Raw genomic sequence first — 57477 nt, 5'->3', positions numbered from 1 at the left:
CACGCTCGGCTGGCGGCAGCGCTGACGGCCGGTCGCGGCGTCGGCGCAGTCCGTGCCGTTCGCGGCGCTCGTGCCTTCGCGCGCGGGAGGCGGCATGAGGGCCGACGCGCGCGGCGCAGGCATGCACGCGGCGCGCGCAGCCGCGATCTGGGTTGCGCTCGCGCTCGTCGCATGCGCGGCGTTCGTCGCGTCGCTCACGCTCGGCAGCGTGCCGATGACGCCGCTCGATGCGCTCGCGGCGCTCGTCCATCGCGCGAGCGCCGATCCGCTCGCGGCCGACATCGTTCGCACGCTGCGGCTGCCGCGCGCGCTCGCCGGCTTCGGCTGCGGCGCGCTCCTCGCGCTCGCGGGCGCGCTCTTGCAGGTGCTGCTGCGCAATCCGCTCGCCGAGCCGTACGTGCTCGGCGTGTCGGGCGGCGCAGCCGCGTTCGCGCTCGTCGCGATGATCGCGGGCGGCGCGTGGTGGATCGTCGATGCGGCCTCGTTCGCCGGCGCGCTCGTGGCGATCGCGTTCGTGCTCGGGCTCGCGCGCCGCGAGCTGTGGCGCGGCGAGCCGCGCGACGCGTCGCCGCGGCTGCTGCTCACGGGCGTCGTGATCTCGGCGGGGTGGTTCGCGCTCATCACGCTGATGCTGTCGATCGCGCCCGAGGAGCGGCTGCGCGGCATCCTGTTCTGGCTGTCGGGCGACTTGAGCGGCGCGGCGTCGCCGTGGTTCGCGCTGGCGGCGCTCGTCGCCGCCGCGCTCGCCGCATTGCCGGTCGCGCCGCAATTGAACGTGCTGCTGCGCGGCGACGCGGCGGCGGCCGCGCTCGGCGTGCCGGTCGCGCGGCTGCGGCTGCGCGTCTATCTGATCGCGTCGCTCGCGGCGGCCGCGGCCGTCACGACGGCGGGCACGATCGGCTTCGTCGGCCTCGTCGTGCCGCATGCGCTGCGGCTCGCGTTCGGCAACGATCAGCGGATGCTCTTGCCCGCGACGATGCTCGCGGGCGGCGCCGGGGTGATGGCCGCGGACTTGCTCGCGCGCACGGCGATCGCGCCCGCGCAATTGCCGGTCGGCGTGATGACCGCGCTGATCGGCGTGCCGCTCTTTCTGTGGATGCTGCTGCGGAGGGCTTCGCGATGACGACGCACGGCGCGCCGACGCCGCGCTCCGCCCGCTACGGCACGCTGCGTCTCGTGCTGAAGGCGGGCGGGCGCACGCTGCTCGACGATTTCACGCACACGTTCTATCCGGGCGAGCTGTGGTGCATCGCCGGGCCGAACGGCGCGGGCAAGACGACGCTGATCACGACGCTCGCGGGGCTCGCGAAGCCCGCGGCCGGACACGTCGAAGCGGACGGCGCGCCGCTCGCCGACTGGCGGCCCGAAGCGCTCGCGCGGCGGCGCGCGCTGATGGCGCAGACGCTGCACGACGCGTTCAGCGCGAGCGTGTTCGACACCGTGCTGCTCGGCCGCTTCCCGCATCTGACCGGCTGGGGCTGGGAGCGTCCCGACGATCGCGCGGCCGCGCACGCGGCGCTCGAGCGGCTCGGACTCGAATCGTTCGCCGCGCGCGACGTGCTGTCGCTGTCGGGCGGCGAGCGGCAGCGCGTCGCGCTTGCCGCCGCGCTGTGCCAGGACGCGCCGCTGCTGCTGCTCGACGAGCCGCTCGCGCACCTGGACCTGCATCATCAGATCGACTGTCTCGCCGCGCTCGCGGATTGGCTGCGCGCGGGCGAGCGCACGGCGATCTTCTCGTGCCACGACCTGAATCTCGCGCGCCGCTTCGCGACGCACGCGCTGCTGCTCGACGGCGACGGCGCGGCGCACGCGGGCCCGGTGCGCGACGTGCTGACGCCCGAGCTCGCGAGCCGCGCGTTCGGCTATCCGCTCGTGCTGATCGAGCGCGACGGCCACGAGGCGCTCGTGCCCGCGTGGCCCGACGCGCGCGGCGGCCGCCACCGCATCACCTGATCGACGCGCATCGCGCGACCTTTTCCATTCACGAGACGAACCGATGACCTCCACCTTCTCTCTGCCGCACATCGACCCGCTCGACGATGCCGAACTGCGCGCGACGCTCGCGCACGTCATCGATCACAAGACGAAGCCGCCCGGCAGTCTCGGCCGCCTCGAAGCGCTCGCGCTGCAGCTCGGCCTGATCCAGCGCACGACCGCGCCGAGCGTCGTGCGTCCCGCGATGATCGTGTTCGCGGGCGACCACGGGATCGCCGCCGAAGGCGTGAGCCCGTATCCGCAGGCGGTGACCGTGCAGATGGCCGCGAACTTCGTCGCGGGCGGCGCGGCGATCAACGCGTTTTCCGGCGTCGCGGGCCTGACGCTCGAGATCGTCGATGCGGGCGTCGCGTCGCCGTTGCCCGAGTCGCCGCTGCTCGTCGGCGCGGCGATCGCGCGCGGCACGCGCAACTTCGCGCACGAGCGCGCGATGTCGCGCGACGAAGCGCTCGCCGCGCTCGCCGCGGGCGCCGCGCGCGTGCGGCATCACGCGGCGCTCGGCACCAACGTGATCGGCTTCGGCGAGATGGGGATCGCGAACACGTCGGCGGCCGCGTGCGTGATGAGCCGCCTGCTGAACGCGCCGCTCGACGCATGCGTCGGGCGCGGCACGGGCCTCGACGACGCGGGCCTCGCGCACAAGCGCGCGGTGCTCGAACGCGCGCTCGCGCGCCACGCCGATGCGATCGAGCCGCTCGACGTGCTCGCGACGTTCGGCGGCTTCGAGATCGCGATGATGGCGGGCGCGTTCATCGAAGCGGCGCGCGCACGGATGACGATTCTCGTCGACGGCTTCATCGCGACGTCGGCGCTCGTCGTCGCCGATGCGCTCGCGCCCGCGGTGCGCGAATACTGCGTGTTCTCGCACGTGTCGAACGAAGCGGGGCATCGGCGCATGCTCGAGCATTTCGGCGGCGAGCCGCTCCTCGCGCTCGACCTGCGGCTCGGCGAAGGCACGGGCGCCGCGCTCGCGCTGCCGCTCGTGCGTGCGGCGGCCGCGTTCGTCAACGAAATGGCGAGCTTCGAGTCGGCGGGCGTCGCGAACCGGGATGCGTGACGCGCGATGAATCCGCTCGCCGAACTGCGCTACTTCGTCGTCGCGCTCGGGTACTTCACGCGCGTGCCGGTGCCGCGCGCGATCAGCGGCGCGGCCGTCGATCTCGCGCACGCGGCGCGCTATTTTCCGCTCGTCGGCGTGTGCGTCGGCGCGCTCGCGGCGGCGGTGCATCTCGCCGCGTCGCGCGTGTGGCCGACGGGCGTCGCGGCGCTGCTGTCGATCGCGGCGACGCTCGTCGCGACGGGCGCGCTGCACGAGGACGGCCTCGCCGACAGCTGCGACGCATTCGGCGGCGGCTACGCGCGCGACGACGTGCTGCGGATCATGCGCGATTCGCGGATCGGCACGTTCGGCGCGGCGGCGCTCGTCGTCGCGCTTGCGCTGAAGTGGCAGACGCTCGCCGCGATGCCGCCGATGCGCGCCGCCTGGACGATGATCGCCGCACATGCGGCGAGCCGCGCGCTTGCCGCGAGCCTGCTCGTCACGCTCGACTACGCGCGCGCCGAAGGCAAGGCGCAGCCGGTCGCCCATCGAATGAGCGCGGGCGCGTTGATGTTCGCGGCCGCGTTCGGCCTGCCGTGGCTGTTCTGGCCGGACTGGCGCGCGGGCGCGCTCGCGCTCGCGGTGACGCTTGCGCTGCGCGTGGGCATCGCGCGCTATCTCGACAGGCGCATCGGCGGCTACACCGGCGATTGTCTCGGCTTCGCGCAGCAGGTATTCGAACTCGCGATCTATCTGGCGATGCTCGGATGGATCTCGTCCTGATTCGCCATCCGGCCGTCGCCGTCGAAGCGGGCGTCTGCTACGGCAGCAGCGACGTGCCGCTCGCGGCCGACGCGGCGGCGGGCGCGGCCGGCATTGCGCGGCGGCTGCGCGCGCTCGGCGCCGTGCGCGCGTCGCGCGTATGGTCGAGCCCGCTCGCGCGCTGCGCCGAGCTCGCGCGCGTGCTGGCCGACGACGCGCGCGCGCCGGTCGAGATCGATCCGCGCTTGAGCGAGATCGATTTCGGCGCGTGGGAGATGAAACGCTGGGATGAGATCGGCCGCGACGCGCTCGATCGATGGAGCGCCGATCTGATGCATGCGCGCGAGCACGGCGGGGAGAGCGCCGCGCAGTTCGTCGCGCGCGTGCGGCCCGCGCTTGCGGCGTTCGCTGCCTCGGAGCGCGCGAGCTGGGTCGTCACGCATGCGGGCGTGATGCGCGCGCTGGCGGCGCAGGCGCTCGACGCATCGCTCGAAACGATGCTCGCGCGGCCGGTCGCGATGGGCGGCGTCGTGTGGTTGCGGCGCGATGAGGGCATCGGCGCATGGCGGCTCGTGCATTGGGACGAATGACGCGCAGGCGGCCGCACGTTCTGTCGTTTCACGATTGAGGCTGGTCGACGAGGGCGAGTGTCGCGCGTTGCGTCGACGGCGGCGGCGGTCTTGACTCGGCTGGGCGATCGCGGCGTGGCTAAGCCTTGTCTTCGTTCCAGTAGTGCAGCGAAGGCGGCATGCGCTTGCTGAATTGCTGGCAGACGTCGTTGCTCATGAGAAATGCCGCCCATGAAATCGCAAACATGGCAAAGAACATCCAATACAGCGCGCTGTGCGCGACCAGCGGGGCCTGCCCTTGAATGGGCGTGAACTGCCCGCCGATGCCCACGATGCACGATACGCCGCTTATCCAACGCGCCAGACGGGCGCGCGATCTTTGCCGGCCAATCTTGTCGTCGTCGACGAGGTCGACCGCCCATATCGGGCCCGCATATTCCGCGCCGGCCGTGCCGAGAATGGGACCTAGAATGCGAGGAATCGGGTTGTGGCCTTCTTCGAATTTCAAGCTGACGACAAAGCCGTGGCCGGGATCGATTCTGTCGAACGTGATGATTTTTTTGCTTTTGTCCCGGTTGAAAAATCGGTCGTTCGTCAGTTTGACACCGATCGCATTGAGGCTCTCGGCGATCTCGATATCGGTGATCGGCGCGGACGGGATCAACTGAACGATGAGCGGCTTCTTTCTGGACAGATCCTCTGCGAGAATCGGTTGCTGGCCGCTATTCCAGAAGAATATTTTTGCTTGGTTGGCTTCGATGCCTTCCGCCGATTTTTTTGACGCTTTTTTCCATCGAGATCGAAGCCATGCGTGCGCGGTCGATTTTTGCGGTTTGATGTTCGGCTTCCACACGCTGTACTGGGCGCGCTTTGGCGCGCCGTTGGTTCTCCATTTGGTCAAGTAGTTCCTGGACTCTATGAGAATGAAGGAGAACACGGCCGACGCGATATTTAGAATCAACTTGCTTTCGAATTCGGTCATTTGCGAACGGTATGAAGATCGGGAAGCTTGGGATTATGCTTGCCGACCTTGGTCAGAGGGAGCGGAGCGGCGCAGCGTGGACGTGAGGAGACGCTATTCGCATTTTCATGAACGGCCCAAACGCGCGGACAAGGGATGCGTACACCACGTAGCTGTCCGTGAGCTTGTCGTAACGAGTGGAGACTCGATGAAAGTGCTCGATACGGCTGTGGAAGCGCTCGATCACGCTGCGGGCTCAACGCATCGCCTCGAGAAACCGGAGATCGCTGGCGGCCTGCCGCCCTTGATCGCCTTCCTTGTCAGGCAAGGTTGCTTCGACCTTCTTCCATACATCGTCTCTCGGCAGCGTTCGAATCGTTCTGTCCCGCATACGCAAAAAAACAGGATGTGAACGCAAATTTTAAATGTGAATGGAGCCCCCCGCAAACGAAACTCGCCTCCTCATGCGTCCCCAGTTATGAAGCATGAAATCGCCTTTGATTATTGTGATATTCGAAATGGATTATTTCGTTTGAGATGCGGGTGAAAATCATCTACTGTTCTGAGGGCGGCTTGTCGTTCAACCGCAAAGCTTGGGTGATGGATGGTTTGTGTGAGATTGCGGCGAGGAATGTCGCGCATGAGTTGTATCCTTGAGTGGTGTTGAAATAAGAATAACTTCTGAGAGGAAATGAAAATATTTTAACGAGGGCCGCCATGGATGATATTCAAAAATCCATCTATGAATTTGATGTTAATGGTTACGTTGTCGTCAAAAATGCGCTGGACTCGAGATTGATTACCGAGATCAATGACTTCTGGCAAGAAAATCTTTTAGGCCATTATTTGCATGATGTGAATTTAAATTGGTCTCGGAATTGGCGGGCAATGGTAGATATTGAGCCGGTTTACCTCATTCTCGATCGCTTGTTCTCTTCAAGATTTCGCTTGGATCATATTTTTTGCGCGGATGAGAATTTTGTTAGCGCTGGTGGAAGAATGCATCATCAATCGGATATGTTTGAGGAGGGGGTGTTTTATTTTGTGAAAAACAACAAGATATTCAATGGATTGACGGGTGTTCTGTATGCGCTATCCGATATGGACTCTAATGTCAGTCACTTCTGCTGCATTCCCGCATCGCATCGGGCAAATTTCGTGGTTCCCGATGAGTATCGCAATCCAAACTTCAATCCGTTGATTAAGCATATATTTCTTGAGAAGGGCGATGCGCTGGTATTCTCGGAGGCGCTGGTTCACGGAACATTTCATGTTGAAAGTGGAGAGTCGCGTCGAGCTATATTTGCTCGCTACACTAACTCGTATTCCTATTACAGAAGGCCTGCGGAGCACGTCGATTTAGCATCGTTGCCGCCAACTCCGAATCATTCGAGAGCGTCGGTGCAATGTATCGATCGGGACAAGTTGACGGAGCGGCAAAGACGCCTGGTAACGGAGCCAGCATACGCGCGAGGCAAGTTGCCTTTATGAGCGCGTTGAGTAGGGGCGTGCGGCTTTGAAAGATAGGGTTTTTATATATGATTCCAATCAGTGTCAAAGCAATCATTTTCAGGGGGCAGTCGGTCCTGTTCTTGCGAAACCCTCGTGGAGAGTGGGAGCTTCCCGGCGGACGTCCGGAAATCGGCGAGTCGCTCGAAGATGCATTGATGCGTGAGGTTCGTGAGGAATGCGCGTTTTCCGTATCGAATTCACATTATATCGGCAGCGGATCGTTCGAAGTGATTCCGGGAAAATTTGTATTAGTCGTATGTTTTGGATGCGAATTCGGTGATCGTGATGTCTTGCTTAGCGATGAGCATGACGGAGCCGCATGGATCGACCTCCAGAAACCCCGTCCGACGAATCTCCCGTTGTTCTACTGGACCCTTTGCCTGACCGGCCTGTCTTGATGGCAAGCGGAGACACCCTGCGCGACATGTTCCGGATCCTTTCGCAGCAGTCAGACCCGGCGTCATGCCTGCCATCGGAAGATGTCGTCGGCTATGTGCAGTGCGGATCGAGCTTCAAGGCATGGGCGATCGATGGCGGATCGCATCTGACGGAATGTCCGTTCACTACGTTCGATGACTTCTCGGATGCGCATTGGTTCGCGGCCGCGCTTTCCGATTTTCTAGCGAATGACTTGCGTCGACGCGATTTCGATACTGGCCGGCTGCGTTTGGCGCTCAATGATCTTCGGCGCCAGTACGTATCGCTGGCACCGAGTACGCCGCTGTGGGCCTATCCGGTTGCGGCGTGCACAATTGCCGAGGTGCGTCACATGCGAGATCACGTTGCGGTGGACGTCTATCACTACGCGGATTGTTTTGCGATGTTCGCGCAGCATGAGCGGAGGGGGCTGATTCCTGGTGATCGTTCATGGTCGTCGATCGAACCGCGGGCCATGTGGCAGCCGTGCTCGGGTTTTTCCGGCGAAAAGTTGCATGCGTTGCGTCAGAGACGGATCAGGCAACAGCACAATCAGGGCACGACGGCGCTGACGCTTAATCCCGACAGCGCGGCGAATGCCACGCACCTGCGTCAATCCATCGTTACGCCCTGCCACATGCTGATCGGCACCGACGGCATATCGCGTGCGTGGGAGCATTACGGTCTGATGGGGCACGGCGATGTGATGAAGTTTCTCGCCGCCGAGGGGCTGGGCGCGCTGTTCGCCCGGTTGAGAGGATATGAGCGGCAACATGTGCCGGATGGCATGAAACCACACGACGATGCGGCCGCGTTGCATGTGCTTTGCCTCTGATGGAGACAATCCGGTTTAGGCTCGCATGCCTTAATGCAATTATTCGAATGGAAAGGTGTTGTGATGGCGGATCTATTGGTTCACGGTGGGGTGCCGCTTCGCGGGGTCGTCCGCCCCTCGGCGAACAAGAATGCGGTCCTCCCAATTCTCTGTGCGACCCTTCTGACCGAACAACCGGTGCTGTTGCGGCACGTCCCCGATATCACCGATGTCCAAAAGATGATTCGGATATTCGACCAGCTCGGCAGCGAGGTGGAATTTGACTCGACATCCGGCACATTGCGGTTGCATCATCGCGATATCGCATTCGACCCGGCCAGCCATACGCTGCCGGAGGATATGCGATCGTCCGTGATGCTGATTCCGCCGCTGATCGCGCGTTTCGGCATGGCGCGGCTGAGTGGTGACACGAAGGGATGCACGCTTGGCGCACGAGAGATCGATCCACATATCGATGTATTCAAGTTGTTTGACTTCCAGATCACGCGCGACGTAGATTCTTCAATCGAGGTTCGCGGGGGAGCGAAGTGTGACGCGGTGGTGCATTGGCTTGATTACGCGTCAGTGACGACGACAGAGAACTTCATTCTTCGTGCAGCTCTTGCGTCCGGCGTATCCTGCTTGATCAACGCAGCTACCGAACCCCATGTTCAGGAATTCTGTCAGTTCATGGGGACGATGGGCATTCGCGTCGGCGGTATCGGCACCTCGACCTTGACGATCGGCGGCGAACTGTTGGGCGAGCCGGTGCGCTTCGAATTCACGGAAGATCATCACGAGGTCGCAACGTTTTTGGCGTTGAGCGCGATTACCGATGGTCAAATCAGGATCAGAAATACTGCGCCACAGCATTTTCCGCTGATAGACAGGACGTTCGATCGCTTGAGCGTGGCCATTAGCCATAACGATGGTTGGAGCGTCGCCGAGCGGCGGGGGCCGCTCGTGGTGAAGCAGCCGTTTACCCCGAACATCTTACCCAAGATCGAGGCTGCTCCGTGGCCTTACTTCCCGGTCGATCTTCTACCAATCTTCGCTGCGCTATGCACGCGAGCCGAGGGCAAAATCCTGCTGTGGAATAAGGTCTACGAAGGCGCGCTAAATTGGGTGACGGAACTTTCCCGTTTCGGCGCACACTCCTTTCAGGCGGACCCTCATCGAGTGTTGATCTTCGGCGGACAGGCGTTAAACCCGTCCACTGTGGAAAGTCCGTACATCATCCGCGTGGCGATTGCACTACTGATGGTCGCGATTAGCATCGATGGGCCGTCGCGGATCCGGAACGCGCAGCCGATCAAGCGTGCGCATCCGAATTTCATCACGAACTTGCGAGCGCTAGGCGCGAACATTGAATGGTCGGAAGACACGTGACCGTTCGCGTGCCGGATCAGTTGGCCGCGATGTTCGGAATCTCGCTTGCCATCATGTTGATTGCCGTGGATCAGACCGTGGTTGTGACGGCGTTGCCGGCGATCAGTCGGGAACTCGGCGGACTGCGATGGTATTCATGGATCGGAACTGCGTATCTGCTGGCTTCCGTAATCGCGTTGTTGGGTTTCGGCCGTGTGGGCGATCAAGTTGGGCGGCATCTGATCGTGGTGGTGGCGATTGGATGGTTCACGTTAAGTTCCGCGCTGTGCGGCGTGGCGAATAGCATTGGCATGCTGGCGATCATGCGTTTCTTGCAAGGCGTTGGTGAAGGCATGCTGCTGAGCAGCGCGTTTGCAGTGATCGCCGATCTGTTTCCCGATGCAAGAGAGCGCTTGAAATGGCAGATCCTCGTGAATGCGATATATGCGACGGCCACTGCGGTCGGCCCGTTTCTTGGCGGGTTTCTGACGCAATCGTATGGATGGCGGGCTGTGTTCTTCATCAATCTTCCGTTTGGTCTGGTCGCGTTGTGGCTGACTCATCGCCATCTGCCGAGGCGGTCCAAGTCATTTCCTAGGATGCTGGAGCGTTTCGACTGGCCTGGCATCGTGCTGGCCGGTATTGTGTGTGCCGGGCTGCTTCTGGCAATCGATCGAATCGCGACGCACGGCAGCGATGTCTGGGCCGCCGCCATATTGGCGACGTGTGTGGCATTGGCCTGGATCCTCTTGCGATGGGAACTGGCGTCAACGTATCCTGTTCTGCCGGTCGCGGTATTCCAGGCCAACGGCCTGGCGGTGCTGTTGATGTTGTCCTGGTTGGGCGGCTTCGCGTTGTTTTCGCTGCTCTTTTATCTGCCATTACTGTTGCAGAGCGGACTGGGACTCTCGCCCCAAGCCGCAGGCGCAGTGCTTACGCCGTTCGCTATCTTCATGCCGCTCGGCAGCATCCTCAACGGCAGGATCATCGCCCGCATGCGAGACCCGAAAACGGTACTCAAAATCGGCTTCTTTATCCTAGCGGTGGCGAACTTGGCTGTCGTGGCAGGTTTCCCGGCGATGTCGACCGGAATGATGACCACCATGATCGCGTTGCTTGGTATCGCCTTTGGTTTTACGTTGCCGGGCTTGACCATCATTGGTCAGCAACTGGCCGGCCCGACGCTGGTTGGCGTTGCGACCGCCTCGCTCCAAGCGCTGCGAACGGTTGGTGGATTGATCGGTGTCGCCGTGACCGGCGGGTTGATCTCGTTGCATCATCCGGCCGTCACGTCGAGCGGGGTGTCGACGCTGAATGGAATTGGAGCGGCCGCGCAGGGCAGCTTGCCGCATGCGATTCGCTTTGGACTCGCTGCGGTGTGCATGGCTTCAGTGGCCGGGCTCCTGATTAGCTCGCGGGTCCCCACGGTATCGTTCGACACGGCCAGTCATGGCTGACGATCATCAGGTGCGGCGGCACGCCCGTTGCCGAGCGTGTTCTCATGATTTTGGCGCGTTGGTCGGCCCGCTCGCCACGCGCTCGTGCGAGACGGCAAGCGCATCTCGGCAAGCAGTGCAGCGATGCTGGCGTTTGGGCTGTTCGTGAAAACGTGAGCAGAGCTAATACGGTGTGCGAAATCGGCAATGGAGGTGCTTGCTTCACGGATGAATCGCGCACAAGATGCGCGGTTTTTTCGGCGATACCAGACGGGATTATTTGCGATCGTCGATTCAATGCGGATCGCGGCGGTGGACGCGTACCGCAACGCTCCCAGCGCGCATTCGAACCGAAGTGCGGTCGCCGCAAACTAACGGCGGCATCGGGCGGCGGCGTATTGCCGCCAGCCGTTGACGTGCAGCGGCGGCGGCTGTTGTTATTGGGCGGCGTGCCCGTACTCTTTTGGCGATCGGGCGGCGCTGTGCGCGCCGCGCTGCGTTTACGGCTTCGGCCGCCGCGCACGTGCGGCATCCAGATCCCGGCACAGCTGCTCGGCGCCTTGCGCGATGCGCGGCGCGGGCCGCGTCAGCAGATCGCCGTCGATCGCGAACAGATTGCTGCGCGCGACCGCTGTCAGCTTCGGCCATGCGCGCCAGCGCGCGAAGTCGGGCAGCGCGTCGCGCGTCGGCGTCGCGCCGGCCGCCGTCGTCACGATCGCTTCAGGATTCGCCGCGAGCACCGCCTCGTCGGTGACGGACGGCGCAATCGGCTGCAGTCGAGCGAACACGTTGCGCCCGCCGCACAGCGCGATCACGTCGCTCACGATGTGATCGCCGTTCAGCGTGATGAGCGGTTTGTCCCATGCCTGAAAGAACACCGTGACGGGCGGCTTGCCCGCGTAGCGCGCGCGCAGTTGCGCGATCTGCCGGCGGTACGCGTCGGCCGCGGCCGACGCGGTCTCGCGTGTGCCGAGCAGCGTGCCGAGCTTGTCGAGCGACGCGGCGACGTCGTCGAGATGCCGCGGCTCGCTGAAGAAGAGCGGGATGCCGAGCGCGCGCAGCCGCTCGGTCTCGCGCTCGGCGTTGCCGTGGCGCCAGACGACGATCAGGTCGGGCTTGAGCGCCGCGATCCGTTCGAGGTCGAGCGCCTTGTTCGAGCCGACGCGCGGAATCGCTTTCGCGGCGGGCGGGTAGTCGCTGTACGACACCGCGCCGACGAGCGCCGCACCGCCGCCCGCCGCATAGATCAGCTCGGTCACGTGCGGCGCGAGGCTCACGACGCGCCGCGCGGGCGCGGCGAGCGTGATCGTGCGACCGGCGTCGTCGGTGACGGAGACCGCCGCATGCGCGATGGTGAGCATACGCGCGCATGCGCTTGCGGTGACGAAGGCGGCGAGTGCGATGAGTGCGATGAGTGCGGTGCGGCGGAGAGCGGGGCGCATCGGCGTCAATCTTGGGTTGTCGATTCGGACGGATGCGCGGCGGCGGCCGATAGCGTCGGCATGCATTCGGCGAGCGCGCGTTCGAGCCGCCGCCATTCGTCTTCATCGGCGGGCAATCCGATGCGCAGGCTCGGCGCGTGCGCGAAGTAGCGCGTCCAGATGCCGCGCGCGGCGAGCGCGTCGTGCAGCGCGTGCGCGCGCGGATCGGCGCTCCAGATGAAGAGCGGCGTCGCGTGCGTGACGAAGCCGTTCGCGCGCAGCAGCGCGGCGAGGCGCGTGCTGTCGCGCGCGAGCCGCTCGCGCGTCGCGCGCTGCCACGTTGCGTCGGCGAACGCGGCGAGCACCGCGTGACGCGCCGGGCCGCCGACCGTCCACGCGCCGAGCGCGTCGCGCAGCCGCGCGAGCAGCGCGGGCGCGGCGAGTGCGAAGCCCGCGCGCACGCCCGCGAGCCCGAAGAACTTGCCGACCGAGCGCAGCACGACGAGGCCGTCGCGATGGGTGTGCGCCGTAAGCGATGCATTCGCGTGCGCGTCCGGGTCGGCATCGGCGAACGCCTCGTCGACGACGAGCGCGCCGCCGCGCGCGACGAGTTGCGCGTGCCATCGCAGCAGCCGCGCACGATCGACGCGCTCCGCGGTCGGATTGTTCGGATTCGCAACGATCGCGTACGTGAGCGCCGCAGGCAGCGCGTCGCTGCCGCAGTCGAGCGGCGCGCTGGCATGGCCGTGGCGCGCGAACGCGGGCGCGTACTCGCTGTACGCGAGCGGCGCGACGCCGACCGTGCCGCGCTCGAACAGCGCGGGCAGCGCGCGGATCGCCGCCTGGCTGCCCGCGACGGGCAGCACGTGCGCCGCGCTCGGCGCGCCGTAGTAGCGCGCCGCGTGCTCGGCGAGCACGCCGTCGTCCTCGGGCAGCCGGCGCCACGCGTCGGCGGGCACGGGCGGCACCGGATAGCCCTGCGGATTGATGCCCGTCGACAGGTCGAGCCATGCGTCGCGCGGGATGCCATAGCGGAGCGCGGCTTCGTGCAGATTGCCGCCGTGCGTGATCATCGGGGCGTCAGCCATGATGCGTGGCGATCGTGACGGCCGCGCCGGCGATCAGGAGCGCGAGCCAGAGAATCATCGTGCGCGCGACGAGCGACAGCGCCGCCGCGACGTGCATGGGCGCCGCGGGCTCGCCCGCGCCGAGCACCGGGCGCGCCTCGATCGCGCCGTGATAGACGGCGGGGCCGCCGATCACGACGTTCAGGCTGCCCGCGCCCGCCGCCATCACGGGGCCGGCGTTCGGGCTGTCCCAGTGGCGCGCCTGCGCGCGCCAGCAGCGCCACGCGTTCGCGGTGTCGCCGAGGAGCGCATAGCTTGCCGCGGTGAGGCGCGCGGGCGCCCAGTTGAGCGCGTCGTCGATGCGCGCCGCCGCCCAGCCGAAGCGCGCGAAGCGCGGCGTCCGGTAGCCCCACATCGCGTCGAGCGTGTTCGCGAGCCTGAACAGCAGCGCGCCCGGGCCGCCCGCGACCGCGAACCAGAACAGCGCGCCGAAAATCGCGTCGTTGCCGTTCTCGAGCGCCGATTCAACCGCCGCGCGCGACAGCGCGGCTTCGTCGGCGGCGCTCGTGTCGCGCGACACGATGCGCGACGTCAACGTGCGCGCGGCCGCGAGATCGCGCCGCAGCAGTGCGGCGGCGATCGGCGCGATGTGTTCGGCGAGGCTTCTCGCGCCGAGTGCGAACCACAGCAGCGCGACGTGCAGCGCGGCGGCGAGCGGCCACGGCAGCGTCGCGACGAGCCACGCGGCGAGCGCGACGGGCGGCGCGACGACGGCGAGCCATGCGGCGAGGCCGGCGAGCCGGCCGCGTCGGCCGGTGTTGAGGCGGCGTTCGACGTGCGCGGCGAGCCGGCCGAAGCCGACGAGCGGATGCGCGGCGCGCGGTTCGCCGATGAGCTTGTCGACGACGCAGCCGGCGACCGCGAGGAAGGCGACGGCGGGCAGGGACAGCATCAGCATCGCGGATCGCCTTCGTGCTTCACCGTGACGGGCAGACCGGCCACGCACAGCGTGACGCGCGTCGCGAGCGCCGCGATGCGCTGGTTGACGCGGCCGAGCGTATCGACGAAGCGGCGTGTTTCCGCGCCGAGCGGCACGACGCCGAAGCCGATCTCGTTGCTGACGACGATCACCTGCGCGCGCGTCGCGCGCAGCGCCGCTTCGAGCTCGGCGACGCGCGCGTCGCCGAGCGCGTCGTCGACGCCTTGGCCGTCGGCGGGGCAGAGCAGGTTCGTGAGCCAGAGCGTCAGGCAGTCGACGAGCACGCATGCGTTCGGATCGTCGAGCTGCGCGATCGCGCGCGCGAGCTCGACGGGCGCTTCGACGAGCGCCCAGTCGGCGGGCCGGCGCGCGCGATGATGCGCGACGCGTTCGGCGAATTCGTCGTCGGCGACGCGGGCGGTGGCGATGTAGGTGACGGGCCGGCCGCCGGCGGCGGCGAGCCGTTCGGCGTGCGCGCTCTTGCCCGAGCGCGCGCCGCCGAGAACGAAGGTGAGGTCGCGCGGAGTCATCGCGTGATTGTAACGGGCCGCGCGATAATGCGGCCTTCGCCATTTGTCGCGCGCCGCGCGTCGCGCATTTCGAATCCACGATGACTGCCAACGCCAACGCCAACGCCAACGCCAACGCCAACGCCAACGCCAACGCCAACGCCAACGCCAACGCCGCGCGCCCGCGCGGCACGCTGATGATCCAGGGCACGACGTCCGACGCCGGCAAGAGCACCCTCGTCGCGGGCCTGTGCCGGCTCGCGCGCCGCGCGGGCGTGCGCGTCGCGCCGTTCAAGCCGCAGAACATGGCGCTCAACAGCGCGGTGACGGCGGACGGCGGCGAGATCGGCCGCGCGCAGGCGCTGCAGGCGCTCGCGGCCGGCATCGACGCGCACACCGATCTGAACCCCGTGCTGCTGAAGCCGACGGGCGATCGCGGCGCGCAGGTGATCATCCACGGCAAGGCGCGCGCGAACCTGAACGCGCGCGCATACCACGACTACAAGCCGACCGCGATGCAGGCGGTGCTCGAATCGTACGGCCGGCTGCGCGACGCTTACGACGCGGTGATCGTCGAGGGCGCGGGCAGTCCCGCCGAGATCAACCTGCGCGAAGGCGACATCGCGAACATGGGGTTCGCGGAAGTGGTCGACTGTCCGGTCGTGCTCGTCGCGGACATCGACCGCGGCGGCGTGTTCGCGCATCTCGTCGGCACGCTCGCGTGCCTGTCGGACAGCGAGCGCGCGCGCATCCGCGGCTTCGTGATCAACCGCTTTCGCGGCGATCCCGCGCTGCTCGAGCCGGGGCTGCGCTGGCTCGAGCAGCAGACGGGCAAGCCCGTGCTCGGCGTGCTGCCGTATCTGCACGGGCTCACGCTCGACGCGGAGGACATGCTTTCCGCGAGCGCGCGCACGTCCGCTTCGCGGCGCGACGCGGGCGTGCTGCGGGTCGTCGTGCCCGCGCTGCCGCGGATCAGCAACCACACCGATTTCGACGCGCTGCGCGTCCATCCGCGCGTCGATTTCACGTACTGGAAGAGCGGGCCCGTGCCCGACGCCGATCTGCTGATCCTGCCCGGCTCGAAGAACGTGCTCGCCGATCTCGCGTGGCTGCGCGACGCGGGCTGGGACGCGCTGATCAAGCGCCATCTGCGCTACGGCGGCAAAGTGATCGGCGTCTGCGGCGGCATGCAGATGCTCGGCCGCGCGCTCGACGATCCGCACGGTGTCGAAGGCGCGGCGGGCGCAACGAGCGCGGGCCTCGCTCTGTTCGACTACGTGACGACGCTGATGCCGGAGAAGACGCTCGTCAACGTGGCGGGGCGGCTCGCGTTCGCGGACGGCGCGCGCGTGTCGGGCTACGAAATCCACATGGGGCAGACGCGCGGGCCGGCACTCGCGTCGCCCGCGCTGCGGCTCGCGGGGCCGGGCGGCGAGCGGCCGGACGGCGCGGTGTCGGCGGATGGGCAGATGCTCGCAACCTATCTGCACGGCCTCTTCGACACGCCTGACGCGTGCGCGGCGCTCCTCGAATGGGCGGGGCTCGGCGGCGCGGAGCCGGTCGACTATCCGGCGCTGCGCGAGGCGTCGCTCGAGCGGCTCGCCGATACGCTCGCCGAGCATCTCGATCTCGATCGCGTGTTTGCGGCGTTCGCCTGACGGCGTCGTCGTCGCGCGAAGTTCGGGGCCAGCCAGCGCACGTCGAGCGCGTGCGCGGGGGCGGTGGGCGGCGGCGGTTCGGTTTCGGTGGTTCGGTTGCGCGCTGGGCCGGCGCCGGCTGGCCGGCCTGCGCCGAGCGGCGCGAAAGAACGCGGCCGGCTCGGCGCCGCGCATGTTTGCGTCGTTTCGGGGCTTCCAACGCATTCCCTTGCATTTGTCGGCTGTCGGCGGGGCTGCGCGTGCGCTCTGTGCTTGTTGGTGTTCTGCGGGCGATGGACAACGGGCAACGGGAGGCGCGACAGCTCGGTCGTCCCCACGAACCGCCCTTTTTTACCGCCAATTAATTCCTTTTGGGAAATAATTTAAGTTCGGATGACTGTTTTTCCGCGAAAACGGTTCGAATAAAGTTCGTTCCATCCAAACTTCGACAAAAAGGGAACCCAACATGGATTCGAACCGTTTGAACGACATCGGCGCCGCGTTGCTGCGCGTCGCGCTCGGCGTGCTGTACCTCGCGCACGTCGCGCAGAAGGTCTTCGTGTTCACGCTGCCCGGCACCGCGCAGTTCTTCGCGTCGATCGGCCTGCCGGGCTGGCTCGCGTACGTGACGACGGTCGTCGAGCTCGTCGGCGGCCTCGCCCTCCTGACGGGCGTGCGGGTGCGGCTCGCGTCGCTCGTGCTGCTGCCGTTCATGCTCGGCGCGATGATGACGCATTTCCCGAACGGCTGGAGCTTCGCCGCGCCGCACGGCGGCTGGGAATATCCGGCGTTCTGGGCGGTCACGCTCGTCGTCCAGGCGCTGCTCGGCGCCGGCGCGTTCGCGCTGGGCGGCGCGCGCGGCCTCGTCGGCAAGGCCGCATAAGCGGCGTCACAGCCGCCGCGACGGCCCGGCCGCGGCGTTCGACCGCGGCCGGGCCGTCGTCCGTTCGCCCGATGCGCGGCCGCCCCTGTTTCGGTGCAGGCGCATTTGCCGATATCATCGCTCCCTGTATCCGCATCTTTCGCGGCGCGTCGCCGGTGCCAGGCGTCGCGCCGCGCGGCTTCTTCGGGGGAATTCATGACGGTGATCGTGGTGGCGAATCCGAAGGGCGGCGTTGGCAAGAGCACGCTGTCCACCAATCTGGCTGGGTATTTTTCGGCGCAGGGCGCGTGGGTCGCGCTCGCCGATCTCGACCGGCAGCAGTCCGCGCACGCGTGGCTCGACCTGCGGCCGGCCGCGCTGCCCGCGATCGAGACCTGGGCGCTCGATCCCGATTCGCCGTCGAAGCCGCCGCGCGGCCTCGAATACGCGATCGTCGACACGCCGGCCGGCCTGCACGGCAATCGGATGAACGTCGCGCTCGAGTTCGCCGACAAGGTGATCGTGCCGCTGCAGCCGTCGATGTTCGATATCCTCGCGACCCAGCAATTCCTCCAGCGCCTCGCGAGCGAGAAGGCGGTGAAGAAGGGCGCGATCGAAGTGGGGATCGTCGGGATGCGGGTCGATGCGCGCACGCGCTCGGCCGAGCAACTGCACCGCTTCGTCGAGGGGCTCGATCTGCCGGTGCTCGGCTATCTGCGCGACACGCAGAACTACGTGCAGCTCGCCGCGCACGGCCTCACGCTGTGGGACGTCGCGAAAAGCCGCGTCGAGAAGGATCTCGAGCAGTGGCTGCCGATCGTCGAATGGGCGCAGAAGTAGCGCGCCGGCAAGTTGTCGGACGAATGGCTCGCGGGAGCCGGCGGTTTCGGGCCTCGCACGTTCGCGGCGAGGCATCGACTCAAGCGGTCGGCCGACCGGCGCTCGAAATTCGGGAAAGGACGAGAATGGTGCGGCACCCGGTATCCGGTATCCGGCACCCGGCACCCGGCACCCGGCACCCGGCACCCGGCACCCGGCACCCGGCACCCGGCACCCGGCACCCGGCACCCGGCCACGAGGGCCACCCGACAGCCCGCGCAAACCCCAGTCAAACCGTGCGCTTTACGTGCAATCCGGCATCGCTTCGCGCGCCATTCGCGCCGCAACGCTCGCGGTCAGGCGCAGGAACGCAAGGCGGCACGCCAAACGCCGCACCAGGCTTCCCCCGGCTTCGCGCAGGGCATTTTCACCGGCGCGCGGCGCCCGAGCGCATCATGTCAACCGGCTCGGCTCGGCTCGGCTCGGCTCGGCTCGGCTCGGCTGCACGGCGCCGCAGCGCCCCGGCGCAACGCGGCCGGCCGAACGCCGTTCAGGTCCAGTTCTGCGTCGGCACGTGGTCGCGGCTGCCCTTGATCTTGTTGTCGTCGCCGACGAACACGAGATTCGGCTTCCAGCCCGCCTTCAGCTCTTCCTCGTCGATCATCGCGAACGCGGCGATGATCACGAGGTCGCCCAATTGCGCGCGGCGCGCGGCCGAGCCGTTCAGCGAGATCATCCCGCTGCCGCGCTCGCCCTTGATCGCGTACGTCGAGAAGCGCTCGCCGTTGTTGATGTTCCAGATGTCGATCCGCTCGTTCTCGACGATGTTCGCGGCTTCGAGCAAGTCCTCGTCGATCGCGCACGAGCCTTCGTAATGCAGCTCGCAGTGCGTGACCGCCGCGCGGTGGATCTTCGATTTCAGCATGTGGCGCTGCATGATGGCTCCCTTGGTGCTACCAGACGATGAGCGGTCGGCTTCGCGGCCGGCCGTCAGATTTCCAGATTGTCGATGAGGCGCGTCGCGCCGAGCTTCACGGCCGCGAGCACGACGAGCGGCTCGCCCGCCTCGGTTTCGGCCGCGCTCGGCGCGACGAGGTTCGCGCGCCTGCGGATCGACACGTAGTCGGGCTTCCAGCCGCGCGCGGCGAGGCTGTCGACTGCGCGCTGCTCGATCGCCGCGAGGTCGCGCTCGCCGCCTAGCACCGCGTCGCGCACCTGCGCGAGCGTCTTCGCGAGCTCGGGCGCTTCCGCGCGCTCGGCCGGGCTCAGATAGCGGTTGCGCGACGACAGCGCGAGGCCGTCGGCGTCGCGCACGGTCTCGGCCGCGATGATGTCGACGGGCATCGCGAGCTGCTGGCACATCCGGCGCACGATCATCAGCTGCTGGTAGTCCTTCTTGCCGAACACGGCGACGCGCGGCTGCACGCACGCCATCAGCTTCGTGACGACCGTGCACACGCCGGTGAAGAAGCCCGGGCGGAACTCGCCTTCGAGGATATCGCCGAGATCGTGCGGCGGCTGCACGCGATATTCCTGCGGCTCCGGATACATGTCGCGCTCGGTCGGCGCGAACAGCACGTAAACGTTCTCCTTCTGCAGCTTCTCGATGTCGTCCTGCAGCGTGCGCGGATACTTGTCGAAGTCCTCGTTCGGACCGAACTGGAGCCGGTTCACGAAGATGCTCGCGACGACGGGGTCGCCGTGCTGGCGCGCGAGCCGCATCAGCGACAGATGTCCCTCGTGCAGGTTGCCCATCGTCGGCACGAACGCGATGCGGTTCTGGCCGCGCAGCTGGTCGCGCAGTTCCTGGATCGAGCTGATGACTTTCATGAGTTGGCGGTTCCTCGCGCGGTGGGCGCGTTGGCCGCGCGAGGCGGCGTGGTCTGGATCGTCGTGGCCGGGACGCCGCGCAGGGCGTCGAGCGTCGGCGATTGTAGAGGATTTGTCGTTTTAGCGCATCGATAAAAGCACGATCGTTCACTTTAATCGGTGGAGGTGCGGCGCGGGAGCGGCAGTCAACTGGGGCCGGACCAGCATGTCGGCGACGGCGAGCGCGTCGTCGAAGCCGCCGACGCGCAGCGCGCGGTGGCGGCGCATCCACACGCTGCGGCGGAACGGTCGGGACACGGCAAGCGGGGGCGAGCCGCATCGGCCGGGCGCGTTTCAACGGAGCGGGCGCGTCAGGCACGGGCCGGCAAGGCGCGACCGGACGTGCACGTCCAACGGCGAGCACTTGATCGGAACCGGGGATGGCGGATCGCCTGCAAACGCGGCGGCGCGTGCGAATCGGCGAATCAATCCGACGACACGCGGAGTCGTATCGACGGCTGACGCCGTCTGCGGCAATCGACGCCCGCGAGCGCGCGGCTTGCATGCGCCGAGCGCCGAAGCGGCAATCCACAGAGGAAACGACCGATGCGCAGGTCCGACCGCCCGAGCAAGGCCGGCCGAACCAGCTTCCCTATTCGACAAAGGACCGGCGCGCGGCCGGACGACGGACGCGGGCGCGCAGCCGCTCAGGCCGGCAGATAAGCGAGCCGCACGTAGATCGGCGCGAACGGCTCGGCCTGCGTGATCTCGACGAGCGATTCGCGCGCGAGCTCGAGCATCGCGATGAAGTTGACGACGACGACGGGCACGCCGCGCGACGTGTCGAACAGGTCGGCGAACTCCATGAAGCGCGCGTTCTGCAGCTTGCGCAGGATGAGGCTCATGTGCTCGCGCACCGACAGCTCCTCGCGCGAGATCTTGTGATGCTGGACGAGCTTCGCGCGCTTCAGCACGTCGGCCCATGCGGCGCGCAGGTCGTCGGCGTTCACGTCGGGGAAGCGCGGCGTGATGCTCTGCTCGATGTAGACCTCGGCGCGCAGGAAGTCGCGGCCGAGCTGCGGGAGCTGATCGAGGCGCTGCGCGGCGAGCTTCATCTGCTCGTACTCGAGCAGGCGCCGCACGAGCTCGGCGCGCGGATCCTCCGCTTCCTCGCCCGTGTCCGCCTTCTTCACGGGCAGCAGCATCCGCGACTTGATCTCGATGAGCATCGCGGCCATCAGCAGGTACTCGGCCGCGAGCTCCAGGTTCGATTCGCGGATCTGGTCGACGTAGCCGAGATACTGCGCGGTGACGTCCGCCATCGGGATGTCGAGCACGTTGAAGTTCTGCTTGCGGATCAGGTACAGCAGCAGATCGAGCGGGCCTTCGAACGTTTCGAGAAAGATTTCGAGCGCGTCCGGCGGGATGTACAGATCCTGCGGCAGCTTGAAGAGCGGCTCGCCGTACAGGCGAGCGAACGCCGCGACGCCGTCGACCGTGTCGGGCGTCGAATCCGCGCCCGAGGGCGCGGCGATCGCGTCTTCGGGCTGCGCGCTGGCGCTGGCCTCGTCGGCGGCGCTCACGGCGTCAGAAGTTCTGGTAGTAGACGTACGGGGTCTGGCGCACGCGCGATTGCTGCTGCGTGTCGCGCTCTTCGAGATCGATCGGCTGCTTGTCCCACAGCAGCGAGCGGCCCTTGCGCTGTTCTTCTTCGAGCGCCGGCTTTTGCTGCTTCAACTGGTTCAGGAATTGCGTGATGTCGGACTGGTACGGCATGGCTTGGCTTTCCGTTCTGGGCCGGGCGCGGCGCGCCCGCGAATGCGATCGACGGGATTTTACCGCAACGCGGGGAACGGCCGGCGGCAAAACGGCGTCGAAAGCGCGATCGTCGTGCGGCAATGTGGCCGAAAGCGCGTTCTGCGCACACCGCACTGTGTTCAAATGACGGCTTTGATCCGACGATATTCTTACAGCGGAGGTCTTGTTTGGCAGGGCGGGCACCACGACAGCATGCTTTTTCGCGCGCCGCGCGCGGCGCGTCGAGCCGGGCGCCCGGATGGCGCGCGTTTGCGCGGCGCGGCCTGCGCGTGCTGCTCGCCGGCTGCGCGGCCGCGCTCGCGGCGCCCGCGTTCGCGAAGTACGCGGTCGAGATCGACGCGCCGCGCTCGGTCAAGAGCCTGCTCAAGCAGCACCTCGACATCGCCCGCTTCGCGAAGCGCGAAGACCTGAGCGAAGACCAGTTCGAATTCCTCGTGACCGCGACGCCGCAGCAGGTGCGCGAGCTCGCCGCGACGGCCGGCTATTTCTCGCCCGTCGTGCGCACCGACGTGCGCACGACGGGCGGCGAGCGCCGCGTGACGGTGTCGGTCGAGCCGGGCGCGCAGACCGTCGTGTCGGCCGTCGATCTGACGTTCGACGGCCCGGTCGCGAGCGAGGACCCGAAGCAGGAGACGGCGACGCGCCTCGCGTTCTCGCTCAAGCCGGGCGACGCGTTCACGCAGTCCGGCTGGGACGACGCGAAGAACGCGGCGCTCAAGCAATTGCAGTCGCGCCGCTATCTCGGCGCGAAGATCACCGCGTCGGAGGCGCGCGTCGATCCGCGCACGCGCGAAGCGAGGCTCGCGGTGACGCTCGACAGCGGGCCGACGTTTACGATCGGCGAGCTCGACGTGTCCGGCGTGCGCCGCTATCCGGAGAAGATCGTGCACAACGTGAATCCGCTGTCCGCCGGCGAGATTTACGATGCGAAGCGCATCGCCGAATTGCAGCGCCAGTTGCAGAACACGCCGTACTACGCGAGCGTCGCGATCGACGTATCGGACGACGTCGCGCGGCCGCTCGACACGCCCGTGCACGTGAAGGTCAGCGAGTATCAGTACAACAGCGTGCGCGGCGGGATCGGCTACGCGACCGACACGGGGCCGCACATCCAGGGTTCGTACACGTATCTCGACACGTTCGGCGCCGCGTGGCCGCTGTCGGTGTCGGGGCGGATCGACCAGATCCAGCAGTACGGGCAGGTCCAGCTTTCGATGCCGCCCGGCCCGCGCGCGTGGACCAACAGCATCCTCGCGTCGTACACGAACACGAACGTGTCGGACACGCGGATCTACAGCGCGCGCGTCGGCGCGCAGCGCACGCGCGCCGGCCAGTTCATCGACTATACGTACTCGCTGATGTTCTATCAGGACCGGCTCGACCAGAACGGCGCCGGCCCGACGACGAGCCGCGCGCTCGTCCCGCAATGGGCGTGGACGCGCCGCAACGTCGACGATCCGCTGTTCCCGCGCTCGGGCAACCTGATCCATGCGGAAGCCGGCTTCGCGGTGAAGGGCGTGCTGACCGACCAGACGTTCATTCGCGGCTACGCGCGCGGCCAGCAATACGTGCCGATCGGCAAGCGCGATCTCTTCGTGTTTCGCGCGGAGCTGGGCGGCGTGTTCACGAGCGGCAGCTCGTCGGGCGTGCCGGCGTCGCTCCTCTTCCGCGCGGGCGGCTCGAACTCGGTGCGCGGCTACGGCTATCAGAGCATCGGCAATTCGGTCGACGGCTCGGTGCTGCCGACCAAGTACCTCGTGACGGGCACGGCCGAATACCAGCACTGGTTCAATCGCGACTGGGGCGCGGCGACCTTCTTCGACATCGGCACGGCGACCGACGCGTGGGGCGAGAAGGTGTTCTATCCGGGCGTGGGCGCCGGCGTGCGCTGGCGCAGCCCGGTCGGCCCGGTCAATTTCGATCTCGCTTACGGCTTGAAGAACAAGAGCGTGCGTCCGTATCTGACGCTCGGCATCGCATTCTGATTTTTCATTTGGCATGACGAAGGACGTATCCGAACCGACTCCACCCAGCGCGCCGGACGGCGGCGCGCCCGGCGGCCCGCGCGAGCCCGCGCCGAACAGGCGCTCGCGCGTCCGGCGCGCGCTCGCCGCGCTCGCGTGGACGGCGCTCGTCGTCGTCGTGCTCGTCGCTGCGACGGCGGGCGTGCTCTTCGCCGCCGCGACGACCGAGCGCGGCACGCAGTTCGCATGGCACGCGGCCGTCAAGCTGCTCGGCGGGCGGCTTTCGGGCACGCTCGAAGGCGGCACGCTCGCGACCGGCGTGCGGCTCAAGCAGCTCGCGTGGACGAGTCCCGATGGTTCGGGTACCGAAGTAAGAATCGATCGCGTCGCCGGACGCTGGGCGCTCACGCGCGCGCCGTGGCGCTTCACGATCGCGTCGCTGCGCGCGGGCGCGATCGACGTGCGCGTCGTGCCGTCGCCGCCGTCGCCGACCGTCATGCCGCAGGACCTGCAACTGCCGCTGCAGCTCGCCATCGAGGATCTGCGCTTCGACAAGCTGCTGATCCACGAAGCCGGCTCGACGACCGAGTTCGACAACCTGATCTTCCGCGGCGCGAGCGACGGCCGTCGCCATGACGCGACGGTCGAGCGCCTCGACACGCCGTTCGGCGCGCTGACCGCGAACGCGCGGCTCGACGGCGTGCGGCCGTTCGCGATCGACGGCGACGCGACCTACGCGGGCAAGCTGTCGGGCGAGCCGGTCGATGCGCGCGCGCGCGTGTCGGGCTCGCTCGAAGCGCTCGTCGCGGACCTCGACGCCTCGGGGATGAAGCTCGCGGGCCGCGCGCACGTCGAGGCTGCGCCGTTCGGCGACGTGCCGCTCACGCGCGCGTCGATCGTGTTCGATCACGTGAATCCGCGCGCGCTGTCGCCGGGCGCGCCCGGCGCCGATCTCGCCGTGCGCGCGCAGCTCGAGCCCGCGACGCCCGATCCGAAGACGCCGAAGTCGTTCGTCGTCACGGGCCCGGTGTCGATCGTCAACGCGAAGCCCGGCACGCTCGGCGACGGACTGCTGCCGCTCGTCGACGCGCACGCGAACGTGCGGCTCGACGCGCACGCGCAGCGCATCGACTCGCTCGAGGTGCGCACGATCCGCGACGGCAGCGTGACGGGCGGCGGCGCGCTCTCGAATGGCCGCGGCAAATTCGATCTGAAGGTCGCGAATCTCGATCTGAACGCGTTCGTCGCCGCGCTGCGGCCGATGCGGCTCGCGGGGCCCGTCGGCGTCGCGCTCGAGCACGGCGCGCAGACGATCGACTTCGATCTCGCCGACGCGAAGCTCGCGCTCGGCGCGAAGGCGAAGGTCACGCTCGACGCGAAGCAGACGACGATCGCCGACGCGCGCGTGACGGCGGGCAAGGGGCGCGTCGAGCTCGCGGGCGTGCTCAAGCATGACGCGCGCTCGACCTACGACCTGAAGGCGAAGCTCGTCGATTTCGATCCGCTCGCGCTGGCGGCGGCCGGTGCGTCGTCGGCCGCGAAGCAGGGCGGCGGCAAAGGCGCGAAGGGCGGGAAGGTCGCGAAGGGTGGCAGGAGCGGCGGCGGCGCGAAGGTCGCGCGGACATCGGCCGGCCCGCGTGCGGGCACGGCGCGCGTGAACGGCACGCTCGCGGCGACGGGCGCGCTTGCGCCCGGCTTCTCGACGAAGGCGCAGTTCAAGCTCGGCGACAGCGTCTACGACGGCCTGCCGATGACGGGCGAAGGCACGGTGCAGATGGCGGGCTCGCGGATCCTGCCGAGCAACGCGAACCTGTCGATCGCGGGCAACCAGGTCGGCCTGCGCGGCAGCTTCGGCGCGCCCGGCGACCGGCTGCGCTTTTCCGTCGACGCGCCGCAGCTCGATCGTCTCGGCTTCGGTCTCGCGGGCCTCGTGCGCGCGAACGGCGAGCTGACGGGCTCGTTCGCGCATCCGAACGTGAGCGGCGAATACACGGCGAGCGGCGTCGTGTTCGGCTCGAACCGGATCGGCGCGGCGCAAGGCCGCGCGGACATTCGCGACGGCGCGCGCGGCGCGCTCGTGTTTACCGCCGACGCGAACGATGTCGCGCTCGGCGCGGTGAGCCTGAAGACGCTGTCCGCGCATCTGAACGGCACGCGCGCGAAGCACACGTTCGATGCGACCGCGATCGGCATCGCCGAAGGCCGCGTGATCAACCTCGCCGTCGCGGCGAATGGCGGAGTGGTCGAAGCGCGCGACGGGATGCGCTGGGACGGCACCGTCACGCGCCTGTCGAACCGCGGCACGCCGTCGATCTCGCTCGACACGCCGCTCACGATCTCGGCGGGCGCGCAGCGCGTGACGCTGAGCGCGGCGAAGCTGTCCGTCGAAGGCGCGACGATCGACCTGAAATCGTTCGCGCTCGAGCGCGGCAAGCTGCGCACCGCGGGCTCGATCACGAACCTGTCGGTGGCGCGCGCGCTCGAGATCCGCGCGGAGCTCACGGGCAAGCGCTCGCCGCTGCGCACCGATCTGATTCTCGACGGCGACTGGGACGTCACGCTTGGCGACACCGCCGCCGGCCACGCGCAGATCAAGCGCAGGAGCGGCGACGTGACGATCGCAACCGGACGCGGCGTCGCGTCGCTCGGCATCGGCGACCTGTCGGCGCGCGCGACGTTCATGCCGGGCAACCGGCTGAGTGCGACCGCGCACGCGCAGGCGACCCGCATCGGCACGCTCGACGCGAGCGTCGCGGTGCCGTTCGCGCTGCGCGACGGCGTGTTCGGCGTCGCCGAGGACGGTCCGCTCACGGGCCGCATCGACGCGGACGTGCCGGCGCTGAAGTCGACGGGCGGCCTGTTCGGCCCGGGCTATCTGCTCGACGGGCGCGCCGCGCTGAAGCTGACGGTCGCGGGCACGCCCGCGAAGCCGAAGCTGTCGGGCACGCTCTCGGGCGACAGCCTGTCGGCGACGCTCGTCGACCAGGGCGTGCAGCTGAAAGACGGGATCGTGCGCGTGAAGCTGACCGAGAACCTCGTCGAGTTCGAGCAAGTCGAGTTCCACGGCGGCGACGGCACGCTGCGCGCGATCGGCCGCGTGCGGCTCGACGGCAGCGAGCCGGACCTGACGGCGAGCATCGTCGCCGACAAGCTCGAGCTCTTCGCCGCGCCGGACCGCAAGCTGTCGCTGTCGGGCAAGGCGGTCGTCGAGAACGACACGCCGCGCGGCGGCATCGCGATCAACGGCAAGTTCACCGTCGATCGCGCGCTGTTCGATCTGCCCGAGGAGGCGGCGCCGCATCTGTCGGACGACGTCGTGATCGTGCGTCCGGGCAGCCTCGAGCGCGGCGAGACGAAGACGGGCACCGCGATCGCGAAGCCCGCGCCCGCGACCGAGAAGCCCGCGCCGTCGCTCGCGCCGCGCGCGAACATCGACATCGGCCTCGGCCGCGACTTCCGCTTCAAGGGGCACGGCGCGGATCTGCGGCTCGCCGGCACGGTGACGGTGATGAGCGCGCCCGGCGTGCCGCTGCGCGCGGTCGGCAACGTGCGCGTGACGGAAGGCTCGACCTATACGTCGTTCGGCCGCAAGCTCTCGATCGAGAACGGCTTCTTCACGTTCAACGGGCCGGTGTCGAATCCGGGCATCAACATTCTCGCGATGCGCCGCAATCAGGAAGTCGAGGCGGGCGTGCAGGTGACGGGCACGGTGCAGTCGCCCACCGTCAGGCTCGTGTCCGAGCCGAACGTCAACGACAACGAGAAGCTGTCGTGGCTCCTGTTCGGCCACGGCACCGACCAGGGCAACAACCTCGGCCAGCAGAACGCGATGACGACGGCGCTCGCGCTCCTCGGCAGCGCGACCGGCAAGCGCGTCGCGCAGACGGTCGGGCTCGACGAAGTGTCGGTCGGCCGCAGCGACGTCGGCCTGACCGATCCGCAGGTCGTGCTCGTGTCGAAGGCGATCAACGAGCGCTTCGTGCTCGGCTACGAGCAGGGGCTGCAGTCGGCGAGCAACGCGTTCAAGGCGACGATCAACCTGACGCGGTTCTGGGCGATATCCGCGTATGGCGGCACGTTCCAGGGCGTCGACCTCAACTACACGCGGCGCTTCGATCGCTGGTGGTGACGCGGCGGGGACGGCGGCGGGGCGCCCGTCGCCGCCGTGCCGCCGCGCGCGAGCCCGGCGCGCTCCGTTCGCGCCGCTTGATGTTCATTCTGCATCGCGGCGAAGTGCGCCGCCGCTTACTTCACGCGCATGCCGGGCTTCGCGCCGCTATGCGGCTCGAGGATGTAGAGGCCCGGCTCGGCCTTTTCGTCGGCTGCCGACGCGGCGAGCACCATCCCTTCGGACATGCCGAACTTCATCTTGCGCGGCGCGAGGTTCGCGACCATCACCGTCAGCTTGCCGACGAGATCCTCCGGCCGGTACGCCGACTTGATCCCGGAGAACACGTTGCGGGTCTTCTCCTCGCCGACGTCGAGCGTGAGCCGCAGCAGCTTGTCGGAGCCGTCGACGGCTTCGCACGCGACGATCTTCGCGATGCGCAGATCGATCTTCGCGAAGTCGTCGATCGCGATGATCGGCGAGGCGTCGTCATCGGCGGGCGCGGCTTTCGCGTCCTTCGCGCTCTTCGCATTCTTCGCGCCGCCGCCGTTCGCCGCGTCCGCATCGGCCGCCGCGGCGGCGCCCTGAAGCGAGCCGCGGTTCGCGGCGAGGAGCGCGTCGAGCTGCTTCGGATCGACGCGGGTCATCAGATGCTGATACGCGCGGATCGGCTGCTCGGACGACAGCGGCTTGCTCGCGTCGGCCCACACGAGCGGCGCGACGCCGAAGAACGCTTCGACGCCCTCCGCGACGCGCGGCAGCACGGGCTTGAGCGCGAGCGACAGCAGGCGGAACGCCTCGAGGCTCACGCTGCAGGTTTCGTGCAGCGCGGCCGCGTTCGCCGGATCCTTCGCGAGCTCCCACGGCTTCGCCGTGTCGACGTAGCCGTTGACCTCGTCGGCGAGCTCCATCGTCTGGCGCAGCGCGCGGCCGTACTCGCGCGCTTCGTAGTGCGCGGCGATTTGCGGAATCGCATCGCGCAGCGTCGCGAGGAGCGGATGGTTCATCGCGCTGTCCTGCACGCGGCCGTCGAAGCGCTTGATCAGGAAGCCTGCCGCGCGGCTCGCGATGTTCACGTACTTGCCGACGAGGTCGCTGTTCACGCGCGCCTGGAAGTCCTCGAGGTTCAGGTCGATGTCTTCCATCGTCGCGTTGAGCTTCGCGGCGAAGTAGTAGCGCAGCCATTCGGGGTTGAGGCCCGTGTCGATGTAGCTCTGCGCGGTGATGAAGGTGCCGCGCGACTTCGACATCTTCGCGCCGTCGACCGTCAGAAAGCCGTGCGCGAACACGTTGGTCGGCGTGCGATGGCCCGAGAACTCGAGCATCGCGGGCCAGAACAGCGTGTGGAAGTACAGGATGTCCTTGCCGATGAAGTGATACTGCTCGGTCGTCGAGTCCTTCTTGATCCACGCGTCGAAATCGATGCCGCGCCGCTCGCACAGGTTCTTGAAGCTCGCGTAGTAGCCGACGGGCGCGTCGAGCCACACATAGAAATACTTGCCGGGCGCGCCGGGGATCTCGAAGCCGAAGTAGGGCGCGTCGCGCGAGATGTCCCAGTCGGCGAGCTTCGCTTCGCCCGCGTCGCCGAGCCATTCGCGCATCTTGTTGGTCGCTTCGGGCTGCGCGAGGCCGCTCACCCATTCGCGCAGGAATGCCTCGCAGCGCGGGTCGGACAGCCGGAAGAAGTAGTGCGTCGACGTCTTGCGCACGGGCGTCGCGCCCGACACGACCGAGTACGGATTGACGAGATCCGTCGGCTGATACGTCGTGCCGCACACTTCGCAGCTGTCGCCGTACTGGTCCTTCGCGTGGCACTTCGGGCACTCGCCTTTGATGAAGCGGTCCGGCAGAAACATTTCCTTGACGGGGTCGTAAGCCTGCTCGATCTCGCGCTTGGCGATGAAGCCGGCGTCCTTCAGCGCGAGGTAGATCTTCTCGCTCAGCACGCGGTTCTCGTCGGAATCCGTCGTATAGAAATTGTCGAACGAGACCCCGAAGCTGTCGAAGTCGCGCTTGTGCTCCCGCCACACGCGCTCGATCAGCTGCTTCGGCGTCACGCCTTCCTGCTCGGCGCGCAGCATGACAGGCGTGCCGTGCGTGTCGTCCGCGCCGATGTAGTAGATCTCGTGGCCGTGCATTCGCATCGTCCGCACCCAGACGTCGGTCTGGATGTACTCGACCAGGTGGCCGATGTGAATCTGCCCGTTCGCATAGGGCAGCGCGGACGTGACGAGGATCTGGCGGCGGCCTTGCGGCGCGCCGGCCTGCACGGAGGTGAGGTCGGATGCGGACATAGGGTCTCTGAAGGGACTGCTTGCGGAAAATCGCAGGGAAGCTGCGATTCTAGCAGGGCGGCCGCCAGCCGATGTACGGGGCGGACGGCGCATGGTTGCGCCCATCGAGCGGGGTTGCGACGCGACGCTCGCCGACGCGCGCATGGCGTGTCACGAGCCGTAATATTTTACGAATTGAAAGCTTTGGGCAAAGCGGCTATGTTTGCGTCGGCTGCGCGGTGCGCGGCGACGGCTGAGCGGACAGGTCGGATGTTGCGGCGCAGCGAGGCGTCGTGCGGGCAAAAAAAACCGGGGCGGATGTGGCCCCGGAGCAACAACGACAAGAGGAGAATGGTGACGCGCCGGCAGCACCGTCACGTACCGTAAAGACAGACTCCGCGGCTCGCAAGAAGTTCGAAAATTTTTTCGAGTTGTTACGAGCCGCCTCGAAAGCCTTGTCCGGCGGGACTCGGCGCGCCATTCTCCAGCGGTCGGATTTACTGCGCCGCTTGCGGAGCGCGCAGGTAGATCTCGACGCGGCGGTTCTGCGCGCGGCCGGCTTCCGTCGCGTTGTCGGCGATCGGGTTCGATGCGCCCATGCCTTGCGCCGACAGGCGGCTTGCCGCGACGCCGCGCTGCGACATCGCGTTCACGACGCTTTGCGCGCGATTCTGCGACAGCGTCTGGTTGTGCGCCGCCGAGCCCGTGCTGTCGGTGTAGCCGACGACGGACGCGGTGATCTGCGGGTTCTGGTTCAGCGTCGACGCGAGGTCGTTCAAGAGCGGCGTGAACGCCGGCGTGACCGCATACTGGTCGGTCGCGAACGTGACCGAGCTCGGCACGTTCAGCTTGAGCGAGCCGTCCGGCTGCTCGGTGACCTGCGTGCCCGTCTGCTGCGCGGACGGCGCAAGCTTGTTCTTGATCGCTTGCCAGTTGTAGCCCGTCACGCCGCCGACGAGTGCGCCGACGCCGGCGCCGATCGCCGCGCCCTTGCCGCCGCCGGCCAGTGCGCCGATGCCTGCGCCGAGCGCGGCGCCCGTGCCCGTGCCGACTGCCGTGTTGGTTCCTTGCGGGGTCGCGCAACCCGCCAGCAGGGCGCCGGCGAGAGCGAAAACGGACAAGCGCGTCGCGATTTTGGTATTCATCTTGGTTTCCTCTCTTGAGTGACTCGACAAGAACAAAAAAGAACTGCTCTTTCGGCGGGGGGACCCGCGCGCCGGCGATGCGGGCGCGCGAGCGCCTCGATCCGTCCGGCGCCCGGCCGCGGAGCCTGCCGCCGATGCGACAAGCCCCGTTCGCCAGGATGGCTGTTCGGACCAAGCGCGCCCCAGCCTCTACAATATAGGCGGTATGGCCCCGATGTGGCCCCGAAGCGCGCCGCCCGCGAAGATTGCGCCGCAAGTTGGCTTTACGCAATGGCGTGCAATAAATTCTTTCACTTTTCTCGCTTTTCGCCCGAATATTTGAAGATTATTGACCTTTTGGGCGATTTTGAGCGACGTTCCCACGGAGTTTCGATGAGTATCGACAGGGCGCTCGCCGACGCCGCACTCGCGGCAGTCGTCGACCCGAACACCGGCCGCCCGTACGCGGCGCACCGCGGCATCCGCAACGTGGCGATCGACGGCGACGCCGTTTCGGCCGACGTCGTGCTCGGCTATCCGGCGAAGAGCCAGTTCGACGACGCGCGCGCGCGCGTCGCGGCGGCGCTCGCCGCGGTGCCGGGCGTGCGCGAGGCGCGCGTCCACGTGTCGCAGGAGATCGCCGCGCATGCGGTGCAGCGCGGCGTGCAGTTACTGCCGAACGTGAAGAACATCGTCGCGGTCGCGTCGGGCAAGGGCGGCGTCGGCAAGAGCACGACGGCCGTGAACCTCGCGCTCGCGCTCGCGGCCGAAGGCGCGTCGGTCGGCATCCTCGACGCCGACATCTACGGCCCGTCGCTGCCGACGATGCTCGGCATTCACGACCGGCCCGAATCGCCCGACAACAAGTCGATGAATCCGCTCGTCGGCCACGGCCTGCAGGCGAACTCGATCGGCTTTCTGGTCGGCGAGGACAATCCGATGGTATGGCGCGGCCCGATGGCGACGTCGGCGCTCGAGCAGCTCTTGCGCCAGACCAACTGGCGCGAGCTCGACTATCTGATCGTCGACATGCCGCCCGGCACGGGCGACATCCAGCTGACGCTCGCGCAGCGGGTGCCGGTGACGGGCGCCGTGATCGTCACGACGCCGCAGGACATCGCGCTCCTCGACGCGAAGAAGGGGCTCAAGATGTTCGAGAAGGTGAACATCCCGATTCTCGGCATCGTCGAGAACATGAGCATCCACGTGTGCTCGAACTGCGGGCACGAGGAGCACATTTTCGGCGCGGGCGGCGCCGAGCGGATGGCGAAGGAGTACGGCGTGACCGTGCTCGGCAGCCTGCCGCTCGACATCCGGATTCGCGAGCAGGCGGACGGCGGCGCGCCGACCGTCGCCGCGGACCCGAACGGCAAGCTCGCCGAGCGCTACCGCGCGATCGCGCGGGGCGTCGCGATCGCGATCGCCGAGCGCGCGCGGGACATGTCGTCGAAGTTTCCGACGATCGTTGTTCAAAATACGTAAAATCCCCGGCAGGGCCGCGTCGGACGGTGTTTGCGGCGTGGCGAGTCACGGTATCATGACGACTTTCCCGAAGGTCCCCTTTACCGGCCCGGCGGCCGCTCGTTCGAGCGTTCCGCCCGGCATGAGGATCGCATGAAACGACGACTCGACGGCGTGCCGGGCTGGCTCGCGCGCCATGCGCCGCTTGTCCTGGCCGCCATCGGCCTCCTGGCCGGCTGCACCACGTTTGCAACGCCGCACGAAAAGCGCGCCGACGCGCTGCTCCAGCCGACGGTCGGCAGCCAGGCGCGCGGCACGGTGACGCTCGCCGAACGTCCGGACGGCGTGCAGGTCACGTACAACTTCGCGGGCCTGCCGCCCAACAGCGATCACGCGCTGCAGGTCCACGAGCGCGGCGACTGCAACGCCGCCGACGGCTCGAGCGCGGGCGCCGTGTTCGCGCCCGCGGCGGACCGCCTGCGCGCGGGCGCGCGCGTCGGCGGCGATCTCGGCAACATCCACGCGGACGCGAACGGCGTCGCGGCGGGCTTCATCGTCGCGCCCGACGTCGCGCTCGACGGCGTGCGCTCGGTGCTCGGCCGCTCGGTGCTCGTCCACCGCGACCCGAGCGATCCGGCGTTCCCGCAGCACGGCGCGGGCCCCGCGCTCGCGTGCGGCGTCGTGCGGCAATGACGCGAGTCGGTCCGTTCCCGATCGCGTAAAATGTGCGCCTTTCATGGCCGCCGGACCGTCCGGCGGCATCCATCCAGACACGCAGCGTTTTCCGGCGCCTTTTTATGAGCATCAAGTCCGACAAGTGGATCCGGCGCATGGCCGAAGAGCACAAGATGATCGAGCCGTTCGTGCCCGATCAGGTCCGCACCGCCGAAGACGGCCGCAAGATCGTCAGCTACGGCACGTCGAGCTACGGCTACGACATTCGCTGCGCGGACGAATTCAAGATCTTCACGAACATCAATTCGACGATCGTCGATCCGAAGAACTTCGACGAAGGCTCGTTCGTCGATTTCAAGGGCGACGTGTGCATCATCCCGCCGAACTCGTTCGCGCTCGCGCGCACCGTCGAGTACTTCCGCATTCCGCGCACCGTGCTGACCGTGTGCCTCGGCAAGTCGACCTACGCGCGCTGCGGGATCATCGTCAACGTGACGCCGTTCGAGCCCGAATGGGAAGGCTACGTGACGCTCGAATTCTCGAACACCACGCCGCTGCCCGCGAAGATCTACGCGAACGAAGGCGTCGCCCAGGTCCTCTTCTTCGAGAGCGACGAGGTGTGCGACGTGTCGTACGCGGATCGCGGCGGCAAGTACCAGGGACAGCGCGGTGTCACGCTGCCGAAAACCTGATCTGGTTGCATATCGGAACACCGACCAGTTTCCGGGTGACCGCTGCGCGTCTCGCGCCGCGGTCGTTCTTTTTGGAGAATCGCCCATGAAGTTTCGTTTCCCCGTCGTCATCATCGACGAAGATTTCCGCTCCGAGAACATCTCGGGCTCCGGCATCCGGGCGCTTGCCGAAGCGATCGAGAAAGAGGGCGTCGAAGTCCTCGGCTTGACGAGCTACGGCGATCTGACGTCGTTCGCGCAGCAGTCGAGCCGCGCGTCGTGCTTCATCCTGTCGATCGACGACGACGAACTCATGCTCGGCGAAACCGGCCCGGACGGCGAACTGCCCGAACTCGCGACCGCGATCATCGAGCTGCGCGCGTTCGTGACCGAAGTGCGCCGCCGCAACGCGGACATCCCGATCTTCCTGTACGGCGAGACGCGCACGTCGCGCCACCTGCCGAACGACATCCTGCGCGAGCTGCACGGCTTCATCCATATGTTCGAGGACACGCCGGAGTTCGTCGCGCGCCACATCATCCGCGAGGCGAAGGTCTACCTCGATTCGCTCGCGCCGCCGTTTTTCAAGGAGCTCGTCAAGTACGCGGACGAAGGCTCGTATTCGTGGCACTGCCCGGGCCACTCGGGCGGCGTCGCGTTCCTGAAGAACCCGCTCGGCCAGATGTTCCACCAGTTCTTCGGCGAGAACATGCTGCGCGCGGACGTCTGCAACGCGGTCGACGAGCTCGGCCAGCTGCTCGACCATACGGGGCCCGTGGCCGCGTCCGAGCGCAACGCGGCGCGCATCTTCAGCGCCGATCACCTGTTCTTCGTGACGAACGGCACGTCGACGTCGAACAAGATCGTCTGGCACGCGACCGTCGCGCCGGGCGACATCGTGCTCGTCGACCGCAACTGCCACAAGTCGATCCTGCACGCGATCACGATGACGCACGCGATTCCGGTGTTCCTCACGCCGACGCGCAATCACTTCGGCATCATCGGGCCGATCCCGCGCGACGAGTTCAAGCCGGAGAACATCCGCAAGAAGATCGAGGCGAATCCGTTCGCGCGCGAGGCGCTGAAGAAGAACCCGAACCTGAAGCCGCGGATCCTGACGATCACGCAGAGCACGTACGACGGCGTCGTCTACAACGTCGAGCAGATCAAGGACTTGCTCGGCGACTTGCTCGACACGCTGCACTTCGACGAAGCGTGGCTGCCGCACGCGGAGTTCCATCCGTTCTACCAGGACATGCACGCGATCGGCGCGGGCCGGCCGCGCACGGGCGCGCTCGTGTTCGCGACGCACTCGACGCACAAGCTGCTCGCGGGCATCTCGCAGGCGTCGCAGATCGTCGTGCAGGATTCGGAGAACCGCACGTTCGACCGCCATCGCTTCAACGAGGCGTACCTGATGCACACGTCGACGAGCCCGCAGTACGCGATCATCGCGTCGTGCGACGTCGCGGCCGCGATGATGGAGCCGCCGGGCGGCACCGCGCTCGTCGAGGAATCGATCGCCGAGGCGATCGACTTCCGCCGCGCGATGCGCAAGGTCGACGCCGAGTACGGCGCCGACTGGTTCTTCAGCGTGTGGGGTCCGGACAACCTGTCGGACGAGGGCATCGGCTCGCGCGCGGACTGGCTGCTGAAGCCGAACGACCGCTGGCACGGCTTCGGCCCGCTCGCGGAAGGCTTCAACATGCTCGACCCGATCAAGGCGACGATCATCACGCCGGGGCTCGACGTCGACGGCGAGTTCGGCGAGACGGGCATTCCGGCCGCGATCGTCACGAAGTACCTGGCCGAGCACGGGATCATCGTCGAGAAGACGGGCCTGTACTCGTTCTTCATCATGTTCACGATCGGCATCACGAAGGGCCGCTGGAACTCGATGGTCACCGAGCTGCAGCAGTTCAAGGACGACTACGACAACAACCAGCCGCTCTGGCGCGTGCTGCCGGAGTTCGTCGCGCAGTTCCCGATCTACGAGCGCGTCGGCTTGCGCGATCTCTGCACGCAGATCCACGACGTGTACCGCGCGAACGACATCGCGCGTCTCACGACCGAGATGTATCTGTCGAACATGGAGCCGGCGATGAAGCCGTCCGACGCGTTCGCGAAGCTCGCGCACCGCGAGATCGACCGCGTGCCGCTCGACGAGCTCGAAGGCCGCGTGACGAGCATCCTGCTGACGCCGTATCCGCCGGGCATTCCGCTCCTGATCCCGGGCGAGCGCTTCAACAAGACGATCGTCAATTACCTGCGGTTCGCGCGCGACTTCAACGAGCGCTTCCCGGGATTCCATACGGACATCCACGGTCTCGTCGCGGAAGAGATGAACGGCCGCACCGAGTACTACGTCGACTGCGTGCGTGACTGACGATGATCGAAGTCCGGAAGACGCTCGTGCGCTTCGCCGCCGTCGCGCTGGCCGCTTGGCTGGCGGCGGGCGCGACGCATGCCGAGGTCGCGGCGGCCGATCCGATCGACGTCGCGATGCGCCAGTGTCTCGCGCGGCGCGACCGCTCGTCGACCGCCGGCCAGATCCAGTGCATGGACGAGGCGCGGCAGCAGTGGCTCGCGGAAGTCGACGCCGCGTATCAGCGGTTGCAGAAGGCGGCGCCCGCCGATGCGCGGCGCGGCTGGCAGGAGAGCCAGCGCCGCTGGCTCGCGTGGCGCAAGGATGAAGCGCATCTGGTGCGCGCGGTCTACGACACGACGCAGGGGACGATGTACGCGATGGCGAGCGCCGACATGCGGCTGCAGCCGGTGCGCGATCGGGCGCGCGCGCTGCGCGGCGCGGCCGACCGCTATGCGCAGCCGGGCGGCGGCAAGGGCGCCGTGCATCGCGTGCGGCCTTGCATGCGCGATGCGGCGTGCGAGCACGCGCTCTTCGACATGAACCGCTATTACGCGAAATTGCAGTCGCGGATGCCCGCGGCTTCGCTGCCGACGCTCGCGCAGGCGCAGCGCGAATGGGCGGCGTTTCGCGACGCGATGACGCCGCTCATCAGCGAGGACGAACGGGTCGATCTGATCGGTGCGCGCGTCGCGACGCTCAAGCGGTTCTCGGAGACGGTCAACAATCATTGAGCGCCGTGCGGGCGCTCCGTGCGCCGGGGCTCATGTCTTGCGCGGGCGGCGTCGATCCGCCTCGGATGCCGCCCGCCCGTGCTTGCGATTTTCTTCGAACGCGCGTGCCCGTCGGTGCCGGTGTCCGTGCGGCGGGCGCCGCGCCGACTCACGCGAGCTGCGCGGCGCGCGGCCCGAACCACGCCGGCACGAGCGCGACCGCGTCGTCGAGCGTGGCGAGCACACGCAGGCTCAGCGCGACGATCTCGGGCGTCGGCGCCTTCAGGTCGGGCACGGTGACGACGGATGCGCCCGCGCGCGTCGCGGCGAGTGCGCCGAAATCGCTGTCCTCGAACGCGACGCACGCGGGCGCCGGCAAGTTCAGCCGCTCGGCCGCGAGCCGGTAGACGGCCGGATCGGGCTTGCCGCGTTCCACTTCGTCGCCGCCCGCGATCGCGGCGAAAAATTCCAGTACGCCGACCGCGTGAAGCCGCGTGCGAATCACGTCGCGCGCGGACGACGACGCGACCGCGCACGGAATGCCGGCGCGGGCGAGCGTGCTCAGCAGCGCATGCGCGCCTGTCTTCAGCGGAAATTTCGGATGAGGCTGCGGCGCGGCGAGTTGCTCGCGCACCTGCGCGGACACCGAGCGGAACGCTTCGCCGCCGAGCAGTCCGGCGAGGACCGTCTGGCCTTCCCGGAACGAGCGGCCGACGATCTGCAGGTAGTCGGCGGAGGACAGCGCGACGCCGTGAGCGCGCGCAACGTCGATCCACGTGTTCATGATGGTCCGCTCGGAGTCGACGAGCAGGCCGTCCATATCGAAGATTGCCGCTGAGAACATGGGTTCCGTCCGTGAATCGATGCGTGGGTCGCCGGCGCGGGGCCATCGCGCGTTCGAGCGGCGGTGCCGCCGCGCGCCGCGCTTGCCCGAATCCGGAAGCGATGCGCGCCGTCTCGATGATCGCCGCTCGTCGGGTCGCGTTGCGCTGCGCTTCACGCGTCCGGCTTCGTGAAATCCGTGCGCGGCGGCGATGAGCCGCTTGCGGGCACCGCAGCCGGGCGCGTATCGCGCCGCGGATGAAAAGACGGACACCGCCCGGTGTCCGCCACGTGCATGCCGGCTTACTTGCCGAGCGCCGCGCGCGCCGCCTTCACCGCCGCGCGCACCTGGTCGGGCGCGGTGCCGCCCGGATGGTTGCGGCTTGCGACCGAGCCTTCGAGCGTCAGGTAGTCGAACACGTCGTCGCCGATCAGGTGCGCGACGTTCGGCAGCTCCTGCTTCATCTCGTCGAGCGTCAGGTCCGCGAGATCGCAGCCGCGCACGTCGCAAACCTTCACCGCGTGCGCGACCGCCTCGTGCGCGTCGCGAAACGGCAGCCCGCGCTTCACCAGGTAGTCGGCGAGATCGGTCGCGGTCGAGAAGCCCTGCAGCGCGGCGGCGCGCATCGCGTCCGGCTTCACCGCGATGCCCGCGACCATCTCCGCGAAGATCCGCAGCGTGTCGGCGACCGTGTCGACCGTGTCGAAGAGGGGCTCCTTGTCTTCCTGATTGTCCTTGTTGTACGCGAGCGGCTGGCCCTTCATCAGCGTGAGGAGCGCCATCAAGTGGCCGTTCACGCGGCCCGTCTTGCCGCGCGCGAGCTCGGGCACGTCCGGGTTCTTCTTCTGCGGCATGATCGACGAGCCGGTGCAGAAGCGGTCGGCGATGTCGATGAAGCCGACGCGCGGGCTCATCCACAGCACGAGCTCTTCCGAGAAGCGCGACACGTGCGTCATCACGAGCGCGGACGCCGCCGTGAATTCGATCGCGAAATCGCGATCGGACACGGCGTCGAGCGAGTTCGCGCAGATGCCGTCGAAGCCGAGCGTCTTCGCGACCGCGTGGCGGTCGATCGGATAGCTCGTGCCCGCGAGCGCCGCCGCGCCGAGCGGCAGGCGGTTCACGCGGGCTCGGCAGTCGCGCATCCGCTCGGCGTCGCGCGAGAACATCTCGACGTACGCGAGCAGGTGATGGCCGAACGTGACGGGCTGCGCGACCTGCAGGTGCGTGAAGCCCGGCAGGATCGTGTCCGCGTTCTTGTCGGCGAGGTCGATCAGCGCGCCGCGCAGGTCGTTCAGGAGGCCGCCGATCCGGTCGATCTCGCCGCGCAGCCACAGGCGGATGTCGGTCGCGACCTGGTCGTTGCGCGAGCGGCCCGTGTGCAGGCGCTTGCCCGCGTCGCCGATCAGCGCGGTCAGGCGCGCCTCGATGTTCAGGTGGACGTCCTCGAGATCGAGCTGCCATTCGAATTCGCCGCGCTCGATCTCGCCCTTGATCTGCGCCATTCCGCGCTCGATCGCGGCGAGATCGCCGGCGCTGATGATCTTTTGCGCGGCGAGCATGTTCGCGTGCGCGAGCGAGCCGGCAATGTCGACGAGCGCGAGCCGCTTGTCGAAGAAGACCGACGACGTGTAGCGCTTGACGAGCTCGGACATCGGTTCCGAAAAGCGGGCCGACCAGGCCTCGCCCTTTTTGTGCAGTTGGGACGTCATGGCGATTCTTAGAGGGGAGTGGAGCGGCGCGCGCCGCGAATGGATATCGCGGATTTTAGCATTCGCGCGGCGGGCGGCCGGTGCGGGGGTGTCCGGGGCGGCGCGGAGCGGGCGGCGTGGCGGGAGGCGTGGCGGGAGGCGCGCGCGCCGGCTCGCCGGCGGTCCGGCGCGCGCCGCGGCGGCCTCGCCGCGTCACTTCAAGTCGCAAGTCAGGGGCCCGATCGTCGGCGGCGTGCCGTCGGCCGGGCGCGCGTAGTCGAACGCGACCGCGCAGCGCTTGCCGCGGCCCGTTATCTCCAGATGATTGACGGCCGCGAGGCCGGTCACGAACGTGAGCCCGTCGTAGCCGACGATCGTGCCCGCGCCGCTCTCGCGATGCGTGACCGAAAGCCCGGGCGGCAGCGGCGCGCCCGATGCGTCCTGCAGGACGATCGACGCCGACTGCTCGCGCACGATCGAGAAATGCGCGAGCACGCCCGAGCGCGACTGCGGGACGACGTTGCGGAGCGTGTCGGACACGCGCGCGTCGAGCGGCAGCTTCAGCGTGTCGATGCCGATCCGGTTGTTCTGATACGCGTTCAGGTCGGGGATCAGCAGATGGCCGTTGCGGTCGGTCGCGCCGATCACGCGGTTCTCGTGCAGCACCGGCACGCCCGGCGATGCGTCGGTCGACACGAGCGCGAAGCCGTCGTCGATGCGCCGCGCGAGGAGCGCGTTGCCGTCCATCAGCACGACCGCGCCCGTCACGTCGAGCGCCGCGTTCTGCCGTCCCGCGATCGTCTGCGCGAGCGCCGTCACTTCGCCCGCGCGGCCGAGGTACTGCGCCTGCGCCTGGCCGTAGCGCGTGCCGCCCGCGTCGCCCGCCTGCGCGCTCCAGCCGAAGCCGCCGCCGTAGTCGGGCGCGCGCATCGCGTTCACGTTGTAGATCGTCTTGCCGTTCTGCCGGCCGACGTTCGTGTTGACCGACGTGTTGTTGCCGAGCGCGACGTTCAGGCTCACGAACACGCCGCGCGAGCCGCGCTGATGAAAGTCCTGGAATGCGCTGACGTTGATCGACGCCAGGCTGCCGACGTTCACCGAGTACGACACCGAGCCGATCCGCGACGCCTGCAGGCCCGGATGCTTGAGGCCGATGTAGCTGATCGCGAACGTCTGCGAACGGATGAACGGCAGCGACAGCGTCACGCGGTCGGTCGCGGTCGGCACCGGCGTGCCGTCGCGCGCGGCGAGGTCGCCGTAGTTGCCGTACGCGCGCAGCGTCTCGGCATCGATCGAGAAGCGCGGGCGCACCAGCTGATAGCCGAGTCCGACCTGCGTGCCCGCGAGGCGTCCGACGCTTTGCGCGATCGACGCGCTCGCGACGCCCGCGCCGCCGAGCCGCGCGAGCGCGCCGGCGCCCGCGTTGTAGAGGCCGGGCGTCGCCTCCGCGTGCGCCTCGACGGTCAGGCGCTCGCTCGCGCCGTAACGCGCGGTCGCGCTGACGGCCGGGCGGCGCGTGTAGTCGAACGAACGCAGGCCCCACGCGCGCCGCAGGAAGCCCGCCTCGACCGAGTAGCTCGCGAGGCCGGGGGCGAGCATTCGCGTGTCGATGTAGAGCGGCAGCGACGTCGCGATCGTGCGCCCGAGCGCGTCGCGCGTGACGACGGTCGCATTGCCCGCGCCCGTGATGCCCGGCACGCTGTTGATGACGAACGGGCCGCTCGGCACGTCGCCGCTGAACTGGCGCACGCCGTTCACGTACAGATCGACCGTCGACGGCACGACGGCCGTGCCCGCGAGCGCCGGCACCGGAAACGTCACGAGGTCCGGACGCAGCGCGAAGTTGCTGCGCCACTGCAGGCCGCCCAGGCGCAGCGAGCGCGTCCACGCGAGCGACGACGAGATCGTGTCGCCGATCTGCGCCGTCGTCAGCGATTTCGGATCGGACGTGCTCCACGACGTGTCGTAGCGCGTGTAACGCTGTCCGCCGTGCTGGAAATACGCGACGCCCGTGCTGCTGAACACGCCGGCCGGATCGAAGTAGCGCGCTTCGTGCCACAGCGCGGCGCCTGCGCGGTCGGTCGTCTGCGCGTACAGATCGTAGTTCAGCACGACGCCGCGGCCGGAGCTCGCGGGAATCGTCGGCGCGAGCGCGCGCGTGTCGTACGTGTGCGGGATACGCAGCGCGTCGGGGACGACGAGGTCGATCGTCTGGCGCGCGGCGTCGTAGCGGTAGCGCAGGCCGTCGAGCGCATCGAGCGCGACGAGCGCGTTCGCGGGCTGCCGCAGCCGCGATGTCGCGATGCCGATGTCGTTCAGATCGTCCTGGCTCGCGTAGAAGCGGCCGTCGGCGAAGGCGAAGTGCACGATGAGATGCGTCGGCTGGCCGTTCAGCGACACGTCGAGGTACAGGTCGTTCGCGGGGACGGTCGCGTCGACGCCGGGAACGGGCAGGCTCGTCGTCGGGGCGGGCGACGCCGGCAGCGCGGCCGGCGCGGCGGCTGCGGCGAGCGTGGTTCGGGCGTTCGACGAAGAGGCGGACGTGAGCGATGCGGCCGGCGTGGACGCTGTCGCGCGCGAGGACGGCACGGGCGGCGCGCGCGAGACGGGCGGCACGATCGAATCCGCCGTGGCCGCCGATGCGACGGGCTTCACAGCGGACGTCGCCGCCGCGCCAACCGTCGCGGGCGCAATGGCCCCGACGGACGTGGCCGCAACGGCGTCGCCCGATCCCGCGAAGTCGGCCGGGCCGCCGGTACGCACGCGATCGCCGGACGCCGCCGCGGATGCCGCCGTGAACGCGGCGGGATGCGCCGACGCGGCGCGTGCGCCGGCGCCCGCCGCATCGGCTTCCGTCGGCATGGACGCGTTCTGCGCGCGTACGCCCCGACTCGCCGCCGCCGCCGCGAGCGTCGCGACGGCGAGTGCGATCGTCAGTCTGACGAACCGTCGATGCCGCCCAAGGTCCGTCGAGCGGTGCGCGAGGCGGACAGTCGGCACGTTCGAGCGAGTGGTTTGGAGGATCGGTCTAAGTTGTCGTCAAGGCGGGCCCACGTCCGCCTCGACCGGTTGAGTGTTGATTGCCGCGCGCACCTTGCGGATGCGCGGCACGACCTGCGTCGTGTCGAGCCGCAACGGCCATTGCCGCATACCGCCGGCAAGCGCGTAGCCGAGGAGGCCGGGCGCGATCTCGTAAGTCTTGCCGGCGTCGTCGACGAGCCGCACCGACGCGATCTGCGCATGCCGCCCGCCTTCGTTCGTCACGCGCAGGAGCCAGCCGGTCGCGCCGCGCATGACGCGCCACGCGAGCTTCGGCGGGCCGAGCGCGGTGTCGGGCGAGACGAACACCGGGATCGAGTAGCGCAGCCGGATCGCGATGCCGTTGACGACGGGCGCGTCGGGCATCGGCAGCTCGTCGATCAGCACGCGATAGCTTTCTTCGCGACGCGGCTTGTCGCGCGCGACGCGCACGAGCCGCACGAGCTGCTCGCTTTGCCCGCCGATCTGCAGCAGCGGCGGGCTCGCGACGAGCTCCGGCGCGGGCGCGAGCACGTCGTTGCCCTGGTCCTGGCTCCAGCGGTAGGTGCGCACCTGCCCGTAGATCGCCCGAGCGCCGGGATTGCGCAGCGCGACGCCCGCCGCCGGATTGTCGGCGGCCATCTCGACCGTGACGGGAGAGATCTGCAGCGTCGCGGCGCCGGCGGGCGCGGCGGCTCCGGCTGCGATGGCGAGAGCAGCGAGCCAGCGGCGGACGAGCGACGTCACGGGCGGGTCAGAAGGTGATGGTCGCGGTGATGGTCGACTGGTAGGTATCGGGCTGCGGCGTCGTCTGCGCGGGCACCTGGCCGTACACGTTGAGCGTCTGCGCGCCGCCGTTGCCGGTGCCGCTCACCGTGTCGGTGCCGACCGTGTTGCCCCAGACCGTCGCGTGGCCCGAGTCCTGGTAGAGCTGGAAGCCGACCGTCGTGCTGGTGTTGCCGGTCGTCGTGCCGGCGAGCAGGCGGCTCGAGACGGTCGAACCGGACACGCTGCCCGCGTTGAGCCCGACGTTGTACGGCGTCGTGTTCGTGCAGGTGACGGACAGCGTCGTCTGCTGATTGACGGCCGTCGCGAGCACGCCGTTCGTGCCGAACGACAGCGGATTGGCGGAGATCGTGCAGTTGGCCTGGATCGTCAGCGAAACGGTGAAGGTGGCAGTGGCGGTCGCGGCCGTCGCCGGATGAAACGACGGCGTGGCGAAGAGGACAGTGGCAGCGAGGGCCGACAACAGCGGGCGTTGAAGGGCATGCATCGCAATCGCTCCGTAGCTATGTTTATTTTCCCGTCATTGTCTTGCCGCTGGCATCGAAATGTCAGGCGCGCCGTTCAACGAAAGCGCGATAAACCGAAAGCGTATTTTTTTGCGTTCCCTAACAAGACTAGCCGACGATTTCATTCTCGGCAACGGGAAAATGCCGGTGAATGATCAGGAGATAAGCCTGTGCAACGGGCCCAATACACTGTCGAGCGATGACGGCGAAATTCGCGAAAAATCGCATCGCAGCAAACAGGCCGGCGGAAGCAGTGCTTTACCTGGCGGCATTTCGCCGGCTGCGGGATGCGGGGCGATTTCTGAATCGCTCGGTAGCGTGTCGGCGTTGGTCGGGCCTCTCTTTGTCGGTCGCCGAAAATCGAATGGCGCGTAATGATGGTTATACTGAAGCCGCCCCGAATGCTTGAGATGCGTCAAAAAATGGCGATTACAAATATCAGGCAATGTGATTCGAAACAATGGCTGCTAGCGATGCTGATTGTGTTGCTGCTGGCCGGCCCGTGGGGTGCCGCGCGCGCCGAGACCTGCTCGGTGACGACGCCTGCGCCGAACTTCGGATCGGTCGATCCGATCACGCTGGCGGCCGTCTCGACGACCGCGACGATGACGGTCACCTGCACGTGGTCCGCCGTCACGGCGACACCGAACGTGCTCGTCTGCCTGAACCTCGGCGGCACGACGCCGCGCTATCTGACGAACGGCTCGAACCAGATGCTGTACGACCTGTACCAGGATTCGGGCCACACGCTGAGCTGGGGTTCCACATACTCCGGCACGACGCCGATCTCGCTCACGCTCGTGAAGCCCGCGCTCAGCACGACCACGAGCTCGAACGTCACGATCTACGGCCAGATCGCCGCGAACCAGCCGACCGTGCCGACGGTCGGCAATGCGAGCACCACCTATTCGCAGACGTTCGGCGGCACCACGACGTCGCTCAACTACAACTTCTATACGCTGACGGCGACGCCGTGCGCGTCGCAGGCGTCGGCGGGAACATTCCCGTTCACCGCGACCGCGACCGTCGTCAACGACTGCTTCATCAGCGCGACCAACGTCGCGTTCGGGGCGACGGGCGTGATCCAGAGCGCGCTGACGGCGACGGGCACGATCAGCGCGCAATGCACGAACGGCGACGCGTTCGTGATTGCGCTGAACGGCGGCGTGAGCGGCAGCGTCGCGGCGCGCACGATGCAGCGCACGGGCGGAACCGACACGGTCGGCTATCAGCTATATCTCGACGCCGCGCATTCGACGATCTGGGGCGACGGCACGGCCGGCACGTCCACGGCGACGGGAACGGGCAGCGGCGTGTCGCAGTCGCTCACCGTGTACGGCCAGGTGCCCGTGCAGACGACGCCCGTGCCCGGCACCTACAACGACACGATCACCGCGACGATCACGTTCTGATGCGGCTTCGCCGCGTTTCGCGCGGCGCGGCTCGCATGCGCATGCGAACGCAGGCGCGCGCTCGCTTCCGCGGTCATGCGCCTTCGCGAACCAGCACGACGAGCTTCAGGTCTTCGCGATGCGCGGGCTTGAGCGTCATCTGCTGATAGACGACGCGGCCTTCGCGCGGATGGTCGAACGCGCGCTCGCCGCCTTCGCGCTCGCCGACGTCCTGCGACGCCCAGTAATGCGCGAACGCGTCGCTTTCGGCGAGCAGCGAATCGATCAGCGTGCGAGTGGGCGCGTCGTTCAGATGGCGGATCGTGTCGGCGCGGAATTCGGCGACGAGCCGCCGCGCGCGCGTCTCCCAATCGACGATCAGCGCGCGGGCGGCGGGCGACGTGAACGTGAAGCGCAACAGGTTGCGATCGTCGCGCTCGCCGTCGAGCCAGCCGGTGAAGAGCGCGGCCGCCGCGTCGTTCCACGCGAGCGCGTTCCACTGGCGGTCGAGCACGTACGCGGGCGTCGCGATGAGCTTCACGGCCGCGACGAGCGTCGCCGGCACGTCGGTCGCCGCGAACTCGGGCTCGGCCGGGTCGCGCTGCGCGGCGAGCTCGAACAGATACGCGCGCTCGGCGCGCGACAGCCGCAGCGCGACCGCGATCCGCGCGAGCGCGTCGGCCGACGCCGACACTTCGCGGCCTTGCTCGATCCACGTGTACCAGGTCGGACTCACGCCGCACAGCTGCGCGACCTCCTCCCGCCGCAGTCCGGGCGTCCTGCGCCGCGGGCCGGGCGGCAGGCCGACCGCCTCCGGGGCCAGCCGTTCCCGGTGCGCGCGAATGAAGTCGCCGAGCGCGCGGGCCGGCGTGGAGTCGAGAAACGGAGGGGCAGGCGGGCGGCTCATGTGGGTCTGGTCGGGCGATGCGCGTGAGGACGAAGATCGGAAAACGGGCTCCGGCCGGCTGGCTGGTGGAGCGGATACCAGGATAATTGCTTGGCTTGTACCGGTACCAATCGGGCTCTATTGTAGCGGCTCAAGGCGGCCGATGCAGTCGGCCGACCGCCTACGATCCCCGCGACAAGGAGTCAGCCCATGAAGCATCACGACCAGGTCGCCGACGCGTTCGGCACGACCGCGTCCGCCTATTTGACGAGCGCCGTCCACGCGACGGGCGCCGATCTCGACACGCTCGCCGCCGAGATCGGCGCGACGCCCGATGCGCGCGTGCTGGATCTCGGCTGCGGCGCGGGCCACGCGAGCTTTGCCGCTGCGCGCGGCGGCGCGAAGGAGGTGGTCGCGTACGATCTCGCGCCGCGGATGCTCGCGACGGTCGAAGCCGCGGCGCGCGAGCGCGGCCTCGCGAGCGTGCGGGTCGAGCAGGGCGCGGCCGAGCGGCTGCCGTTCGCCGACGCGTCGTTCGACTGGATCGTCAGCCGGATGAGCGCGCACCACTGGCACGACGTGCCGCGCGCGCTCGCCGAGGCGCGCCGCGTGCTGAAGCCGGGCGGCCGCGTGCTGTTCGTCGATATCGCGGGCGCCGATCATCCGCTCGTCGACACGCATCTGCAGGCGGTCGAGGTGTTGCGCGACGCGTCGCACGTGCGCGACTATCGCGCGGACGAGTGGCTCGTATTTTTTGCCGCGGCGGGCTTTACCGCGCAGGTGCGCGAACGCTGGCGCCTGCCGATCGCGTTCGAGGGCTGGGTTGCGCGGATGAGGACGCCGGAGGTGCGCGCGAACGCGATCCGCGCGCTGTGGGCGGGCGCGCCCGACGAGGTGCGCGCGTACTTCGATGTGCAGCCGGACGGCTCGTTCGAGCTCGATGCGGTGATGATCGACGCGCGCTGACGAGGCGGGGCGATGCCGGGGCGGACGCCGGGACGCCAAGACGCCAAGACGCCAAGTCGCCAAGTCGCCAAGTCGCCAAGTCGCCAAGTCGCCAAGTCGCCAAGTCGCCAAGTCGCGCGCCCTTCGGTTCAAATCGAAGCGCCTTCGCGAACGCCACAGCAAAAAAGAAAACGGCCGTGCAGCACGCACGGCCGTCATCGTTTCGACGCAGGCGTCAAGCGCGAGCACCTCGACCTCGCGCGCGACGTAACACCGCCGCGCGCGACGCCCCCATCGCGCTCAGCCCGTATTGCGCAGGCCGGCCGCGATCCCGTTGATCGTCAAATGGATCCCGCGCCGCAGGCGCGCGTTCGTGTCGCCCGAGCGGTGCCGCTTGATCAGCTCGACCTGCAGGTGGTTGAGCGGATCGAGATACGGAAAGCGGTTCTTGATCGAGCGCGCGAGGAGCGGATTCGCGGCGAGCCGCGCGTCGCTGCCGGTGATCTCGGCGAGCGCGTCCGACGTGCGGTGCCATTCGGAGACGATCCGCTCGAACACGTGCTTGCGCAGCTTCTTGTCGGCGACGAGCTGCGCGTAGCGCGACGCAACCGCGAGATCCGTCTTCGCGAGCACCATGTCCATGTTCGACAGCAGGTGCGCGAAGAACGGCCAGGTCTTGTTCATCTTCTTCAGCAGCGCGACCCGCTTCGCGCGCTCGGCGGCGTCCTTCGTGCCGTCGAGAAATGCGGCGACCGCGCTGCCGAAGCCGTACCAGCCCGTCAGCAGCAGCCGGCACTGGCCCCACGAGAAGCCCCACGGAATCGCGCGCAGGTCCTCGATCTTGCGGTTCTTCGGATCCTGCAGCTTGCGCGACGCCGGCCGGCTGCCGATGTTCAGCTCGGCGATCTCGGTGATCGGCGTCGACGAGAAGAAGTAGTCGGTGAAGCCGGGCGTCTCGTAGACAAGCGCGCGGTACGAGGCCATCGCGGCGTCGGACAGCGCCTGCATCGCCGCCTCGAACGCGGGCAACTGCTTCGGCGCGTTGCGGTGCGGCAGGAGCGTCGCCTCGAGCGTCGCGGCGACGACCGTTTCGAGGTTGCGCCGGCCGATCTCCGGGTTCGCGAACTTGCTCGCGATCACTTCGCCCTGCTCGGTCAGGCGGATCTGGCCGTTCACCGTGCCGGGCGGCTGCGACAGGATCGCCTGGTAGGTCGGGCCGCCGCCGCGGCCGACCGTGCCGCCGCGGCCGTGGAAGAGGCGCAGCTTGATCCCGCGCTCGCTGAACAGATCGACGAGCGCCAGTTCCGCACGATAGAGCTCCCAGTTCGACGTGAGAAAGCCGCCGTCCTTGTTGCTGTCCGAATAGCCGAGCATCACTTCCTGCTCGTGGCCCTGGTGCGCGACCAGCTCGCCGACGCCCGGCAGCGCGAAGAACTCGCGCATGATGTCGGGCGCGTTGCGCAGGTCGGCGATCGTCTCGAAGAGCGGGATCGCCATCAGGCCGTTGCGCGCGTTCGCGTGCGGCGTGCCGAGCGTGCCTTCGAAGAGGCCTGTTTCCTTCTGCAGCAGCAGCACCTCGACGAGATCGCTCACCGTCTCGGTGTGCGAGATGATGTAGTTGCGCACCGCGCGCGGACCGAACTGCGCGCGGATCGCGTGCGCGCGCTCGAGCACGCCGAGCTCGCTTTTCGCGAGATCCGAGTAGTCGAGATACGGCGAGCGCAGCGGCCGCGGATCGGCGAGCGCCGCGAGCAGCACGCGCAGCTTGTCCGCTTCGGCGAGCGCCGCGTAGTCGGGCTCGACGCCGCCGCGCGCGAGCAGCTCGGCGATCACCGCTTCGTGGATGTCCGAGCTTTGCCGCAAGTCGATGCTCGCGAGATGGAAGCCGAACACCTCGGCCGCGCGCATGAGCGGCGCGAGGCGCGGCGTCGCGAGCGATTCGCCGTGATGCAGCGCGAGCGAATCCGTCAGCACGCGCAGATCGGCGGCGAATTCCTCGGCGTCCGCATACGGCGTCGCGCGCACGGGCGCGGCGCCGCGGCCCGCGCTGCGCACGGGCACCGCGCCTTCGCCGAGCCGCACGCGCGCGCTCGCCGCAAGCCGCGTGTAGACGCCGATCAGCGCGCGCCGATACGGCTCGTCGACGCGGTGCGGCGACTGGTCCGGCGACGCGGCCGCGAGCGCCTTCAGCGCGTCGTTCGCCCCGACGAGCAGGTTCGACACGGAGAGCTCGGCGCCGAGCTTGTGCACCTGCTCGAGGTAATGCTCGAAGATCACCGCGGCCTGGCGGTTGATCGCTTCGTCGAGCGTCGCGGCCGTGACGTTCGGGTTGCCGTCGCGGTCGCCGCCGATCCAGCTTCCCATCTGGAAGAACGCGGGCACGCGCGCGGGCAGGCCGTGCTCGGCGAGCGCTTCCTCGATGTCCGCGTAGAGCGCGGGCAGCTCGTCGAGGAACGTCGCGCGGTAGTACGACAGCGCGTTCTCGATCTCGTCGGCGACCGTCAAGCGCGCGTCGCGCAGCATCCGGGTCTGCCAGAGCGTCGTCACGCGCGCGCGCAAGAGCGCCTCGTTGTGCGCGAACTCGCGCGCGGTCAGCGGCTGGTCGCGCTCGGCCAGCAGATGCGCGATGTCGTGCTGCGCGTCGAGAATGCTCTTGCGCTGCACCTCGGTCGGGTGCGCGGTCAGCACGGGCACGATGAGCGCGCCTTCGAAGAACCGCTTGATCACCTTCGACGACGCGTCGCCCGCTTCCTTCAGCTTGTCGAGCGCGTACGCGACGGTGCCCGCCTGCGGCGCGGAGCCCGCGAGCGCGTGGATCCGGCGGCGGCGGTTGTGATGGCGGTCCTCGGCGATGTTCGCGAGATGCGAGAAATAGCTGAACGCGCGCACGACGCTCACCGTCTGCTCGGGCGTGAGCTTGCGCAGCATCTTCTCGAGCGTCTGCGCGGCGGCGCTGTCGTCCTCGCGGCGGAACTTGACGGCGGTCTGGCGGATCGTCTCGACGACGTGGAACACGGCGTCGCCTTCCTGCTCGCGGACGACGTCGCCGAGCAGGCGGCCGAGATAGCGGATGTCTTCGAAGAGCGGGCGGTCCTTGTCCTCGCGCGTGCGGCCGTGCGGTTTGGCCGGCGCGGCGCTCGCCGGCCGGGCCGCGTTCACGGCGGCCTCCTTCGGCTTGCGGGCCGTCTGCGTGCGGCGGAGTTGGGCATCGGCGTTCGCCGGGGAGGAGGAGGACGAGACAGCATTGCGGCGCGTCGCGCGCGCCGATCCGGAAGACTTCACGATCGATTTCCTTGGGAAAGCACGAGTGAACGGGAACTGCGGTCCAGCAACAGCGAGCGCGATCAAGCGGAGCGGCGGCGCGCGCTGCACGGCGCGCGAGACGCGTCGCGCGCGGCCCCGTCGGACGACGAAACCGGGCGACGCGGCGGCTGCGGACCGGACCATGACGCGGATGCCGGATTCCACCTCGAACCGAACGACCGTTCGGGACCTTGACGCGGACCGTGCGGGCCGCCCGCGCCGGCCGCCCGGCGGGCGGAGGCGCAAGGCGCGCGTGCTACCATAGTCCGTTCCTAATCCCGTCCTGCGATGTCCCTGCAATGAACACCGAGACTCTTTCGGCCGAGCTGCCCGCGACGCTGACGATCGCGTCGCGCGAGAGCCGCCTCGCCATGTGGCAAGCCGAGCATGTGCGTGATGCGCTGCGCAAATTATATCCAGCTTGCGACGTGAAAATCCTCGGAATGACGACCCGCGGCGATCAAATTCTCGATCGCACGCTTTCGAAGGTCGGCGGCAAGGGGCTCTTCGTGAAGGAACTCGAGAACGCGCTCGCCGACGGCCGCGCGGATCTCGCGGTGCACTCGCTGAAGGACGTGCCGATGGAACTGCCCGAAGGCTTCGCGCTCGCGGCCGTGATGAGCCGCGAGGATCCGCGCGACGCGTTCGTGTCGAACGCGTACGCGTCGCTCGCCGAGCTGCCGGCGGGCGCCGTCGTCGGCACGTCGAGCCTGCGCCGCGAAGCGATGCTGCGCGCGCGCTATCCGCAGCTCGACGTGCGGCCGCTGCGCGGCAACCTCGACACGCGGCTCGCGAAGCTCGACCGCGGCGACTACGCGGCGATCATCCTCGCAGCGGCCGGCCTTAAGCGGCTCGGCCTCGCCGCGCGGATCCGCGCGCTGCTCGACGTCGACGACAGCCTGCCCGCCGCGGGCCAGGGCGCGCTCGGCATCGAGATCGCCGCGCGCCGCGCGGACGTCGCCGCATGGCTCGCGCCGCTTCACGATTGCGCGACCGCGCTCGCGGTCGAGGCCGAACGCGCGGTGTCGCGCGCGCTGGGCGGCAGCTGCGAGGTGCCGCTCGCCGCGCACGCGGTGTGGCGCGGCGACGAGCTGCATCTGACGGGCAGCGTGTCGACGACGGACGGCCGCCGCGTGCTGAGCGCGCGTGCGCAGGCCCGCGCCGCGACGCCCGCCGACGCGCTCGCGCTCGGCCGCGCCGTGTCCGACGATCTCGAGCGCCAGGGCGCGCGCGCGATCGTCGACGCGCTCGTCGCGGCGAGCGCGCAACAGGGCGGCGCGTGATGGCGGGCGCGCCGCGCGCGTTCACCGCGGTGCTCACGCGTCCCGACGGACAGTCGGCGGCGCTCGCGGCGCAGCTTGCCGCGGCGGGCATCGACGTGCTCGACTTTCCGCTCATCGACATCGCGCCGCTCGCCGACGATGCGCCGCTCGCCGACGCGTTCGCGCGGCTCGATGCGTACGCGCTCGTCGTGTTCGTGTCGCCGAACGCGATCGATCACGCGCTCGCTCGGCTCGGCGCGATCTGGCCGCATCCGCTGCCGATCGGCGTCGTCGGGCCGGGCAGCGTCGCCGCGCTCGCGCGGCACGGGATCGCGGCGCCCGCGCATCGCGTGATCGCGCCGCGCGAGCCCGGCGACGGCGGCGAGCCGCACTACGATTCTGAAAATCTCTTCGCCGAGATCGAGCGCGCGTTCGGCGGCGCGGCCGATCTCGCCGGCAAGCGCGTGCTGATCGTGCGCGGCGACGGCGGCCGCGAATGGCTCGCCGAGCGGCTGCGCGACGCGGGCGCCGAAGTCGAGCTCGTCGCCGCGTACCGGCGCGTGACGCCCGAGCCGTCGATCGGCGCGTGGGAGCGCGTGCACGCGCTGCTGTCGGGCGCGCCGCATGCGTGGCTCGTGACGAGTTCGGAAGGCGTGCGCAATCTGCAGGAGCTCGCGCACGAGCATTTGAACGAGGCCGAGATCGATGCGCTGAAGCATGCGCAGTTCGTCGCGCCGCACCCGCGTATCGTGGAGACCGCGCGCGCACTCGGTTTTGATAGGATTACGCTGTCCGGCGCGGGCGATGAGCGTATCGTCCGCGCGTTTCGTACGTTGGCCGATCAGGCCGATCAACCGGCGACTGCCGCACCGATGCCTTCTCGCATGACAGACACCAACGATACCAAAGACGTCTCTTCCAAACCGGCCGCGGCCCCCGTTCCGCCGCCGAATCAACCGTTTACGCCGTTTGAAACGAAAGAGCGGCGCAGCGGCTCGAATGCGGCGCTCTGGTTCGTGATCGTCGTGATCGCGGCCGCGGCGGGCGTCGGCGGCTATGCGCTGAACCGCAAGGTCGACCGTCTCGACCAGCACGCGGTCGAGCGGCAGAAGGCGCTCGACGCGCAGACGGCCGAAATCCGCACGAAGACCGAGCAGGCGCTTTCGAGCGTGCATCAGGCCGACTCGCAGCTGTCGCAGCTCGAAGGCAAGCTCACCGATGCGCAGACCGCACAGACCGCGCTGCAGCAGCAATATCAGGACCTGTCGCGCAACCGCGACGCGTGGATGATCGAGGAAGTCGGCCAGATGCTGTCGAGCGCGAGCCAGCAGCTTCTGCTGACGGGCAACACGCAGCTCGCGCTGATCGCGCTGCAGAACGCCGATTCGCGGCTCGCGGCTTCGCAGAGCGCGCAGGCGGTCGTCGTGCGCAAGGCGGTCGCGCAGGACATCGAACGGTTGAAGGCCGCGCCGTCGGCGGACCTCACGGGGCTTGCGATCAAGCTCGACGACGCGATCACGAAGGTCGACGCGCTGCCGCTCTCGGGCGAAACGTTGACGCCGCACGCGCAGACGAATCCCGACGTCGCCGCGAGCGCCGAGCAGGCGGCCGCGGCGGCGGGCGAGCCGCGCTGGAAGGCGTGGTGGCGCGGCTTCTCGGCGGGCATTGGCGCGCAGCTGAAGTCGCTCGTCGAGGTGCGCCGCATCGATCACGCGGATGCGATGCTCGCGTCGCCCGAGCAAGGTTACTTCGTGCGCGAGAACGTGAAGCTGCGCCTGTTGAGCGCGCGGCTGTCGCTTCTCTCGCGCAACGACAGCGCGATGAAGTCCGATCTGCATGCCGCGCAGGCGGCGGTCGCGCGCTACTTCGACGGCGCGTCGAAGGACACCCAGATCGTTCAGGATCTGCTCAAGCAGGTGGACGCCGCGTCGCTGACGGTCGCGGTGCCGAACCTCAACGCGAGCCTGAACGCGGTTCAACAGTTCAAGAGCCGGGGTTGACGACATGACGCTGCGTGGAATCATTTGGCTCGCCGTGCTGTTCGCGATCGCCGCGGGGCTCGCGACGGTCGGCCGCTTCGATACCGGCCAGGTGCTGATCGTCTATCCGCCGTATCGCGTCGACGTGTCGCTGAACTTCTTCGTGCTCGCGGTCATCGTCGTCTTCATCGTGCTGTACGCGCTGATGCGGATCGTGCGCAACGTGTGGCGGATGCCGCAGCGCGTCGCCGCGTATCGCGCGCGGATGCGCAACGAGCGCGCGCAGGCGTCGCTGCGCGACGCGCTCGCGAACCTGTACGCGGGCCGCTTCTCGCGTGCGGAGAAGGCCGCGCGCGACGCGCTCTCGGTCGACGCGAACCAGGGCGCGGCGAGCCTCATCGCCGCGGCGGCGACGCACCGGATGCACGAGTATGCGCGCCGCGACGAGTGGCTCGCGAAGGTGAGCGGCCAGGAATGGCAGGACGCGCGCCTGCTCGCGACGGCCGACATGCGCGCGGACGGCCGCGACGCCGAAGGCGCGCTCGCCGCGCTCGCCGAGATGCAGGCGTCGGGCGGCAAGCGGATCCACGCGCAGCAGATCGCGTTGCGCGCGCAGCAGCAACTGAAGAACTGGGCCGAGGTGCTGAAGATCGCGAAGGCGCTCGAAAAGCGCGAGGCGCTGCATCCGGCCGCCGCCGTGCGTCTGCGCCAGCAGGCGGCCGAGCATCTGCTGCGCGATCGCCGGCACGACGCCGACGCGCTCCTCGAGGTGTGGCAATCGCTGTCGGCGGCCGAACGGCAGTCGCCGCGTCTCGCGGATCTCGCCGCCGAACTGCTGATCGCGCTCGAGCGCCGGCAGGAAGCGCGGCGGATCGTCGAGGGCGCGCTCGCGCACAACTGGAACGCGCGGCTGTTGCGCCGCTATCCGGACACGGCGGGTCCCGACGCGCTTCCGTTGATCCAGAAGGCGGAGGGCTGGCGCCGGGACCGTCCGGAAGACGCCGACCTGCTGTTCGCGCTCGGCCGCCTGTGCCAGCAGCAACAGCTGTGGGGCAAGGCGCAGTCGTTCCTCGAATCAGCGCTCAAGCTCGCCGACGACGAGCCGCTCAAGATCCGCACGCATCGCGCGCTCGCGCGCCTGTTCGAGCGGCTCGGCGAGTCGGACAAGGCCGCGCAGCACTATCGCGAAAGCGCGCTCGCGATGACGATCGTCTGAGCGTTCGCGCCGGGTTCTCGCTCGGCGGGCAGCGAAGGCGAAAAGAAAGCGGCGGCCTCGATGGCCGCCGTTTTCGTTTGAATCGATGCGACGCGAATCGGCTCAGATGTCGACGAGCGTCTTCGGCACCGATAGCGCGAGCAGCCCGCCCAGCACGAGGAACCCGGCGAGCATGTACATCCCCGCGTCGTTCGACGCCGTCGCCTGCTTGAGCCAGCCGACGAGATACGGGCTCAGGAAGCCGGCGAGGTTGCCGATCGAATTGATGATCGCGATGCCCGCCGCGGCGGCCGTGCCGCCGAGGAACGCGGTCGGCAGGCTCCAGAAGAGGGGCAGCGTCGTCAGGATGCCCATCGTCCCGATCGTGAGGCCGAGCATCGCGAGCAGCGTGTCGTGCGCCCACATGACGGACAGCACGAGCCCGAGCGCGCCCACCGCCGCGGGGATCGCGAGGTGCCAGCGCCGCTCGCGGCGGCGGTCCGCGCTGTGCGCGACCAGGAGCATCGCGACGACGGCCGCCGCGTACGGCACCGCGGACAGCAGGCCGATCGCGAACGCATCGGTCACGCCGGTCGACTTGATGAGCGTCGGCAGCCAGAAGCCGACGCCGTAGAGCCCCATCACGAACGAGAAGTAGATGAGGCCCATCAGCCACACGCGCGGACTCGTGAACACGACGGAGAGCGACAGGTCTTCCTTGCGCGCATCCTCGAGCGCGATGTTGCGCGCGAGCAGCGCCTTTTCGTCGTCGTCGAGCCACTTCGCCTTCACGATCCGGTCGTCGAGCGCGAACAGCAGCAGAATGCCGACGAGCACCGACGGCACCCCTTCGAGCAGGAACAGCCATTGCCATCCGTGCCAGCCGTTCGCCCCGTCGAAGGATTTCAGGATGTAGCCGGAGATCGGGCCGCCGATGACGCCCGACAGCGCGACGGCCGTCATGAAGAGCGTCGTCATCCTGCCGCGGCGGTGCGCCGGATACCAGTAGGTCAGATAGAGGATCACGCCGGGGAAGAAGCCCGCCTCGGCGGCGCCGAGCAGGAAGCGCATCGTGTAGAACATCGCGGGCGTCGACACGAACATCGTCAGCGCCGAGATGATTCCCCACGTGACCATGATCCGCGCGATCCACACCCGCGCGCCGACCCGGTGCAGGATCACGTTGCTCGGGACTTCGAACAGAAAGTAGCCGACGAAGAAGATCCCGGCGCCGAGACCGTAGACCGCATCGGACAAGTGCAGGTCGGACGCCATCTGCAGTTTCGCGAAGCCGACGTTCACGCGGTCGAGATACGCGACGACATAGCAGAGCAGCAGCAGCGGCGCGAGCCGCCACGAGACCTTGCGATAGGTTGCCGCCTCGAAGGCGGACGGCGGGGTCGGCGTGAACGCCGGCGCGGTGCTGGCCATGCTTGTCTCCTCTGGCACGTGTTGATTGCGACGGGCGGCGCGCGCCGCCGCGTTCAGACGCAGCGGCCGCCGTCGACTTCGAGGCACACGCCGGTGACGAACTCGGCGTCGTCGGATGCGAGATAGAGCGCCGCGTTCGCGATGTCCTGCGGGGTCGACAGGCGGCCGAGCGGGATTGTCGAAATGAAGCGCGCGCGGTTCTCCGGCGTGTCCGGCACGCCCATGAACTCGCTCGTGAGCCCGGTCTCGCCGAGCACCGGGTTCACGCAGTTCACGCGGATCCGGTCGGGGCCGAGCTCGACGGCGAGCGTCTTGCTCGCGGTGATCATCGCGCCCTTCGTGCTGTTGTACCAGACGAGGCCGGGGCGCGGCCGCACGCCCGCCGTCGATGCGACGTTGACGAACGCGCCGCCGCCCGCCCGGCGGAAATGCGGAACGAACGTCTGCACGCTCCAGTAGAGGCTCTTCATGTTGACCGCGTATACGCGGTCGTATTCGGCTTCGGTCACGTCGAGCACCGGCTTGTTGCGATGCGTCGTGCCCGCGTTGTTGACGACGATCTGCACGCCGCCGAACGCGTCGAGCGCCGCGTCGAGGAGCGCGCGCCAATCGTCGCCGCGCGATACGTCGCCCGCGACGGCGAGCGCGCGTCCGCCCGCGAGCGCGATTTCGCTCGCGACGCGCTCGGCCGCCGGCGCGTTCAGATCGTTGACGATGATGCACGCGCCTTCGCGCGCGAACGTTTTCGCGATGCCTTCGCCGAAGCCCGAGCCTGCGCCCGTGACGACGGCGGTCTTGCCGCTGAGCCGCATCAGTTGTCTCCTGGATTTTGTTTTGGGTCTTGCCGTGACGAGGACGGGCGGCGACGCGCGACCTCGCGCGCCGTGCCGCGCCTTCGGTCAGTCGTGCTTGAGCGCGATCGTCTTCAGCACGGTGAAGCCGTACAGCGCCTCGAAGCCTTTTTCGCGGCCGTAGCCCGAGCGTCCGCTGCCGCCGAACGGCAGCTCGACGCCGCCGCCCGCGCCGTAGTTGTTGACGAACACCTGTCCCGCGCGCAGCCGGCGCGCGAGCCGCATCTGGCGCGCGCCGTCGCGCGTCCACACGCCCGCGACG

The 57477-nt window shown here is 68.3% G+C and carries 48 protein-coding genes and 2 pseudogenes (2 of these 50 running past the window's edge); 28 read left to right on the top strand and 22 right to left on the bottom strand.

From position 1 onward, the window contains the following. From BG90_RS03015 to cobC, 6 genes are all read left to right on the top strand, one after another. On the top strand, window positions 1-25 hold the 3' end of the coding sequence (locus BG90_RS03015; RefSeq protein ID WP_025989707.1) for a TonB-dependent receptor domain-containing protein. The gene continues 1925 nt to the left of window position 1, outside the view; 25 of the gene's 1950 nt are visible here — the last part of the coding sequence; its start codon lies beyond the left edge, outside the window; it ends in the stop codon at window positions 23-25. A 96-nt stretch (window positions 26-121) separates the two neighbouring features. Next, on the top strand, window positions 122-1123 hold the full coding sequence (locus BG90_RS03010; RefSeq protein ID WP_025989708.1) for a FecCD family ABC transporter permease: 1002 nt from the start codon (window positions 122-124) through the stop codon (window positions 1121-1123). After that, window positions 1120-1953: an ABC transporter ATP-binding protein gene (locus BG90_RS03005; protein WP_010114334.1), complete on the top strand. Its 834-nt coding sequence runs from the start codon at window positions 1120-1122 to the stop codon at window positions 1951-1953. The genes BG90_RS03010 and BG90_RS03005 overlap by 4 nt, the downstream gene beginning before the upstream one ends. Window positions 1954-1996: 43 nt before the next feature. Next, complete coding sequence (gene cobT / locus BG90_RS03000) at window positions 1997-3052, top strand: nicotinate-nucleotide--dimethylbenzimidazole phosphoribosyltransferase (RefSeq protein ID WP_010114335.1); 1056 nt, start codon at window positions 1997-1999, stop codon at window positions 3050-3052. Between the two features lie 6 nt (window positions 3053-3058). Beyond that, window positions 3059-3817 carry an adenosylcobinamide-GDP ribazoletransferase gene (locus BG90_RS02995; RefSeq protein WP_010114336.1) on the top strand — a complete coding sequence of 253 codons (759 nt, stop codon included), beginning with the start codon at window positions 3059-3061 and terminating at the stop codon, window positions 3815-3817. Next, on the top strand, window positions 3802-4386 hold the full coding sequence (gene cobC, locus BG90_RS02990) for an alpha-ribazole phosphatase (RefSeq protein ID WP_045568047.1): 585 nt from the start codon (window positions 3802-3804) through the stop codon (window positions 4384-4386). Before BG90_RS02995 ends, cobC begins: the two co-directional genes overlap by 16 nt. A gap of 118 nt (window positions 4387-4504) precedes the next feature. On the opposite strand, the gene BG90_RS36375 is transcribed toward cobC, so the two are convergent. Together BG90_RS36375 and BG90_RS37140 are read right to left on the bottom strand one after the other, a co-directional pair. Further along, window positions 4505-5347 (bottom strand): hypothetical protein, encoded by an 843-nt coding sequence (locus BG90_RS36375; protein ID WP_025989709.1) that lies wholly within the window; start codon window positions 5345-5347, stop codon window positions 4505-4507. Window positions 5348-5399: 52 nt separating this feature from the next. Beyond that, a pseudogene (locus BG90_RS37140) lies at window positions 5400-5579 on the bottom strand (hypothetical protein); the annotation flags it as partial. Here BG90_RS37140 and BG90_RS34590 point away from each other — a divergent pair. The 6 genes from BG90_RS34590 to BG90_RS02970 all read left to right on the top strand — a co-directional run bounded on the left by BG90_RS34590 (window position 5535) and on the right by BG90_RS02970 (window position 10894). Beyond that, window positions 5535-5738 (top strand): hypothetical protein, encoded by a 204-nt coding sequence (locus tag BG90_RS34590; protein ID WP_124072297.1) that lies wholly within the window; start codon window positions 5535-5537, stop codon window positions 5736-5738. The pseudogene BG90_RS37140 and the gene BG90_RS34590 sit on opposite strands and share 45 nt — an antisense overlap. 305 nt (window positions 5739-6043) lie before the next feature. Further along, a complete protein-coding gene (locus BG90_RS31675; RefSeq protein WP_081469720.1) occupies window positions 6044-6817 on the top strand; it encodes a phytanoyl-CoA dioxygenase family protein in 774 nt (257 codons plus the stop codon). 47 nt (window positions 6818-6864) lie between these two features. Continuing rightward, complete coding sequence (locus tag BG90_RS31670) at window positions 6865-7236, top strand: NUDIX hydrolase (RefSeq protein ID WP_010114342.1); 372 nt, start codon at window positions 6865-6867, stop codon at window positions 7234-7236. Next, window positions 7236-8090, top strand: a complete 855-nt coding sequence (locus BG90_RS02980) for a hypothetical protein (protein WP_038801927.1) — start codon at window positions 7236-7238, stop codon at window positions 8088-8090. Before BG90_RS31670 ends, BG90_RS02980 begins: the two co-directional genes overlap by 1 nt. Window positions 8091-8153: 63 nt before the next feature. Then, complete coding sequence (locus BG90_RS02975; RefSeq protein WP_010114344.1) at window positions 8154-9458, top strand: UDP-N-acetylglucosamine 1-carboxyvinyltransferase; 1305 nt, start codon at window positions 8154-8156, stop codon at window positions 9456-9458. Then, window positions 9455-10894 carry an MFS transporter gene (locus BG90_RS02970; protein WP_010114345.1) on the top strand — a complete coding sequence of 480 codons (1440 nt, stop codon included), beginning with the start codon at window positions 9455-9457 and terminating at the stop codon, window positions 10892-10894. Before BG90_RS02975 ends, BG90_RS02970 begins: the two co-directional genes overlap by 4 nt. Before the next feature lie 479 nt (window positions 10895-11373). Here the strand turns inward: BG90_RS02970 and BG90_RS02965 are convergent, their stop codons facing one another. The 4 genes from BG90_RS02965 to cobU are packed head-to-tail and all read right to left on the bottom strand — an operon-like array spanning window position 11374 to window position 14870. Further along, entirely contained in the window at window positions 11374-12315 is a 942-nt protein-coding gene (locus BG90_RS02965) for a cobalamin-binding protein (protein ID WP_025989711.1), read from the bottom strand. Window positions 12316-12320: 5 nt separating this feature from the next. Beyond that, entirely contained in the window at window positions 12321-13382 is a 1062-nt protein-coding gene (cobD, locus tag BG90_RS02960) for a threonine-phosphate decarboxylase CobD (protein WP_045568046.1), read from the bottom strand. Beyond that, window positions 13375-14319, bottom strand: coding sequence for an adenosylcobinamide-phosphate synthase CbiB (cbiB, locus tag BG90_RS02955; protein WP_010114349.1), 945 nt, complete (start codon window positions 14317-14319; stop codon window positions 13375-13377). The genes cobD and cbiB overlap by 8 nt, the downstream gene beginning before the upstream one ends. Continuing rightward, window positions 14313-14870 carry a bifunctional adenosylcobinamide kinase/adenosylcobinamide-phosphate guanylyltransferase gene (gene cobU, locus BG90_RS02950; protein ID WP_010114350.1) on the bottom strand — a complete coding sequence of 186 codons (558 nt, stop codon included), beginning with the start codon at window positions 14868-14870 and terminating at the stop codon, window positions 14313-14315. The genes cbiB and cobU overlap by 7 nt, the downstream gene beginning before the upstream one ends. Window positions 14871-14897: 27 nt before the next feature. Here cobU and BG90_RS02945 point away from each other — a divergent pair. The 3 genes and pseudogenes from BG90_RS02945 to BG90_RS02935 all read left to right on the top strand — a co-directional run bounded on the left by BG90_RS02945 (window position 14898) and on the right by BG90_RS02935 (window position 18188). Further along, window positions 14898-16507, top strand: a pseudogene (locus BG90_RS02945) (cobyric acid synthase). Between the two features lie 445 nt (window positions 16508-16952). Beyond that, on the top strand, window positions 16953-17369 hold the full coding sequence (locus BG90_RS02940; RefSeq protein ID WP_010114352.1) for a DoxX family protein: 417 nt from the start codon (window positions 16953-16955) through the stop codon (window positions 17367-17369). Between the two features lie 195 nt (window positions 17370-17564). Then, window positions 17565-18188 carry a ParA family protein gene (locus BG90_RS02935; RefSeq protein ID WP_010102210.1) on the top strand — a complete coding sequence of 208 codons (624 nt, stop codon included), beginning with the start codon at window positions 17565-17567 and terminating at the stop codon, window positions 18186-18188. A 529-nt stretch (window positions 18189-18717) separates the two neighbouring features. Here the strand turns inward: BG90_RS02935 and panD are convergent. The 4 genes from panD to BG90_RS02915 all read right to left on the bottom strand — a co-directional run bounded on the left by panD (window position 18718) and on the right by BG90_RS02915 (window position 21752). After that, a complete protein-coding gene (gene panD, locus BG90_RS02930; RefSeq protein WP_010102213.1) occupies window positions 18718-19104 on the bottom strand; it encodes an aspartate 1-decarboxylase in 387 nt (128 codons plus the stop codon). A 53-nt stretch (window positions 19105-19157) separates the two neighbouring features. Beyond that, on the bottom strand, window positions 19158-19997 hold the full coding sequence (gene panC / locus BG90_RS02925) for a pantoate--beta-alanine ligase (RefSeq protein WP_010114353.1): 840 nt from the start codon (window positions 19995-19997) through the stop codon (window positions 19158-19160). A 686-nt stretch (window positions 19998-20683) separates the two neighbouring features. Then, window positions 20684-21559 carry a segregation and condensation protein A gene (locus BG90_RS02920; protein WP_010102217.1) on the bottom strand — a complete coding sequence of 292 codons (876 nt, stop codon included), beginning with the start codon at window positions 21557-21559 and terminating at the stop codon, window positions 20684-20686. Between the two features lie 4 nt (window positions 21560-21563). Beyond that, window positions 21564-21752 carry a DUF3460 family protein gene (locus BG90_RS02915; protein ID WP_010114355.1) on the bottom strand — a complete coding sequence of 63 codons (189 nt, stop codon included), beginning with the start codon at window positions 21750-21752 and terminating at the stop codon, window positions 21564-21566. Between the two features lie 209 nt (window positions 21753-21961). Here BG90_RS02915 and BG90_RS02910 point away from each other — a divergent pair, with 209 nt between their 5' ends. Both BG90_RS02910 and BG90_RS02905 read left to right on the top strand, forming a co-directional pair. Next, window positions 21962-23779, top strand: coding sequence for an autotransporter assembly complex protein TamA (locus BG90_RS02910; RefSeq protein WP_010114356.1), 1818 nt, complete (start codon window positions 21962-21964; stop codon window positions 23777-23779). Between the two features lie 13 nt (window positions 23780-23792). Next, complete coding sequence (locus tag BG90_RS02905; protein WP_045568045.1) at window positions 23793-27887, top strand: translocation/assembly module TamB domain-containing protein; 4095 nt, start codon at window positions 23793-23795, stop codon at window positions 27885-27887. A 116-nt stretch (window positions 27888-28003) separates the two neighbouring features. Here the strand turns inward: BG90_RS02905 and metG are convergent, their stop codons facing one another. Continuing rightward, complete coding sequence (gene metG / locus BG90_RS02900; RefSeq protein ID WP_010114358.1) at window positions 28004-30160, bottom strand: methionine--tRNA ligase; 2157 nt, start codon at window positions 30158-30160, stop codon at window positions 28004-28006. A gap of 476 nt (window positions 30161-30636) precedes the next feature. Then, window positions 30637-31284: a YiaD family glycine zipper/OmpA-like lipoprotein gene (locus BG90_RS02895; RefSeq protein ID WP_010102225.1), complete on the bottom strand. Its 648-nt coding sequence runs from the start codon at window positions 31282-31284 to the stop codon at window positions 30637-30639. Between the two features lie 372 nt (window positions 31285-31656). Here BG90_RS02895 and apbC point away from each other — a divergent pair, with 372 nt between their 5' ends. From apbC to BG90_RS02870, 5 genes are all read left to right on the top strand, one after another. Continuing rightward, window positions 31657-32745, top strand: coding sequence for an iron-sulfur cluster carrier protein ApbC (gene apbC, locus BG90_RS02890; RefSeq protein WP_010114359.1), 1089 nt, complete (start codon window positions 31657-31659; stop codon window positions 32743-32745). A gap of 132 nt (window positions 32746-32877) precedes the next feature. Further along, on the top strand, window positions 32878-33417 hold the full coding sequence (sodC, locus tag BG90_RS02885) for a superoxide dismutase [Cu-Zn] (protein WP_010114360.1): 540 nt from the start codon (window positions 32878-32880) through the stop codon (window positions 33415-33417). Window positions 33418-33521: 104 nt separating this feature from the next. Next, window positions 33522-34091 carry a dCTP deaminase gene (dcd, locus tag BG90_RS02880; RefSeq protein WP_010102234.1) on the top strand — a complete coding sequence of 190 codons (570 nt, stop codon included), beginning with the start codon at window positions 33522-33524 and terminating at the stop codon, window positions 34089-34091. Between the two features lie 85 nt (window positions 34092-34176). Beyond that, entirely contained in the window at window positions 34177-36456 is a 2280-nt protein-coding gene (locus tag BG90_RS02875) for an arginine/lysine/ornithine decarboxylase (RefSeq protein WP_010102235.1), read from the top strand. Between the two features lie 2 nt (window positions 36457-36458). Next, window positions 36459-37169, top strand: a complete 711-nt coding sequence (locus tag BG90_RS02870) for a lysozyme inhibitor LprI family protein (protein ID WP_010114361.1) — start codon at window positions 36459-36461, stop codon at window positions 37167-37169. 148 nt (window positions 37170-37317) lie between these two features. On the opposite strand, the gene BG90_RS02865 is transcribed toward BG90_RS02870, so the two are convergent. From BG90_RS02865 to BG90_RS02845, 5 genes are all read right to left on the bottom strand, one after another. After that, entirely contained in the window at window positions 37318-37992 is a 675-nt protein-coding gene (locus tag BG90_RS02865; RefSeq protein WP_010114362.1) for an HAD family hydrolase, read from the bottom strand. 281 nt (window positions 37993-38273) lie between these two features. Continuing rightward, window positions 38274-39683 (bottom strand): argininosuccinate lyase, encoded by a 1410-nt coding sequence (gene argH, locus BG90_RS02860; protein ID WP_010114364.1) that lies wholly within the window; start codon window positions 39681-39683, stop codon window positions 38274-38276. 192 nt (window positions 39684-39875) lie between these two features. Next, window positions 39876-42662: a fimbria/pilus outer membrane usher protein gene (locus tag BG90_RS02855; RefSeq protein WP_010114371.1), complete on the bottom strand. Its 2787-nt coding sequence runs from the start codon at window positions 42660-42662 to the stop codon at window positions 39876-39878. 39 nt (window positions 42663-42701) lie between these two features. After that, window positions 42702-43427, bottom strand: coding sequence for a fimbrial biogenesis chaperone (locus BG90_RS02850; RefSeq protein ID WP_010114373.1), 726 nt, complete (start codon window positions 43425-43427; stop codon window positions 42702-42704). 7 nt (window positions 43428-43434) lie between these two features. Beyond that, a complete protein-coding gene (locus BG90_RS02845) occupies window positions 43435-43953 on the bottom strand; it encodes a Csu type fimbrial protein (RefSeq protein ID WP_010114375.1) in 519 nt (172 codons plus the stop codon). A 58-nt stretch (window positions 43954-44011) separates the two neighbouring features. Here BG90_RS02845 and BG90_RS34585 point away from each other — a divergent pair, with 58 nt between their 5' ends. Next, window positions 44012-44347 (top strand): hypothetical protein, encoded by a 336-nt coding sequence (locus tag BG90_RS34585; RefSeq protein ID WP_124072296.1) that lies wholly within the window; start codon window positions 44012-44014, stop codon window positions 44345-44347. Between the two features lie 26 nt (window positions 44348-44373). Further along, window positions 44374-45384 (top strand): Csu type fimbrial protein, encoded by a 1011-nt coding sequence (locus BG90_RS02840; RefSeq protein WP_045568044.1) that lies wholly within the window; start codon window positions 44374-44376, stop codon window positions 45382-45384. A 73-nt stretch (window positions 45385-45457) separates the two neighbouring features. Here BG90_RS02840 and BG90_RS02835 read toward each other — a convergent pair whose 3' ends face one another. Further along, window positions 45458-46270, bottom strand: coding sequence for a helix-turn-helix transcriptional regulator (locus BG90_RS02835; protein WP_010114379.1), 813 nt, complete (start codon window positions 46268-46270; stop codon window positions 45458-45460). A 189-nt stretch (window positions 46271-46459) separates the two neighbouring features. Between BG90_RS02835 and BG90_RS02830 the strand changes: the two genes are divergently transcribed. Further along, the gene (locus BG90_RS02830) at window positions 46460-47215 is read left to right on the top strand and encodes a class I SAM-dependent methyltransferase (protein ID WP_010114381.1); all 756 of its coding nucleotides are present in this window, start codon (window positions 46460-46462) and stop codon (window positions 47213-47215) included. Window positions 47216-47494: 279 nt separating this feature from the next. Here BG90_RS02830 and ppc read toward each other — a convergent pair whose 3' ends face one another. Then, window positions 47495-50476, bottom strand: coding sequence for a phosphoenolpyruvate carboxylase (ppc, locus tag BG90_RS02825; RefSeq protein WP_025989715.1), 2982 nt, complete (start codon window positions 50474-50476; stop codon window positions 47495-47497). 320 nt (window positions 50477-50796) lie between these two features. On the opposite strand from ppc, the gene hemC reads away from it, so the two are divergent. The 3 genes from hemC to BG90_RS02805 are packed head-to-tail and all read left to right on the top strand — an operon-like array spanning window position 50797 to window position 54954. After that, entirely contained in the window at window positions 50797-51780 is a 984-nt protein-coding gene (gene hemC / locus BG90_RS02815) for a hydroxymethylbilane synthase (RefSeq protein WP_045568043.1), read from the top strand. After that, on the top strand, window positions 51780-53759 hold the full coding sequence (gene hemDX, locus BG90_RS02810) for a fused uroporphyrinogen-III synthase HemD/membrane protein HemX (RefSeq protein ID WP_010114401.1): 1980 nt from the start codon (window positions 51780-51782) through the stop codon (window positions 53757-53759). Before hemC ends, hemDX begins: the two co-directional genes overlap by 1 nt. 4 nt (window positions 53760-53763) lie before the next feature. Further along, complete coding sequence (locus BG90_RS02805; RefSeq protein ID WP_010114403.1) at window positions 53764-54954, top strand: heme biosynthesis protein HemY; 1191 nt, start codon at window positions 53764-53766, stop codon at window positions 54952-54954. 102 nt (window positions 54955-55056) lie between these two features. On the opposite strand, the gene BG90_RS02800 is transcribed toward BG90_RS02805, so the two are convergent. The 3 genes from BG90_RS02800 to BG90_RS02790 form a co-directional block, all read right to left on the bottom strand. Next, window positions 55057-56364: an MFS transporter gene (locus BG90_RS02800; RefSeq protein ID WP_010102257.1), complete on the bottom strand. Its 1308-nt coding sequence runs from the start codon at window positions 56362-56364 to the stop codon at window positions 55057-55059. Window positions 56365-56417: 53 nt separating this feature from the next. Further along, window positions 56418-57176, bottom strand: coding sequence for an SDR family oxidoreductase (locus BG90_RS02795; RefSeq protein ID WP_010102258.1), 759 nt, complete (start codon window positions 57174-57176; stop codon window positions 56418-56420). A gap of 87 nt (window positions 57177-57263) precedes the next feature. Next, window positions 57264-57477: the final stretch of an aldehyde dehydrogenase family protein gene (locus tag BG90_RS02790; protein WP_038802516.1), read on the bottom strand. 1226 nt of this gene lie beyond the right edge of the window; the window shows 214 of its 1440 coding nt (coding positions 1227-1440); the start codon falls outside the window, past its right edge; the stop codon is at window positions 57264-57266.

The sequence above is a fragment of the Burkholderia oklahomensis C6786 genome, from assembly GCF_000959365.1.
Lineage (GTDB): Bacteria > Pseudomonadota > Gammaproteobacteria > Burkholderiales > Burkholderiaceae > Burkholderia > Burkholderia oklahomensis.
The sequence above is the reverse complement of the archived record's forward strand: the minus strand, read 5'-3'. Positions and strand labels throughout refer to the sequence as shown.

Coding starts and splice junctions, on each gene's coding strand:
- BG90_RS02965 (WP_025989711.1), bottom strand. CDS start 12,315: ATGCGCCCCGCTCTCCGCCGCACCGCACTCATCGCACTCATCGCACTC.
- apbC (WP_010114359.1), top strand. CDS start 31,657: ATGAGTATCGACAGGGCGCTCGCCGACGCCGCACTCGCGGCAGTCGTC.
- metG (WP_010114358.1), bottom strand. CDS start 30,160: ATGTCCGCATCCGACCTCACCTCCGTGCAGGCCGGCGCGCCGCAAGGC.
- BG90_RS02940 (WP_010114352.1), top strand. CDS start 16,953: ATGGATTCGAACCGTTTGAACGACATCGGCGCCGCGTTGCTGCGCGTC.
- BG90_RS02805 (WP_010114403.1), top strand. CDS start 53,764: ATGACGCTGCGTGGAATCATTTGGCTCGCCGTGCTGTTCGCGATCGCC.
- BG90_RS02975 (WP_010114344.1), top strand. CDS start 8,154: ATGGCGGATCTATTGGTTCACGGTGGGGTGCCGCTTCGCGGGGTCGTC.
- BG90_RS02830 (WP_010114381.1), top strand. CDS start 46,460: ATGAAGCATCACGACCAGGTCGCCGACGCGTTCGGCACGACCGCGTCC.
- panC (WP_010114353.1), bottom strand. CDS start 19,997: ATGAAAGTCATCAGCTCGATCCAGGAACTGCGCGACCAGCTGCGCGGC.
- cobC (WP_045568047.1), top strand. CDS start 3,802: ATGGATCTCGTCCTGATTCGCCATCCGGCCGTCGCCGTCGAAGCGGGC.
- BG90_RS02835 (WP_010114379.1), bottom strand. CDS start 46,270: ATGAGCCGCCCGCCTGCCCCTCCGTTTCTCGACTCCACGCCGGCCCGC.
- BG90_RS03005 (WP_010114334.1), top strand. CDS start 1,120: ATGACGACGCACGGCGCGCCGACGCCGCGCTCCGCCCGCTACGGCACG.
- BG90_RS02905 (WP_045568045.1), top strand. CDS start 23,793: ATGACGAAGGACGTATCCGAACCGACTCCACCCAGCGCGCCGGACGGC.
- BG90_RS02895 (WP_010102225.1), bottom strand. CDS start 31,284: ATGAATACCAAAATCGCGACGCGCTTGTCCGTTTTCGCTCTCGCCGGC.
- BG90_RS02800 (WP_010102257.1), bottom strand. CDS start 56,364: ATGGCCAGCACCGCGCCGGCGTTCACGCCGACCCCGCCGTCCGCCTTC.
- dcd (WP_010102234.1), top strand. CDS start 33,522: ATGAGCATCAAGTCCGACAAGTGGATCCGGCGCATGGCCGAAGAGCAC.
- cobT (WP_010114335.1), top strand. CDS start 1,997: ATGACCTCCACCTTCTCTCTGCCGCACATCGACCCGCTCGACGATGCC.
- panD (WP_010102213.1), bottom strand. CDS start 19,104: ATGCAGCGCCACATGCTGAAATCGAAGATCCACCGCGCGGCGGTCACG.
- sodC (WP_010114360.1), top strand. CDS start 32,878: ATGAAACGACGACTCGACGGCGTGCCGGGCTGGCTCGCGCGCCATGCG.
- BG90_RS02980 (WP_038801927.1), top strand. CDS start 7,236: ATGGCAAGCGGAGACACCCTGCGCGACATGTTCCGGATCCTTTCGCAG.
- BG90_RS02795 (WP_010102258.1), bottom strand. CDS start 57,176: ATGCGGCTCAGCGGCAAGACCGCCGTCGTCACGGGCGCAGGCTCGGGC.
- cobU (WP_010114350.1), bottom strand. CDS start 14,870: ATGACTCCGCGCGACCTCACCTTCGTTCTCGGCGGCGCGCGCTCGGGC.
- BG90_RS02915 (WP_010114355.1), bottom strand. CDS start 21,752: ATGCCGTACCAGTCCGACATCACGCAATTCCTGAACCAGTTGAAGCAG.
- BG90_RS02935 (WP_010102210.1), top strand. CDS start 17,565: ATGACGGTGATCGTGGTGGCGAATCCGAAGGGCGGCGTTGGCAAGAGC.
- BG90_RS02875 (WP_010102235.1), top strand. CDS start 34,177: ATGAAGTTTCGTTTCCCCGTCGTCATCATCGACGAAGATTTCCGCTCC.
- BG90_RS03010 (WP_025989708.1), top strand. CDS start 122: ATGCACGCGGCGCGCGCAGCCGCGATCTGGGTTGCGCTCGCGCTCGTC.
- BG90_RS31675 (WP_081469720.1), top strand. CDS start 6,044: ATGGATGATATTCAAAAATCCATCTATGAATTTGATGTTAATGGTTAC.
- argH (WP_010114364.1), bottom strand. CDS start 39,683: ATGACGTCCCAACTGCACAAAAAGGGCGAGGCCTGGTCGGCCCGCTTT.
- BG90_RS02870 (WP_010114361.1), top strand. CDS start 36,459: ATGATCGAAGTCCGGAAGACGCTCGTGCGCTTCGCCGCCGTCGCGCTG.
- BG90_RS02995 (WP_010114336.1), top strand. CDS start 3,059: ATGAATCCGCTCGCCGAACTGCGCTACTTCGTCGTCGCGCTCGGGTAC.
- BG90_RS02840 (WP_045568044.1), top strand. CDS start 44,374: ATGCTTGAGATGCGTCAAAAAATGGCGATTACAAATATCAGGCAATGT.
- BG90_RS36375 (WP_025989709.1), bottom strand. CDS start 5,347: ATGACCGAATTCGAAAGCAAGTTGATTCTAAATATCGCGTCGGCCGTG.
- BG90_RS31670 (WP_010114342.1), top strand. CDS start 6,865: ATGATTCCAATCAGTGTCAAAGCAATCATTTTCAGGGGGCAGTCGGTC.
- cbiB (WP_010114349.1), bottom strand. CDS start 14,319: ATGCTGATGCTGTCCCTGCCCGCCGTCGCCTTCCTCGCGGTCGCCGGC.
- hemC (WP_045568043.1), top strand. CDS start 50,797: ATGAACACCGAGACTCTTTCGGCCGAGCTGCCCGCGACGCTGACGATC.
- BG90_RS34585 (WP_124072296.1), top strand. CDS start 44,012: ATGTCAGGCGCGCCGTTCAACGAAAGCGCGATAAACCGAAAGCGTATT.
- BG90_RS34590 (WP_124072297.1), top strand. CDS start 5,535: ATGAAAGTGCTCGATACGGCTGTGGAAGCGCTCGATCACGCTGCGGGC.
- BG90_RS02845 (WP_010114375.1), bottom strand. CDS start 43,953: ATGCATGCCCTTCAACGCCCGCTGTTGTCGGCCCTCGCTGCCACTGTC.
- cobD (WP_045568046.1), bottom strand. CDS start 13,382: ATGGCTGACGCCCCGATGATCACGCACGGCGGCAATCTGCACGAAGCC.
- hemDX (WP_010114401.1), top strand. CDS start 51,780: ATGGCGGGCGCGCCGCGCGCGTTCACCGCGGTGCTCACGCGTCCCGAC.
- BG90_RS02865 (WP_010114362.1), bottom strand. CDS start 37,992: ATGTTCTCAGCGGCAATCTTCGATATGGACGGCCTGCTCGTCGACTCC.